This window comes from Rhizobium sp. P1_E1 (genome assembly GCF_056406015.1).
Genome location: NZ_JBFUAY010000028.1, coordinates 1 through 53799, shown reverse-complemented (window position 1 = coordinate 53799; position 53799 = coordinate 1). Strand labels below are relative to the sequence as shown.

54 protein-coding genes, 1 tRNA gene and 1 other RNA gene are annotated in these 53799 nt (G+C 61.4%); 33 read left to right on the top strand and 23 right to left on the bottom strand.

Features of this window, described 5'->3' with window-relative positions:
• From AC1D1Z_RS13090 to AC1D1Z_RS13075, 4 genes are all read left to right on the top strand, one after another.
• On the top strand, positions 1–2345 hold a 2345-nt coding region (locus tag AC1D1Z_RS13090; protein ID WP_477850760.1), incomplete at its 5' end, for a transglycosylase domain-containing protein.
• Positions 2346–2729: 384 nt separating this feature from the next.
• A complete protein-coding gene (dnaK, locus tag AC1D1Z_RS13085; protein WP_477850759.1) occupies positions 2730–4646 on the top strand; it encodes a molecular chaperone DnaK in 1917 nt (638 codons plus the stop codon).
• 86 nt (positions 4647–4732) lie between these two features.
• Positions 4733–5860 carry a molecular chaperone DnaJ gene (gene dnaJ / locus AC1D1Z_RS13080; protein WP_018244285.1) on the top strand — a complete coding sequence of 376 codons (1128 nt, stop codon included), beginning with the start codon at positions 4733–4735 and terminating at the stop codon, positions 5858–5860.
• 321 nt (positions 5861–6181) lie between these two features.
• Complete coding sequence (locus AC1D1Z_RS13075) at positions 6182–6382, top strand: hypothetical protein (RefSeq protein ID WP_018244284.1); 201 nt, start codon at positions 6182–6184, stop codon at positions 6380–6382.
• Between the two features lie 254 nt (positions 6383–6636).
• Here the strand turns inward: AC1D1Z_RS13075 and AC1D1Z_RS13070 are convergent, their stop codons facing one another.
• Positions 6637–7002 (bottom strand): helix-turn-helix domain-containing protein, encoded by a 366-nt coding sequence (locus AC1D1Z_RS13070; RefSeq protein ID WP_018244283.1) that lies wholly within the window; start codon positions 7000–7002, stop codon positions 6637–6639.
• A gap of 449 nt (positions 7003–7451) precedes the next feature.
• Here AC1D1Z_RS13070 and recF point away from each other — a divergent pair, with 449 nt between their 5' ends.
• From recF to AC1D1Z_RS13055, 3 genes are read left to right on the top strand one after another with little or no spacing between them, the layout of a single operon-like run.
• The gene (gene recF / locus AC1D1Z_RS13065) at positions 7452–8576 is read left to right on the top strand and encodes a DNA replication/repair protein RecF (protein ID WP_018448011.1); all 1125 of its coding nucleotides are present in this window, start codon (positions 7452–7454) and stop codon (positions 8574–8576) included.
• Positions 8573–9397: a molybdopterin-synthase adenylyltransferase MoeB gene (locus AC1D1Z_RS13060; protein WP_047617599.1), complete on the top strand. Its 825-nt coding sequence runs from the start codon at positions 8573–8575 to the stop codon at positions 9395–9397. The genes recF and AC1D1Z_RS13060 overlap by 4 nt, the downstream gene beginning before the upstream one ends.
• A complete protein-coding gene (locus tag AC1D1Z_RS13055; RefSeq protein ID WP_047617604.1) occupies positions 9394–9873 on the top strand; it encodes a GNAT family N-acetyltransferase in 480 nt (159 codons plus the stop codon). Before AC1D1Z_RS13060 ends, AC1D1Z_RS13055 begins: the two co-directional genes overlap by 4 nt.
• Positions 9874–9895: 22 nt before the next feature.
• On the opposite strand, the gene AC1D1Z_RS13050 is transcribed toward AC1D1Z_RS13055, so the two are convergent.
• Positions 9896–10897 (bottom strand): 2-hydroxyacid dehydrogenase, encoded by a 1002-nt coding sequence (locus tag AC1D1Z_RS13050; protein ID WP_018244279.1) that lies wholly within the window; start codon positions 10895–10897, stop codon positions 9896–9898.
• A gap of 185 nt (positions 10898–11082) precedes the next feature.
• Here AC1D1Z_RS13050 and AC1D1Z_RS13045 point away from each other — a divergent pair, with 185 nt between their 5' ends.
• A complete protein-coding gene (locus tag AC1D1Z_RS13045; RefSeq protein ID WP_018244278.1) occupies positions 11083–11622 on the top strand; it encodes an SH3 domain-containing protein in 540 nt (179 codons plus the stop codon).
• Here AC1D1Z_RS13045 and AC1D1Z_RS13040 read toward each other — a convergent pair.
• Complete coding sequence (locus tag AC1D1Z_RS13040; protein ID WP_018244277.1) at positions 11615–12607, bottom strand: adenosine kinase; 993 nt, start codon at positions 12605–12607, stop codon at positions 11615–11617. The two genes, AC1D1Z_RS13045 and AC1D1Z_RS13040, sit on opposite strands and share 8 nt — an antisense overlap.
• Before the next feature lie 520 nt (positions 12608–13127).
• Between AC1D1Z_RS13040 and AC1D1Z_RS13035 the strand changes: the two genes are divergently transcribed.
• Positions 13128–14075 carry an AEC family transporter gene (locus AC1D1Z_RS13035; protein ID WP_003555804.1) on the top strand — a complete coding sequence of 316 codons (948 nt, stop codon included), beginning with the start codon at positions 13128–13130 and terminating at the stop codon, positions 14073–14075.
• Positions 14076–14203: 128 nt separating this feature from the next.
• Here the strand turns inward: AC1D1Z_RS13035 and AC1D1Z_RS13030 are convergent, their stop codons facing one another.
• On the bottom strand, positions 14204–14767 hold the full coding sequence (locus AC1D1Z_RS13030; RefSeq protein ID WP_018244276.1) for a c-type cytochrome: 564 nt from the start codon (positions 14765–14767) through the stop codon (positions 14204–14206).
• Between the two features lie 154 nt (positions 14768–14921).
• Between AC1D1Z_RS13030 and AC1D1Z_RS13025 the strand changes: the two genes are divergently transcribed.
• On the top strand, positions 14922–15677 hold the full coding sequence (locus tag AC1D1Z_RS13025) for a 3-deoxy-manno-octulosonate cytidylyltransferase (protein ID WP_018244275.1): 756 nt from the start codon (positions 14922–14924) through the stop codon (positions 15675–15677).
• A 10-nt stretch (positions 15678–15687) separates the two neighbouring features.
• Positions 15688–16542: a prephenate dehydratase gene (locus AC1D1Z_RS13020; protein WP_018070385.1), complete on the top strand. Its 855-nt coding sequence runs from the start codon at positions 15688–15690 to the stop codon at positions 16540–16542.
• A gap of 24 nt (positions 16543–16566) precedes the next feature.
• On the opposite strand, the gene AC1D1Z_RS13015 is transcribed toward AC1D1Z_RS13020, so the two are convergent.
• The 5 genes from AC1D1Z_RS13015 to AC1D1Z_RS12995 all read right to left on the bottom strand — a co-directional run bounded on the left by AC1D1Z_RS13015 (position 16567) and on the right by AC1D1Z_RS12995 (position 19527).
• The gene (locus AC1D1Z_RS13015; RefSeq protein WP_003555800.1) at positions 16567–16935 is read right to left on the bottom strand and encodes a VOC family protein; all 369 of its coding nucleotides are present in this window, start codon (positions 16933–16935) and stop codon (positions 16567–16569) included.
• Positions 16936–17128: 193 nt separating this feature from the next.
• The gene (locus tag AC1D1Z_RS13010; protein WP_131605390.1) at positions 17129–17389 is read right to left on the bottom strand and encodes a hypothetical protein; all 261 of its coding nucleotides are present in this window, start codon (positions 17387–17389) and stop codon (positions 17129–17131) included.
• Between the two features lie 71 nt (positions 17390–17460).
• Complete coding sequence (locus AC1D1Z_RS13005) at positions 17461–18156, bottom strand: helix-turn-helix transcriptional regulator (protein ID WP_018448015.1); 696 nt, start codon at positions 18154–18156, stop codon at positions 17461–17463.
• A gap of 4 nt (positions 18157–18160) precedes the next feature.
• Positions 18161–19120, bottom strand: coding sequence for an NAD(+) diphosphatase (gene nudC / locus AC1D1Z_RS13000; protein WP_018244271.1), 960 nt, complete (start codon positions 19118–19120; stop codon positions 18161–18163).
• Positions 19117–19527, bottom strand: a complete 411-nt coding sequence (locus AC1D1Z_RS12995) for an HIT domain-containing protein (RefSeq protein ID WP_018448017.1) — start codon at positions 19525–19527, stop codon at positions 19117–19119. Before AC1D1Z_RS12995 ends, nudC begins: the two co-directional genes overlap by 4 nt.
• Positions 19528–19616: 89 nt before the next feature.
• On the opposite strand from AC1D1Z_RS12995, the gene ffs reads away from it, so the two are divergent.
• The 3 genes from ffs to AC1D1Z_RS12980 all read left to right on the top strand — a co-directional run bounded on the left by ffs (position 19617) and on the right by AC1D1Z_RS12980 (position 21982).
• An RNA gene (gene ffs, locus AC1D1Z_RS12990) (signal recognition particle sRNA small type) lies at positions 19617–19713 on the top strand.
• A gap of 45 nt (positions 19714–19758) precedes the next feature.
• Entirely contained in the window at positions 19759–21636 is a 1878-nt protein-coding gene (locus AC1D1Z_RS12985; RefSeq protein WP_131605388.1) for a DNA polymerase III subunit gamma/tau, read from the top strand.
• Positions 21637–21658: 22 nt separating this feature from the next.
• Positions 21659–21982, top strand: coding sequence for a YbaB/EbfC family nucleoid-associated protein (locus tag AC1D1Z_RS12980; protein ID WP_003555794.1), 324 nt, complete (start codon positions 21659–21661; stop codon positions 21980–21982).
• Positions 21983–22007: 25 nt separating this feature from the next.
• On the opposite strand, the gene AC1D1Z_RS12975 is transcribed toward AC1D1Z_RS12980, so the two are convergent.
• Positions 22008–22625: an MOSC domain-containing protein gene (locus AC1D1Z_RS12975; protein ID WP_131605387.1), complete on the bottom strand. Its 618-nt coding sequence runs from the start codon at positions 22623–22625 to the stop codon at positions 22008–22010.
• A gap of 57 nt (positions 22626–22682) precedes the next feature.
• On the opposite strand from AC1D1Z_RS12975, the gene recR reads away from it, so the two are divergent.
• Together recR and AC1D1Z_RS12965 are read left to right on the top strand one after the other, a co-directional pair.
• Positions 22683–23288, top strand: a complete 606-nt coding sequence (gene recR, locus AC1D1Z_RS12970; RefSeq protein WP_003555792.1) for a recombination mediator RecR — start codon at positions 22683–22685, stop codon at positions 23286–23288.
• Positions 23289–23299: 11 nt separating this feature from the next.
• Positions 23300–24547 carry a lytic murein transglycosylase gene (locus tag AC1D1Z_RS12965; protein ID WP_130718944.1) on the top strand — a complete coding sequence of 416 codons (1248 nt, stop codon included), beginning with the start codon at positions 23300–23302 and terminating at the stop codon, positions 24545–24547.
• A 6-nt stretch (positions 24548–24553) separates the two neighbouring features.
• On the opposite strand, the gene AC1D1Z_RS12960 is transcribed toward AC1D1Z_RS12965, so the two are convergent.
• Complete coding sequence (locus AC1D1Z_RS12960; RefSeq protein ID WP_131605506.1) at positions 24554–25009, bottom strand: GNAT family N-acetyltransferase; 456 nt, start codon at positions 25007–25009, stop codon at positions 24554–24556.
• Positions 25010–25032: 23 nt separating this feature from the next.
• On the bottom strand, positions 25033–26712 hold the full coding sequence (locus AC1D1Z_RS12955) for an MFS transporter (protein WP_182563565.1): 1680 nt from the start codon (positions 26710–26712) through the stop codon (positions 25033–25035).
• 198 nt (positions 26713–26910) lie between these two features.
• Between AC1D1Z_RS12955 and rimP the strand changes: the two genes are divergently transcribed.
• The 10 genes from rimP (at position 26911) to AC1D1Z_RS12905 (ending at position 39281) form a co-directional block, all read left to right on the top strand.
• On the top strand, positions 26911–27516 hold the full coding sequence (rimP, locus tag AC1D1Z_RS12950) for a ribosome maturation factor RimP (RefSeq protein WP_018244264.1): 606 nt from the start codon (positions 26911–26913) through the stop codon (positions 27514–27516).
• Positions 27517–27576: 60 nt separating this feature from the next.
• Complete coding sequence (gene nusA / locus AC1D1Z_RS12945; RefSeq protein ID WP_131605385.1) at positions 27577–29178, top strand: transcription termination factor NusA; 1602 nt, start codon at positions 27577–27579, stop codon at positions 29176–29178.
• A complete protein-coding gene (locus AC1D1Z_RS12940; protein ID WP_017989926.1) occupies positions 29175–29867 on the top strand; it encodes an RNA-binding protein in 693 nt (230 codons plus the stop codon). The genes nusA and AC1D1Z_RS12940 overlap by 4 nt, the downstream gene beginning before the upstream one ends.
• A 101-nt stretch (positions 29868–29968) precedes the next feature.
• A complete protein-coding gene (gene infB, locus AC1D1Z_RS12935) occupies positions 29969–32722 on the top strand; it encodes a translation initiation factor IF-2 (protein ID WP_018244261.1) in 2754 nt (917 codons plus the stop codon).
• 148 nt (positions 32723–32870) lie between these two features.
• On the top strand, positions 32871–33275 hold the full coding sequence (gene rbfA, locus AC1D1Z_RS12930; protein ID WP_017966457.1) for a 30S ribosome-binding factor RbfA: 405 nt from the start codon (positions 32871–32873) through the stop codon (positions 33273–33275).
• 13 nt (positions 33276–33288) lie between these two features.
• A complete protein-coding gene (gene truB, locus AC1D1Z_RS12925) occupies positions 33289–34221 on the top strand; it encodes a tRNA pseudouridine(55) synthase TruB (protein WP_477850747.1) in 933 nt (310 codons plus the stop codon).
• Between the two features lie 103 nt (positions 34222–34324).
• Positions 34325–35176, top strand: a complete 852-nt coding sequence (locus tag AC1D1Z_RS12920) for an alpha/beta fold hydrolase (protein ID WP_047617622.1) — start codon at positions 34325–34327, stop codon at positions 35174–35176.
• Between the two features lie 151 nt (positions 35177–35327).
• Positions 35328–35597, top strand: coding sequence for a 30S ribosomal protein S15 (gene rpsO / locus AC1D1Z_RS12915; protein ID WP_003544317.1), 270 nt, complete (start codon positions 35328–35330; stop codon positions 35595–35597).
• Between the two features lie 348 nt (positions 35598–35945).
• On the top strand, positions 35946–38084 hold the full coding sequence (pnp, locus tag AC1D1Z_RS12910) for a polyribonucleotide nucleotidyltransferase (RefSeq protein WP_112906702.1): 2139 nt from the start codon (positions 35946–35948) through the stop codon (positions 38082–38084).
• A 180-nt stretch (positions 38085–38264) separates the two neighbouring features.
• Complete coding sequence (locus tag AC1D1Z_RS12905; RefSeq protein WP_130769274.1) at positions 38265–39281, top strand: class I SAM-dependent methyltransferase; 1017 nt, start codon at positions 38265–38267, stop codon at positions 39279–39281.
• Positions 39282–39374: 93 nt separating this feature from the next.
• On the opposite strand, the gene fabI is transcribed toward AC1D1Z_RS12905, so the two are convergent.
• Genes fabI through fabA form a run of 3 tightly spaced genes read right to left on the bottom strand, consistent with a single transcriptional unit; the run spans position 39375 to position 41979 of the window.
• Positions 39375–40181 carry an enoyl-ACP reductase FabI gene (gene fabI, locus AC1D1Z_RS12900; RefSeq protein ID WP_131605384.1) on the bottom strand — a complete coding sequence of 269 codons (807 nt, stop codon included), beginning with the start codon at positions 40179–40181 and terminating at the stop codon, positions 39375–39377.
• A gap of 4 nt (positions 40182–40185) precedes the next feature.
• Positions 40186–41418 (bottom strand): beta-ketoacyl-ACP synthase I, encoded by a 1233-nt coding sequence (gene fabB / locus AC1D1Z_RS12895; RefSeq protein WP_028731865.1) that lies wholly within the window; start codon positions 41416–41418, stop codon positions 40186–40188.
• Between the two features lie 45 nt (positions 41419–41463).
• On the bottom strand, positions 41464–41979 hold the full coding sequence (gene fabA / locus AC1D1Z_RS12890) for a 3-hydroxyacyl-[acyl-carrier-protein] dehydratase FabA (protein WP_018244253.1): 516 nt from the start codon (positions 41977–41979) through the stop codon (positions 41464–41466).
• 300 nt (positions 41980–42279) lie between these two features.
• Here fabA and irrA point away from each other — a divergent pair, with 300 nt between their 5' ends.
• Entirely contained in the window at positions 42280–42699 is a 420-nt protein-coding gene (irrA, locus tag AC1D1Z_RS12885) for an iron response transcriptional regulator IrrA (protein WP_003555773.1), read from the top strand.
• 106 nt (positions 42700–42805) lie between these two features.
• On the opposite strand, the gene AC1D1Z_RS12880 is transcribed toward irrA, so the two are convergent.
• The gene (locus AC1D1Z_RS12880; RefSeq protein ID WP_477850741.1) at positions 42806–43441 is read right to left on the bottom strand and encodes a trimeric intracellular cation channel family protein; all 636 of its coding nucleotides are present in this window, start codon (positions 43439–43441) and stop codon (positions 42806–42808) included.
• On the opposite strand from AC1D1Z_RS12880, the gene AC1D1Z_RS12875 reads away from it, so the two are divergent.
• Both AC1D1Z_RS12875 and AC1D1Z_RS12870 read left to right on the top strand, forming a co-directional pair.
• Entirely contained in the window at positions 43440–43595 is a 156-nt protein-coding gene (locus AC1D1Z_RS12875; RefSeq protein ID WP_018244250.1) for a hypothetical protein, read from the top strand. The genes AC1D1Z_RS12880 and AC1D1Z_RS12875 overlap by 2 nt on opposite strands.
• A 196-nt stretch (positions 43596–43791) precedes the next feature.
• Complete coding sequence (locus AC1D1Z_RS12870; RefSeq protein WP_131605383.1) at positions 43792–44265, top strand: hypothetical protein; 474 nt, start codon at positions 43792–43794, stop codon at positions 44263–44265.
• A gap of 97 nt (positions 44266–44362) precedes the next feature.
• On the opposite strand, the gene AC1D1Z_RS12865 is transcribed toward AC1D1Z_RS12870, so the two are convergent.
• Both AC1D1Z_RS12865 and AC1D1Z_RS12860 read right to left on the bottom strand, forming a co-directional pair.
• A complete protein-coding gene (locus AC1D1Z_RS12865; protein ID WP_131605382.1) occupies positions 44363–45151 on the bottom strand; it encodes a YdcF family protein in 789 nt (262 codons plus the stop codon).
• A 68-nt stretch (positions 45152–45219) separates the two neighbouring features.
• Positions 45220–45942: a YoaK family protein gene (locus AC1D1Z_RS12860; RefSeq protein WP_131605381.1), complete on the bottom strand. Its 723-nt coding sequence runs from the start codon at positions 45940–45942 to the stop codon at positions 45220–45222.
• Between the two features lie 238 nt (positions 45943–46180).
• On the opposite strand from AC1D1Z_RS12860, the gene AC1D1Z_RS12855 reads away from it, so the two are divergent.
• Entirely contained in the window at positions 46181–46417 is a 237-nt protein-coding gene (locus AC1D1Z_RS12855; RefSeq protein ID WP_112905643.1) for a DUF2798 domain-containing protein, read from the top strand.
• Positions 46418–46472: 55 nt separating this feature from the next.
• Here AC1D1Z_RS12855 and AC1D1Z_RS12850 read toward each other — a convergent pair whose 3' ends face one another.
• The 3 genes from AC1D1Z_RS12850 to AC1D1Z_RS12840 all read right to left on the bottom strand — a co-directional run bounded on the left by AC1D1Z_RS12850 (position 46473) and on the right by AC1D1Z_RS12840 (position 47443).
• Positions 46473–46712 (bottom strand): GIY-YIG nuclease family protein, encoded by a 240-nt coding sequence (locus tag AC1D1Z_RS12850; RefSeq protein ID WP_028731870.1) that lies wholly within the window; start codon positions 46710–46712, stop codon positions 46473–46475.
• Between the two features lie 120 nt (positions 46713–46832).
• Positions 46833–46908: transfer RNA gene (locus AC1D1Z_RS12845), tRNA-Ala, on the bottom strand.
• 151 nt (positions 46909–47059) lie between these two features.
• Entirely contained in the window at positions 47060–47443 is a 384-nt protein-coding gene (locus AC1D1Z_RS12840; protein WP_003544290.1) for a TIGR02300 family protein, read from the bottom strand.
• A gap of 275 nt (positions 47444–47718) precedes the next feature.
• On the opposite strand from AC1D1Z_RS12840, the gene aroA reads away from it, so the two are divergent.
• The 3 genes from aroA to rpsA all read left to right on the top strand — a co-directional run bounded on the left by aroA (position 47719) and on the right by rpsA (position 51675).
• Positions 47719–49077, top strand: coding sequence for a 3-phosphoshikimate 1-carboxyvinyltransferase (gene aroA / locus AC1D1Z_RS12835; RefSeq protein WP_131605380.1), 1359 nt, complete (start codon positions 47719–47721; stop codon positions 49075–49077).
• 72 nt (positions 49078–49149) lie between these two features.
• Entirely contained in the window at positions 49150–49797 is a 648-nt protein-coding gene (gene cmk, locus AC1D1Z_RS12830) for a (d)CMP kinase (protein ID WP_047617636.1), read from the top strand.
• Positions 49798–49971: 174 nt separating this feature from the next.
• Positions 49972–51675 carry a 30S ribosomal protein S1 gene (gene rpsA / locus AC1D1Z_RS12825; protein ID WP_003544285.1) on the top strand — a complete coding sequence of 568 codons (1704 nt, stop codon included), beginning with the start codon at positions 49972–49974 and terminating at the stop codon, positions 51673–51675.
• A gap of 76 nt (positions 51676–51751) precedes the next feature.
• On the opposite strand, the gene AC1D1Z_RS12820 is transcribed toward rpsA, so the two are convergent.
• Both AC1D1Z_RS12820 and AC1D1Z_RS12815 read right to left on the bottom strand, forming a co-directional pair.
• The gene (locus AC1D1Z_RS12820; protein ID WP_131605379.1) at positions 51752–53287 is read right to left on the bottom strand and encodes a hypothetical protein; all 1536 of its coding nucleotides are present in this window, start codon (positions 53285–53287) and stop codon (positions 51752–51754) included.
• A 230-nt stretch (positions 53288–53517) separates the two neighbouring features.
• The coding region (locus tag AC1D1Z_RS12815; RefSeq protein WP_477850735.1) for a 3'-5' exonuclease family protein at positions 53518–53799 on the bottom strand (282 nt) is incomplete at its 5' end.

Below are 53799 nucleotides of genomic sequence, written 5' to 3'. Positions count from 1 at the left end.
GAGGCAGATCAGGCGACAGAATAGAACCGTCCTTCAGCGGCCGCCCGGCACGCGACGATGACGAATTCTCGCTCGATGCCGACGATCGCATTGCCGGAGGCCGATCCCAGCGCCGCGGCGGCTCGAAACCCCCGCCGCAACGTGCCGCCCCCCGGCGGCGGCGCGAGCCGCGGGAGCGTGAAGGCGGCGGGTTTTTCGGATTCCTGCGCCGCGTGATCTACTGGTGCGTCGTGCTTTTCATCTGGGCGGGCATCGGCGTTGCCGGGCTTGTGGTCTACTATGGCTCGCGCATGCCGAGCGCCAGCACATGGGCGATCCCGGAACGGCCGCCGAATGTGAAGATTACCGCCGTCGACGGCAGCGTCATCGCCAATCGCGGCGCGACCGGCGGCGAGGCGCTGTCGCTCGAAAACATGTCGCCCTATATTCCGGAAGCCGTCATCGCCATCGAGGATCGGCGTTTCTATTCRCATTTCGGCGTCGATCCGCTCGGCCTCGGCCGGGCGATCGTGACCAACTTCACGGCCGGCCACATGGTGCAGGGTGGCTCGACGCTGACGCAGCAGCTTGCCAAGAACCTCTTCCTCTCCCCGGACAGGACGCTGGAACGTAAGGTGCAGGAGGTGCTGCTCGCGCTGTGGCTGGAGCAGAAATACACCAAGGACCAGATCCTTGCGATGTATCTCAACCGGGTGTTCTTCGGATCGAACGCCTATGGCGTCGAGGCGGCATCACGCCGCTACTTCAACAAATCGGCGCGTGACGTGAACCTCGGCGAGGCCGCGGTGCTGGCCGGCCTGCTCAAGGCGCCGTCGCGGCTTTCGCCGGCCCGCGATGCCGACGCGGCGAATGCCCGCGCCCAACTCGTGCTCGCAGCAATGCGCGAACAGGGTTTCATCACCGATTCCGAGGTCAAGACGGCGATGTCACAGACCCCGGCTTCGGCCAAGAGCTACTGGTCGGGTGCCGGGCACTATGTCGCCGACATGGTGATGGACGAGCTGCCGGGTCTGATCGGCGACGTCAAGGAAGACGTCATCGTCGATACGACGATCGACAAGTCGCTGGAAAAGAAGGCCGAGCAATCGCTGGTCGACGTGCTCGACAAGGAGGGCGGGAAGCTCGACGCCTCGCAGGCGGCCCTCGTCTCGATCGACGGCACCGGCGCGATCCGGGCGCTCGTCGGCGGCAGGGACTATGCGACGAGCCAGTTCAACCGCGCCGTCAAGGCCAAACGCCAGCCGGGTTCCTCGTTCAAGCCCTTCGTCTATGCCGCAGCACTCGAGAAGGGGCTGACGCCCTATTCGGTGTTCAACGACGCGCCGATCCGGATTGGTGACTGGACGCCCGAAAATTACGAGAAGAAATACAATGGCGAAGTGACGCTGGCGACCGCGCTGGCCAAGTCGCTGAACACGGTGGCCGCCCAGCTGGTGATGTATGACGGGCCGGATCAGGTGATCAAGCTTGCCCATCGGCTCGGCATCGAAAGCGAGCTGCAGCCGAACGCCTCGATCGCGCTCGGTACGTCCGAGGTGTCGCTGATGGAACTTACCGCCTCCTATGCCGCCTTCATGAACGGCGGCTACAAGGCGACGCCGCACGTCATTCGCCGGGTGACGACTGCCGAAGGGAAGGTTCTCTACGAAAATACCTATGACAGCCCACCGCGCGTGCTCTCCGAGCAGATCGTCGCCGAGATGGATGCAATGATGATGGGCGTCATCGACAACGGCACCGGCAAGAGCGCGAAGATCCCAGGCTGGCAGGCGGCGGGAAAGACCGGCACAACGCAGAATTCGCGCGACGCGCTCTTCGTCGGCTTCACCAGCAACCTCACCACGGGGGTCTGGTTCGGCAATGACGACGGCAAGCCGATGAAGAAGGTGACAGGCGGCGGCTTGCCCGCCAAGGCCTGGAAGGAATTCATGATCGCCGCCCACAAGGGTCTTTCGCCGGCACCGCTCTTCGGCAACGGCCAGTTGATCGCCGATCCGAACAATGGTCAGCCGATGGCGCAGGCAGCCCCTGGTGATGGACAAGCGGGCGATGGGCAGTTGGGCAGCGGGCAACCGATGACGGCCGAGGCGCCGCCGTCGACGATCGGCGGTATCATTTCCGGCGTCTTCGGCGGCGACGACAATGCAAACCGCTATCCGCAAGCGCCTGTCCGGCAGCAGGCGGCAAGCTCCGGCAATGGCCCGGTTCCGCCCGCAGACATTGCCGAAGGCGGCGGCTCGAACTATGAGGGCGTGGTGCCACCCGGGGATGTCGGAGGCGCGCAGACAACCTCTTCTGTCCAGCCGCGGCGCACGACGCTGCTCGATCTGATCATGGGCCAGTGAGATCTTTGCTGCACGTCCAACACAAGCCCGATGCTCTAAAGCGCATCGCGATCTTTCAGAATCGCTCCTCGCGCTTTAGGTCTTCGTTTTACGCATGTCGTCGTCGCAAGACCGCTTCACAGTTTTGCGCGACATGCTCTAAAAATTGGCCGCTTTCCGGACATGGGGCGACCTCTTTCCCGGCTACTGTAAAAATTGAACGCAACACATTCGTTTTGCTGGATTCCGGGGCATTTCTCGCCTTGCAGTCCAGAAAACCGCTCCTTATATACGCCGCATCACCGCAATCACGATTGCGTAATCGCAAGTAGACCCATCCCGTAAGGGGCTGTCAGGGAAATGCCTTCTCGGGGTTCCGACAGCTTGCTTCAAGGAGAGAATGACATGGCAAAAGTAATTGGTATCGACCTTGGAACGACGAATTCCTGCGTCGCAGTCATGGACGGCAAGGACGCGAAGGTTATCGAAAATGCGGAAGGTGCACGCACGACCCCTTCCATGGTGGCATTTTCCGATGATGGCGAACGCCTCGTCGGCCAGCCGGCCAAGCGCCAGGCAGTCACCAACCCGACGAACACGCTCTTTGCGGTCAAGCGCCTGATCGGCCGCCGCTACGAAGATCCGACCGTCGAGAAGGACAAGCACCTCGTTCCCTTCACCATCGTCAAGGGCGACAATGGCGACGCCTGGGTCGAAGCCAATGGCAAGGGCTATTCGCCCGCACAGATTTCCGCGATGATCCTTCAGAAGATGAAGGAAACCGCCGAATCCTATCTCGGCGAAAAGGTCGAGAAGGCCGTTATCACCGTTCCCGCCTATTTCAACGACGCGCAGCGCCAGGCAACCAAGGATGCCGGCCGCATCGCTGGTCTTGAAGTTCTGCGCATCATCAACGAGCCGACCGCTGCTGCCCTCGCCTACGGCCTCGACAAGAAAGAAGGCAAGACAATTGCCGTCTACGACCTTGGCGGCGGCACCTTCGATATTTCGATCCTCGAGATCGGCGACGGCGTCTTCGAAGTGAAGTCCACCAACGGCGATACTTTCCTCGGCGGTGAAGACTTCGACATGCGTCTCGTCGAATATCTCGTTGCCGAGTTCAAGAGGGACAACGGCATCGACCTGAAGAACGACAAGCTTGCCCTGCAGCGCCTCAAGGAAGCTGCGGAAAAGGCAAAGATCGAGCTTTCGTCCTCGCAGCAGACCGAAATCAACCTGCCGTTCATCACGGCCGACGCCTCCGGCCCGAAGCATCTGACGCTGAAGCTGACCCGCGCCAAGCTCGAGAGCCTGGTCGACGATCTCGTCCAGCGCACGATCGCGCCGTGCAAGGCAGCGCTCAAGGATGCCGGTGTCACCGCTGCCGAAATCGACGAAGTGGTTCTCGTCGGTGGCATGAGCCGCATGCCGAAGGTACAGGAAGTCGTCAAGCAGCTGTTCGGCAAGGAGCCGCATAAGGGCGTCAACCCGGATGAAGTGGTGGCGCTTGGTGCTGCCATCCAGGCCGGCGTTCTGCAGGGCGACGTCAAGGATGTCCTGCTCCTCGACGTGACGCCGCTGTCGSTCGGCATCGAGACCCTCGGTGGTGTCTTCACCCGCCTGATCGAACGCAACACGACGATCCCGACGAAGAAGAGCCAGACCTTCTCGACCGCCGAAGACAACCAGCAGGCCGTGACCATCCGCGTTTCGCAGGGCGAGCGTGAAATGGCTGCCGACAACAAGCTGCTCGGCCAGTTCGACCTCGTTGGTCTGCCACCGTCGCCGCGCGGCATGCCGCAGATCGAAGTCACCTTCGACATCGACGCCAACGGCATCGTGCAGGTTTCGGCCAAGGACAAGGGCACCGGCAAGGAGCAGCAGATCCGCATCCAGGCTTCCGGCGGTCTTTCCGACGCCGACATCGAGAAGATGGTGAAGGATGCCGAAGCCCATGCCACCGAAGACAAGAAGCGCCGCGAGGCCGTCGAAGCCCGGAACCAGGCTGAAAGCCTGATCCATTCCTCGGAAAAGTCGCTGAAGGATTACGGTGACAAGGTTTCCGAGGCCGACCGCACCGCGATCTCGGATGCGATCGCTGCGCTGAAGACGGCGTCGGAAGCGTCGGAGCCCGATGCCGACGACATCAAGGCCAAGACCCAGACGCTGATGGAAGTGTCGATGAAGCTCGGCCAGGCGATCTATGAAGCACAGCAGGCTGAAAGCGGCGCTGCTGGCGATGCCTCCGCGGAAGGCGGCGACAATGTCGTCGATGCCGACTACGAGGAAATCAAGGACGACGACCGCAAGAAGTCCGCGTAATCCGCGACGGCGTGGTTATGCTTCAACACCTGATCCGGCTGCTCACCATGGCAGCCGGAAAATCCATTTCCGGGGTTTAATCCTTAATGGCAAAAGCGGACTTTTACGAAACTCTGGGTGTAGCCAAGTCGGCGGACGAGAAAGAGCTGAAAAGCGCCTTCCGCAAACTGGCGATGAAATTTCATCCGGACAAAAACCCGGATGACAAGGACGCCGAACGGAAGTTCAAGGAAATCAACGAAGCCTACGAGATGCTCAAGGACCCGCAGAAGCGGGCGGCCTATGATCGCTATGGCCATGCGGCTTTCGAGCATGGCGGCATGGGCGGCGGTGGCGGCGGATTTGCCGGCGGCGGTTTCTCCGACATCTTCGAGGATATCTTCGGCGAAATGATGGGTGGTGGGCGTGCTCGCCAGCGCTCGTCGGGCGGCCGCGAGCGTGGTGCCGATCTTCGCTACAACATGGAAATAACGCTGGAAGAATCTTTCTCCGGCAAGACGGCGCAGATCCGCGTTCCCACCTCGATCACCTGCGACGTCTGTACGGGTTCGGGCGCCAAGCCCGGCACGCAGCCAAAGAACTGCGGCACCTGCCAGGGAACGGGGCGCGTGCGCGCGGCACAGGGCTTCTTCTCGATCGAGCGGACCTGCCCGACCTGCCATGGCCGCGGCCAGATCATTCCCGATCCCTGCCCGAAGTGCCACGGCCAGGGCCGGGTGACGGAAGAGCGTTCGCTCTCGGTCAACATCCCTGCCGGCATCGAGGACGGCACGCGCATCCGGCTGCAGGGCGAAGGCGAAGCCGGCGCCCGCGGCGGACCAGCGGGCGATCTCTACATCTTCCTGTCGGTCAAACCGCATGAATTCTACCAGCGCGACGGAGCCGATCTCTATTGCGCGGTTCCGATCTCGATGACGACGGCCGCGCTCGGCGGAACCTTCGACGTAGCGACGCTTGACGGCACCAAGTCGCGCGTAACCGTGCCTGAGGGCACGCAGGTCGGCAAACAGTTCCGCCTCAAGGGCAAGGGCATGCCGGTGCTGCGTTCGGTGCAGACGGGCGACCTCTACATCCAGATCCAGATCGAGACGCCGCAAAAGCTCACCAAGCGGCAACGCGAACTGCTTCAGGAATTCGAGCAGCTTTCTTCCAAGGAGAACAATCCGGAATCGACGGGCTTCTTTGCCCGCATGAAGGAATTCTTCGAAGGCTGAGCCGCAATCGACACGCCTATTTTGAAAGCCGGGGACGGAAACGTCTCCGGTTTTTTTGTTCCAGGAATCCCGACTTGCGACATTCGCCGCCCGCGCCGGCCAATCTGTCCCGGATCGATACGGCGGCGGACGGGAAGACGACTTGCGTTAACGCAGCCAGATGATGCCGCTTGCAAGTTTTCCAAATGAATTCAGTCTCTGCGGTCAGCGCATAACTCCGAAGATCGGAATCTCCTTTTGGGGTTATGCACCAAATCAAAGCGATAGAGCGTCCTTAGCGCGGCGCTCTAGCGGGGGACAACCAAACCAAGGGTATCGACCATGGCGCCAGCCTTTTCCTCTCAGTCCGAAGACGTCGACGTTCTCGCCGGCGCCATCTACACCTGGTGCGCCGAGCGCAACATCAAGCTTCGCAGCCAGCAGGGCCTTTCAATCGCCAACATCGCGATCGACCTCTATCATGCCGGCCACCAGACGCAGGACGATCTGCTGATGGCGCTGCACGAATGCGAGATTCACTGAAGCGCGCGGCATCGAACCTGAACCGGGCGACCTGCTTCCCGGTCTTCGCCTTGAGGCACGCCGTCCTTCCAAAACCGCTGTACACCCGCATCGGTACGAGATCATCCAGGCCTTGAACAGGTCGTGCTTTCGGTGGGAATCCATTGCCCGCTGCATAGCTTATCGGAACCGATGCAGGGATAAAATCATGCAGCAATTCAAAGTGCTAGAGCGTCCTTGCGGCTCTCGAAAAGATGCCCGGCGCTGTCGTGGAATCAAGCGGCGGTTTCGGCCACTTCGCCAGTCATGAGGGTGACGATGGTCTTGACCGCTTCCTTGCCTGCCGGTGAGTTCAGCTTGTCGTAGCTCAGCGCAAGCGCATAGGCGTCGGGGCTGAGTTCGACACGGCTGCCGAATGGTGACATGCCGGCGCCCTCGAAAAGAGCAGAGATCTCAACGTCGAGAAAAACCGCGATCTGATGCAGCTTGCTGGCGGAAACGCGGTTCGTTCCCTTTTCGTATTTCTGGATCTGCTGGAAAGTCAGTCCGAGTGCTTCGCCAAGCTCAAGTTGGGAAACACGGCGAAGGGCGCGAAACTGTCTGACGTTGCGACCGACGATAATATCAACCGGATCTGGCACTTCATCACTCTCTTATACATAAACGTTCCGTTTACCATATCGTCTGCACCAGATAACTCAACCCTGCAGTTGCAAAATTCAACCGACTTTTTTTGGGCTTTACGTTACGTCAATAGCCTTAAAGGATGGCAGCAAACCCTGAATATCCGGAGCTGGGAGGCATTGACAATAACTGTCGACAGTATCGGCTTGGCGATGTCAGACCATCTCCGGTGGTTGTATTTTTAGCAGAATTTCGAAAGTGTCATGGCTGCCGTTACACCGGGAAGATGTCGGACACCAGGACTTCGGTCACGGGATCTCTGGAATATATGTCCTGGGTGGCGCCAGCCGCCGCGTCCCTGACTTGCGGCAGCACCGACGGTACGATCCCACGGCCAAAAAGCTGCCAGCCTTGCCATCAGCGCCGCTTCGGCTTAGCTGTCACGCTTTACGATTCCGGACATTCGATGCCGCACAAGGTTTCTCTTTCCCGTCTGAAGCTGACAGACTTCCGCAACTATGCGGCGGCGGCCCTTACCCTTGACGGTCGGCATGCCGTACTGACGGGAGATAACGGCGCCGGCAAGACCAATCTCATGGAGGCCGTCTCCCTGCTTTCGCCTGGCCGCGGCCTGCGCCGCGCGGCTTATGGCGATATCACCCGCGTCGGCGCCGCCGGTGGCTTTTCGATCTTCGCCGCGCTCGACGGCATGGAGGGTGACGTCGAGATCGGCACCGGCATCGAAACGAGCGAGGAGACCATCGCCCGCAGGCTGCGCATCAATGGCACGACGGCAAAGACTGCGGACGAACTGACCGACCATCTGCGCCTTCTCTGGCTGACACCGGCGATGGACGGGCTCTTTACCGGCGCCTCTTCCGACCGACGCCGCTTTCTCGACCGGCTGGTGCTGTCACTCGATCCCGCTCATGGCCGCCGCGCCAGCGATTTCGAGCGCGCCATGCGCAGCCGCAACAAATTGCTGGACGAAGGCCGCTTCGATCCGTCCTGGCTTGCCGGCATCGAGGAGCAGATGGCAAGCCTCGGTATCGCCATGGCGCTCGCCCGGCAGGAGATGCTCGGCCTCCTGACCCGGCTGATCGAGGAAACACGGGAGAGCTCGCCCTTCCCTTCGGCATCGCTGCAGCTCTCGGGCTTCATGGACGGTCAGTTCTCGCGCCCCTCGGTCGACCTCGAAGATGACTACGCGGCGATGCTGGCAGAGAGCCGCTACCGCGATGCCGGCGCTGGACGCACGCTCGAGGGGCCGCACCGGGCCGACCTCATCGTGCATCACCGCGAAAAGGCGATGGAGGCGGAGCGTTGCTCCACCGGCGAGCAGAAAGCGCTGCTTGTCGGCCTGGTGCTTGCGCATGCGCGGCTCGTCGGCAATCTCACCGGCCATGCGCCGATCCTGCTGCTCGACGAGATCGCAGCGCATCTCGACGAGAACAGACGCGCCGCGCTGTTTGACCTTATCGACGGGCTCGGCGGTCAGGCCTTCATGACCGGAACGGATCGCGCGATGTTTTCAGCACTCGGCGACAGGGCGCAGTTTTTCACGGTTTCCGACGGAAGAGTGTTCGAATGACGGAGGCGGCTTTTCCCGGCGTCGGGCGTCATGATAACATCGGCGCCATGGAACCGCTCAGCCCGGAAGAAATAGCGCGGTATCACCGCCACATCCTGCTCCCCGAGATCGGCGGCGCCGGCCAGCAGAAACTGAAAGCCGCCCGCGTTCTGGTGATCGGCGCCGGCGGCCTCGGTGCACCGGTCCTGCAATATCTGGCCGCAGCCGGCGTCGGCACGCTCGGTATCGTCGACGACGACCGGGTGTCGCTGTCGAACCTGCAGCGCCAGGTGATCCATGATTCCGGCACGATCGGCGAGCTGAAGACGGAGAGCGCCGCCTTCGCCATCGCCAGGCTCAATCCGCATGTCCGACTGATCCGCTTCGAGGAACGCTTTTCCCCGGAGGCCGCCCGCCGTCAGCTCTCCGGCTTCGATCTGCTGATCGATGGCTCCGACAATTTCGACACGCGTTATGCCGCCGCCGATGCGGCGGAAGAAGCGCGCATCCCGCTCGTCAGCGGCGCCGTCGGGCGTTTCGATGGTTCGCTGACGGTTCTCAAGCCCTATGAGACGGCTGAGGACGGAACGTCCAACCCTAGATATCGCGACCTGTTTCCGGAAGCGCCGCCGGCGGGTCTGATTCCCTCTTGCGCCGAGGCCGGCATCATCGGCGCGCTCACAGGCGTCATCGGCACGATGATGGCGATGGAGGCGATCAAGCTCGTCACCGGCACCGGCGAACCGCTGGTCGGACGGTTGCTGCTCTACGACGCGCTCTCGGCCCGCTTCGACACTGTTCGCTACAAACGACGCCGTACAACACAAAGACCAGCCGGATGACGATTATTCGTCTTGATCATAGCTTCACGCGCTGGGACGAACTGCTGACGCTCGTCCTTTCCGCCTTCGCCTCGATGAACGGCAGGATCGACCCGCCATCTTCGGCGCTCAAGCTGACGACGGAGTCACTGGCCGAAAAGGCCAGGGCCGAGATCGGCCATGTCGCCATCGACGGCGAAAAGCTGATCGGCTGCCTCTTCCTGCGGCCGGAGGCCGATTGTCTCTATGTCGGCAAGCTCGCCGTCCTGCCTGAGATGCAGGGCAAGGGCCTCGGCAAGCGGCTGCTGGCGATTGCCGAGGAAACGGCTGCGGCGCTCGGTCTTCCCGCTTTGAGGCTGGAAACGCGGATCGAACTCACCGACAATCACGCCGTCTTTGCCGCCTGTGGATTTTCCAGAACCGCCGAAAAGGCGCATCCCGGCTTTGCCAGGACGACATTCGTCGAGATGCGCAAGGTCCTTGCGCCTCCAATCTAAGTCGCCTGATTTACAGCGTTCTTCAACGACCCGGCAGCACGCGGTTCGGCGGCCTGTGACCGTCGATGAAGGTGCGGATGTTGATGATGACCTTGTCGCCCATGTCGATGCGGCCTTCGATCGTCGCCGAGCTCATATGCGGCAGCAGCACGACCTTGCCCTCATTGGCGAGCTTGACCAACTTCGGATTGACGGCAGGCTCGTTCTCGAAGACGTCGAGGCCGGCGCCGGCGATCCGGCCCTCCCTCAGGCATTTGATCAGCGCAGCTTCGTCGACCACGTCGCCGCGCGCGGTGTTGACGAGATAGGCCGTCGGCTGCAGCAGCGCCAGACGGCGGGCCGAGATCAGGTGGAAGGTCGCCGGCGTCGACGGACAATTGATCGAAACGATGTCGACGCGGGCGAGCATCTGGTCGAGGCTTTCCCAATAGGTCGCCTCCAGTTCGTCCTCAACGGCCGGATTGACGCGCTTGCGGTTGTGATAGTGGATCGACAGGCCGAAAGCCTTGGCGCGGCGGGCCACCGCCGTGCCGATGCGGCCCATGCCGACGATGCCGATTCGCTTGCCGTGAATGCGCCGGCCGAGCATCCAGGTGGGGGACCAGCCTGCCCATTCACCCGGCTTGTCGGTCAGCACGCGCGCACCTTCGCCGAGCCTTCTCGGAACTGCGAGAATCAGCGCCATGGTCATATCGGCGGTGTCTTCGGTCAGGACGTTCGGCGTGTTGGTGACGGTGATGCCCTTGCGCGCCGCCGCCTCGACGTCGATGTGATCGGTGCCATTGGAGAAGCTTGCAATCAGCTTCATCTGCGGTCCCGCCTGCTCGATCAACGCCGCGTCGATGCGATCGGTGACGGTCGGCACCAGCACGTCGGCGGTCTTGACCGCGGCGATAAGCTCGGGAACGGAACGCGGCGCGTCGTCGATGTTCAGCTCGGCGTCGAAGAGTTCTCGCATGCGGGTTTCGACGGCATCCGGCAGCTTGCGGGTGATGTAGACCTTCGGTTTTTTCTTCGCTGTCATGGCTGCCTGTGGTGCCTTGTTCAGAGGTCTTTAACCAAGAGGGGTGATAATTTTCCCATTCCGGGCATTTTCTACCAGACCCGCACGCGAAGACAAACAAAACTCGCGGTGCAGCCGGGGAATGTCAAAGCCCGGACCGCGAGCAGGCCGGGCCTGCCCGCGAATTCGAGCAAACGGAAACTTCCATGAGCAGCAAAGTCCTGAAGTCCTGCCTCGCCCTTGCCATCGCACTGGCCGCATCCATGGGAAGTGTCGAATTCGCCCATGCGCAGGCGGCCAAGGGGCCAAGCGGACTGCCGTTGCCGCGCTTCGTCACGCTGAAATCCAAGCGCGTCAACCTGCGCATCGGTCCGGGAACGGATTACGCCGTTTCGTGGATGTACCTGAAATCCGGCCTGCCGGTGGAGATCATCCAGGAATACGACAACTGGCGCCGCATCCGTGATGCTGACGGCACCGAAGGCTGGGTCAACCAGTCACTGTTGTCCGGCCAGCGCGCGGCGATTGCCGCCCCGTGGATGAAGACCAAGGGCAAAGGCGTCTATGTCAATCTGCGCCGCGAGGCGCAGCCCTCTGCCTCGATCGTTGCCAAGCTAGAACCCGGCGTGATGATCACCATTGGCGAATGCAACGGCGACTGGTGCCGCGCCGAAACCGACGGCGCCTCGGGCTGGGTGGCGCAGTCGGAGATCTGGGGCGCCTATCCTGGTGAAGCCTTCAAATAAGCCCTGCCCGTTTGGCTGCCTCGGAAAGCGAGGTCATCGGGCGCGGGCCGATCTGCTGGATGACGATGCCGGCAGCCAGGCAACCGAGCTTGCCGCAATCTTCCAAAGAACGTCCCTGGGTGTAGCCATAGAGGAAGCCAGAGGCGAACAAATCGCCGGCACCCGTCGTATCCACAACTTCCTTGATCCGGATCGCATCGACGTAAAAACGCTCACGGCCCTTCAGGATGACGGCACCATTCTCGCTCATCGTCACAGCGGCGATTTTGCAATCGGCGGCGATCCTGTTCAGCGCCTCCTCGAAATCGTCGGTCTCGTAGAGCGACAGCGCTTCCTGGCGATTGGCGAAGACGATATCGACCTTGCCGGAGCGCATCAGATCGAGGAATTCGCCGCGATAGCGGTCGACGCAGAAACTGTCGGACAGCGTCATCGACACTTCGCGGCCGTTTTCATGGGCGATGCGGGCACAATCGAGGATCGCTTCCTTGGCGCGCGGCGGATCCCAGAGATAACCTTCGAAATAGGTGACCTTGGCGTTGGCCACGACGTCGGTCTCGACGTCTTCCGGGCCGAGCTCGACGCAAGCGCCCAGATAGGTGTTCATCGAGCGCTCGCCATCCTCGGTGACGAAGATCATCGAACGTGCCGTCGGCGGGAAGGTGCCCTTGGGCCGGGTCTGGTAGTGGACGCCCTGGGCGCGGATGTCGTGCGCGAAGATATCACCGAGCTGATCTTCGGCGACATTGCCGAAATAGGCAGCTTTGCCGCCGAGGTTAGCCACGCCGGCCGCCGTGTTGCCGGCGCTGCCGCCGGAGGCTTCGAGCGCCGGTCCCATGCGCGAGTACAAGAGTTCAGCGCGTTCGGCATCGATGAGGTTCATCGCCGCCTTGGTGATCTGGTTGTCAATGAGGAACTGGTCGTCGCAACGGGCAATGATATCCACGATTGCGTTGCCGACTGTCAGAACATCGAATCTTGTCATGAAATGGGGGGTCCCGGATTTTGTGATAGCCGGGGTTTGGTCTTAGCGAAATTTCCGCGGTTTGGAAGGATAAATGGTGGATGGCGCATCTATTTCTTCGCAAAAGTGCCGCCTATTCGTCATGTCCCTGTCATCTTCCAAATCTAGAAATACTCGCAAGAAGACCGGCATGAGCAGCTTTCAGTTGCAGCCGGGCGCACGAGGGATGATCCCTTCGATCTTACCGGCGCGACGCTGACCACGGATGAACTGGCAGCTTCGTGATCCGGGTTTCCGGCAAGACCGGAGCGGAAAAGCGGGCTATGCCCGCTTTTTTTTGTTTTGCCGATGCGCCTGATTGGACGGCGATTGCCTTTTCAATCCAAGCGGTTTGCTGCTACTGCATAATTCCTTAAATCGGAATCGATTTAAGGAAAAAATTATGCAGCAATTCAAAGTGCTACAGCGTCCTTTGCGCGGCTCGAAAAGACGCGCGGCGCTGTAGACGTCGAATACTCCCCCGCGCAGAGCAGCCTCCCCCATGTCAGCCATCATTCTCGACGTCCTTCCCATCTTCATCCTGATTCTCATCGGCTGGGTGATCGTCCGCAGCGGATTGATGGCGTCGAATGTCGGCGAAGCGCTCAGCGAATTCGTCTTTAAGATCGCCGTGCCGCTTCTGCTCTTCCGCACCATCGCCGAGGCGGATTTTCATGGCGCCTCGCCCTTCCGACTCTGGATCGTCTATTTTTCCGGCGTTGCCATAACCTGGACGGCCGGCCATATCGCGGCCACACGCCTCTTCGGCCGCGACGAACGGATCGGCGTGCTGGCCGGCGTTTCCTCGGCCTTCGCCAACAATATTTTCATCGGCCTGCCGCTGGTCGAGCGAACCGTCGGCGACGAAGGGCTGGTGGCGCTGTCGATCCTGCTTGCCGTGCATCTGCCGGTGATGATGGTCGCCGGCACGGTCCTGATGGAGCATGCCGAGCGCAAGATCGCCGGCAAAAGCGATCGCAGCATGGTGCTCGTGCTTCGCCAGATCGCGGTCAATCTCGTGCGCAACCCGCTGGTGATCGGGCTTGCGGCCGGCATGGCAATGCACCTTTCCGGTCTCACCATGCCGACGACGGTGGCAACGGTCGTCGGGCAGATCGCCGGCATTGCCGGTCCGGCGGCGCTGATATCGCTTGGCATGGCGCTGGAGAGATACGGCGTCTCCGGCAATCTCGGCATCGCCAGCGTCACCTCGACCTTGAAGCTGCTGTTGCTGCCCGGCTGCGTGTGGGCGGCGAGCCATCTCCTCGGTCTCAGTCCCGAATGGACGGCAGCGATCGTGCTGACTTCCTCCGTCCCGACAGGCGTCAACGCCTGGCTGATTGCCAATCGCTTCGGCGTCGGTCACAGCCTCGCCGCCTCGACAATCACGGTGACGACGGCGCTCGGCGCCATCACGGTCTCGCTCTGGGCCTATTTCCTCGGCGCCTAAAGCGCGTCGAAATGTCGTTAGCGCAAAACCGCTGCGCAGTTTTGCGCGACATGCTTTAAGCGGCTCTCTGCACAACGAAAAGCCCGGCTTGCGGGCCGGGCTTCGATGTCATGCGATTGTCTTCCGCGTCACTGCGTCGCGGCGTTCGGATCCGGCAGCGGCACCGGCGAATCGGCGAGCGTGTGCAGGTAAAGAATGACGTTGGCGCGGTCCTGATCCTTCGCCAGACCGGCGAAGCCCATGGCGGTGCCCGGAACGTCCTTTTTCGGCGCCAGCAGGAACTTGTTGAGAAATTCGAAAGTCCACTTCTCGCTGCTGCCCTTGGAGAAATCCTTCATGGCAGCGGAATAGGCGAAGCCTTCATGCGAGGCGATCGGGCGATCTACGACACCAAAGAGGTTGGGACCGACCTTGTTCGGTCCCCCTTTGGTGCCGTCATGACAGGCCTGACACTTCTTGAAGACCGTTTCACCGGCCTTGGCATCTGCAGAAGCGAGCAATTGCGCGATCGGAACAGCAACGGCAGGCGCAGCCTCACCACCAGCGGCGGGCGCCTCTTCGGCAACGATCGCGAAACCTTCCTTTTCCGGTGCTTCGGAATGGAAGATCCCTTCGGACGCGATGGAGACCGACATCAGAACGAAAATCGTTCCGAGCAGCGCCCCCACGGCCGTATTGACGTATGAATTCATCTGCAATGCTCCCCTTGCAGCCGGCAGACCATAAACCGGACCATCTTGAAATCGCGCGGAACCTATGTCTTTTGGTTGATCGTTGCAACTGTCTAAATGGTCTTGTGCGTGAGACTTTTTGACACTTTTCAGCCCGGAATAGAAGGCCCGAACAATGAGTGATTCAAATTTAGACGGCGTGCTCGTATTGATCCCGGCGCGCATGGCCTCCACCCGGCTTCCGGGCAAGCCGCTCGCCGATATTTGCGGCCTGCCGATGATCGTCCAGGTGGCGCTACGCGCCAGGGAGGCAGCCATCGGCCGCGTTGTCGTCGCCGTCGACGATGATCGAGTGTTCGATGCCGTCGCCGCCGCCGGCTTCGAAGTCGTCATGACCCGCGTAGACCACCAATCGGGTTCTGATCGAATCTTTGAGGCGCTGAAGAAAGTCGATCCGGACGGAAAGGCGAAAATCATCGTCAACGTCCAGGGCGATCTGCCGACGATCGATCCCGAAACGGTGCGCGCGGCTTTGCGCCCTCTCGAGAACGAGGCGGTCGATATCGGAACGCTGACAACCGAAATCGACAATGAGGAGGACAAGTCCGCGCCGCACATCGTCAAGATCGTCGGCTCGCCGATTTCCGACGCCCGGCTGCACGCGCTCTACTTCACGCGGGCAACGGCCCCTTACGGCCAAGGGCCGCTCTACCACCATATCGGCCTTTATGCTTATCGGCGGGCAGCGCTCGAACGGTTCGTCTCGCTCGGTCCTTCGACGCTCGAAAAGCGCGAATCGCTGGAGCAGTTGCGGGCGCTGGAAGCCGGCATGCGCATCGACGCCGAGATCGTTGACACGGTTCCGCTCGGTGTCGATACTCCGGCCGACCTCGAAAAAGCGCGGCGCATCCTCTCCGCAAAGTCGAACTGACGGAACCATCATGAACATCAAGACCAACAGGATCGCCTTCCAGGGCGAATTCGGCGCCAATTCCGATATGGCCAGCCGCGACATGTTTCCGACCATGGAGCCGCTGCCCTGTCAGACCTTCGAGGATGCGTTCACGGCGGTCGACAACGGCGACGCCGATATCGCGATGATCCCGATCGAGAACACGATTGCCGGGCGCGTCGCCGATATCCACCATCTGCTGCCGGAGTCGCGGCTGCACATTATCGGCGAATATTTCATGCCGATCCGCTTCCAGCTGATGGTGCTGCCCGGTGTCACCAAGGACGAGATCCGCACGGTGCACAGCCATATCCACGCGCTCGGCCAGTGCCGGAAGATCGTTCGCGCCAACGGCTGGAAACCGGTGATCGCCGGCGATACGGCAGGGGCGGCAAAACTCGTCAAGGAAACCGGCGACCGCTCGATGGCCGCCTTGGCACCACGCCTTGCCGCCGATCTCTACGGGCTCGAGATCATTGCCGAAAATGTCGAGGATACCGAAAACAATGTGACCCGTTTCGTCGTCCTGTCCCGCGACGAGGAATGGGCGCAGCGGAATTCGGCGGAAGAGAAGGTCGTCACCACCTTCGTCTTCAACGTCCGCAACATTCCGGCCGCGCTCTACAAGGCGCTCGGCGGTTTTGCCACCAACAACATCAACATGACGAAGCTCGAAAGCTACCAGCTCGGCGGAAAATTCGTGGCGACGCAGTTTTATGCCGATATCGAAGGCCATCCGAACGATCCGAACGTGCGCCGGGCGTTGGAGGAACTGCGGTTCTTTTCCGAGAAAGTCCGCATCCTCGGCGTCTACAAGGGGCATGCGATGCGAGGCCTGCTGTAAGGCAAGCCCCACAAGTCGCCTGAATTATTTATCCGGCTCACAGACACGCAGCCGATGCCCATCCGGATCGAGCACGACGAAGGTCGGACCAAAATCCAGTTCGGTCAGTTCCTGGGCGATCGGCAGGCCGCGCTGGCGCCAGTCCTCATAATGTCTGGCGACAGCATTTTCTCCCTCGACCATGAAGGCCACTTCGCCTCGATTGCCGATGGCGGAGGGCTGCGGTTCGACCTTGCTGCGCCGCCAGAGACCGAGCGTGAAGCCACCCTCAAGCGGAAAAGCGACGAAATTCGGCGCCTCCACGGCCGGTTCGCGATTGAGCAGGTTCCGGTAGAAACTGGCGCTTTCACCGGGGTCCTTGACGTAAAGAATGATGAGATTGGGGCTGGTCATTTCGGTTCTCCCGTTATTTAAGAATGGCGCCGCGAGAGATCTCGTCTGCTGACAGATTATGGCAGCAGACTACCGAGGGCGTTGCGATCGCAACGCCCCGTTCTCGCCGGGCAGAATGTTGATAAGGATGGGCGGCTAAAGCGGTCGCGCATGTCGTTGTCGCAAACCGCTGCACACTTTTGCGCGATATGCTTTAGAGCGGAATACGGTCCTCACAGCGCGGGTCGCGTCCGTCGATGAAGCCGAGGTCGCGCTTGAAGTAATCCGGTGTCGCTTCAAGGTCGAGGCCGGTGCGGTCTCCTCTGCGAAATCGGAAAATGTTCATGACCAGGTCCAGCAGGCCGGACGGCGCTGACTGGCGAACATCGGCAAAAGTCTCGGCCGAAATGACATCGGCAAAGGACTCGGCCGCAAAACGGTCGTTGGTGAAATGAATGGCTGGAGGCGTTACCATGATCAGTACTCCTTCCTGGTGGATTGGCACTGATGATAACTCCATCTGCTGACAGTTTATGGCAGCAGCGTTCAGTTCTCCATCGGCACGTCCTGTGTCTCGCGCCATTCCTTGAGGAGCACCGTGCGGCGGCGCGGATAACGCCCCTCATGCAACGCCATATCGATGATGCGGTCAGTGCGGAAATGGCGAAAATCCTGGCGTAGCTCGCACCAGGCCATGAGGACGCGCACATGCTCGAAATAGCCGAGCGCGAAGGGCCAGACGCGGCGACGCGAAATACGGCCCTGCTCGTCGCCATAATGCAGTTCGAGGATACGCTCCAGGCGGATCGCCCTGCGGATGGCCGAGACATCGGCCTTGTCCTCGTCCCTGCGTTTAGGGCCGACGAAAAGTGCTGCCGAATCGATCATCTCGCGCATATCGGCCGGCAGCACGGCGGCAATCTTGGCCAGCGCGTCGGCGCCGGCGCCGGCAAGGCGCGGCTCGGCGGCGCGGGCCACCCAGCGCGAGCCAAGCACCAATGCCTCCAGCTCTTCTTCGGAAAACATCATCGGCGGCAGCATGAAGCCGGGCTTCAGCACATAACCGATGCCGGCTTCGCCTTCGATCATCGCGCCCTGGGCCTGCAGGCTGGCAATATCGCGATAGAGCGTGCGCAGGCTGACACCGGTCTCCTCAGCGAGCACCGAGCCGGTCACCGGCCGCCGGTAACGCCGGAGCGTCTGGAGCAGCGTCAGCAGCCGTTCCGAGCGGGCGACCGGCATGGCGCTACCGCTTCCACTCCACCCAGTCACGCATCAGGCGGTGGGCGATCGCCCCTTTCGGCGGCGAGGCCTTGCCTGTCGCGCTCGGGCGTTCCAGCATCTCGATCGTTTCCTCGCGGGTAAACCAGCGACAATCCTCCAGTTCCGTCTCATCGCGGCTGATTTCGGTGGATTTCGCCTCGGCGTAACAACCGATCATCAGCGAATGCGGCATCGGCCAGGGCTGCGAGGCGTGGTAGCGGATGCGGCCGGTGCGGATGCCCGATTCCTCCAGCGTTTCGCGACGCACGGCGTTCTCGATGGTCTCGCCGGGTTCGAGGAAGCCGGCAAGACAAGAATACATGCCGGGCGCGAAATGCGGGCTGCGGCCGAGCAGGCAGAGGTCGCGCTGCTCATCGACCGTCAGCATGATGACCACGGGGTCGGTTCGGGGGAAGATCATGTGCTCGCAGGCGGCGCAGACGCGCTTGTAGCCGCCGATGTGGATCTCCATCGCCGAGCCGCAGCGGCCGCAGAAGCGATTGTCGCCGTTCCAGCGGATGAGGCTTGCGGCCTGGGCGAATTCGCCGAGCAACACTTCGTCGATCAGCATTTCGCGAAACAGCGTGCGGCCGTCGGCAGGCTTGTACTGGCTGGTGAGGTCGTCGACATCGATGCCGACGGGAACCGCAAGGCGCGGCTCGCCGGTCTTGCGGTAGCCGAGAAGCACCGTTTCATCCCAATCCGGCTGCAATCCCTGCAGCTCATAGCGGGCAAAGAGCGGGTCGAGCACCTGGCCGTCATGCTTCAGCACCAGCTTATCCCCCGCGAAGGCGAAGATATGGGTGCCTTCCTTTGCCAGCGCCTTTTCGACGGATTGTTCATCGCGATGTTCGGAATCGCGATTGAGGTCGTTGGCGGCAAAGGCCGTGAGATTGCTGGGTTCCGGATGCGGCACATCCGAATCGAAAAGCGAATGACTCATGATGAAAGGGCTTCCCGCAGCTTCGCTATAAATTCGTCTCTCTTTCCGTCCTCGTAGGGCTCCGCGCGCCCGAAGCCCCAGACGGGACCCGGCCAGTTCGCATCGCCTTCGAAGCGGGCAATGATATGAACATGAAGCTGGCGGACGATATTGCCAAGAGCCCCGACATTGATTTTTGTCGCGCCGGTGATCTCCTTCAGCGCCTTGGCGACCAGCTCCGTCTCGAAGGCAAGCAGCACCTGGTCGAGCGGCGTCAGCTCGAAGATTTCGGTGATACCAGCCCGGCGCGGCACGAGAATGAGCCAGGGCCAGCGGGCATCCCTCGACAATCGCAGATCGCAGAGACCGGTGACCATGATGCTGACGCTGTCATTTTCCAGCCGAGGGTCGAGCACGAAACCTTTCAAAGGGCATTCTCCTCATGTTTTCCAACGACTAGCAGTTTTTTTGCATGTTGGCTTGCTTTTGATGACGATATTGCCGATATGTGCATCCGGGAGGTTGGTGGTGGACGAGCCACTCGCCAACCGGGTCAGGTCCGGAAGGAAGCAGCCCTAACGAGCCCGGCACGGGTCATCGTGCCAGCCTCCCACCTTCTCTCCACGAAGTGCCCGACGATCCGGGCGACAAGCAGGGCGATGAGCGACACCGAGCGACAATCAAAAGATGCCGCCTCGACGGGCACCGGATACCGGGTGCTGGCTCGCAAATACCGCCCCAAGGATTTCACGGACTTGATGGTCGGCCAGGAGCCGATGGTCCGCACCCTCACCAACGCCTTCGAAACCGGCCGCATCGCGCAAGCCTACATGCTGACGGGTGTGCGCGGTGTGGGCAAAACGACGACGGCGCGCATCCTGGCGCGGGCGCTGAACTACAAGACCTCGGAAATCGACAAGCCGACGATCGACCTTCGCACGCCGGGCGAGCACTGCCAGGCGATCATGGAAGGCCGGCATGTCGACGTGATCGAGATGGATGCCGCCTCCCATACCGGTATCGACGATATCCGCGAGATCATCGAGCAGGTGCGGTACCGACCGGTTTCGGCGCGCTACAAGGTCTATATCATCGACGAAGTGCATATGCTGTCGACGCAGGCCTTCAACGGCCTGTTGAAGACGCTGGAAGAGCCGCCGGAGCATGTGAAATTCATCTTCGCCACTACCGAAATCCGCAAGGTTCCGATCACCGTGCTGTCGCGCTGCCAGCGCTTCGACCTGCGCCGTATCAGCGCCTCAGATCTCGTCGGGCTGTTCACGACGATCGCCGCCAAGGAGGGCATCGAGGCGGAAGCCGATGCGCTGGCGATGATCGCGCGTGCTGCCGAAGGTTCGGCGCGCGACGGCCTGTCGCTGCTCGACCAGGCGATCGCCCATGGCGCAGGCGTCGTGCAGGCCGAAGCCGTGCGCGGCATGCTCGGCCTTGCCGATCGCGCCCGGATCGTCGATCTCTTCCAGCATATCGTCAAAGGCGATGTGGCCGCCGCGCTCGGCGAGTTCCAGAACCAATACGAAGCCGGCGCCAATCCGGTGGTGGTGCTGACCGATCTTGCCGATTTCACCCATCTGGTGACGCGGCTGAAATATGTGCCGGATGCGGCAAACGATCCTTCGCTCAGCGAGGTCGAGCGCACCAAGGCGGCGGAATTCGCCAAGGGCGTTGCGGTGACGACGCTGTCGCGCATCTGGCAGATGCTGCTCAAGGGCATTCCGGAAACGGAAGGCTCGTCGCGGACGGCAGGGGCCGCCGAGATGGTGTTGATCCGGCTTGCACATGCCGCGCATCTGCCGGCGCCCGAGGATGCGGCGCGGCGGCTTGCCGAATTTTCCGGCGACAATGCCGGCCCGCGGCCCGCGGCTCCGCCGTCCGGCAATGGCGGCGGCAACGGGACACGGGTTTCCTATCAGAATAGTGTCGCGGCGCGCGCCGCGGAAACCGCACCGAGCCCGCCACAGCCTTCGGCGCCGGTGGCGATGCTGCGTGCCGTGCCGAGCAGCCAGCCCGAGACCATGTCTGTCGGGCGGATCGAGCCAAAACCGGCGGAAGCCCTAAAGCCGCTCGTCCCGGTCAATACGGTCAATGATATCGTCAACCTCGCCACCGAGAAACGCGATCCGAAGCTGAAGGCGATGGTGCGCACCTTCCTGCGCCCCGTGCGGATCGAAGCCGGCCGGCTCGACGTCAGCCTGGCTCCCGGTGCGCCGACGACGCTGCTCAACGAGCTTGCCGTCAAGCTGAAGGAATGGACCGGCATCCACTGGATCGTCAGCCTCAGCCGCGACGAGGGCCAGCCGACGCTTGTCGAAGCGGAGGCCAGGACCCGGGAACAGCATGTGATCGACGCGCGCCAGGACCCTGACGTGGCGGCAATCCTTGCGCATTTTCCGGGTGCCAAGATCATCGACGTGCGCGTCCGGGCGCCCGAACCGGAGGAGGAAGGCGAGGCGACGCCGCCGGCCGCCGCCGAATCCGAGGAAGGTGACATCCTGCCCGGCGACGACATAGAATTCTAAAGTTTCAACAAGGAGCGAGACGATGCGCGACATCATGGGCATGATGGGCAAAGTCAAGGAAATGCAGGCCAAGATGGAGCAGATGCAGGCGGAGATCGCCGAGCTCACGGCCGAAGGCAAGGCGGGCGGCGGGCTCGTCGCCGTCGTCATATCGGGCAAGGGTGAGCTGAAGAGCCTGAAGATCGATCCGTCGCTGTTCAAAGAAGACGATGTTGAGATCCTCGAGGACCTGATCGTCGCCGCTCACAAGGACGCCAAGGACAAGGCCGAGGCGCTGGCCGCCGAGAAGACCAAGGCCCTGACGGCCGGTCTGCCGATCCCGCCCGGCTTCAAGCTGCCGTTTTGATCTATACGCCACGTATGCCCGGTGGTCAGCGGCCGGCTTCCAACAACGCTCGAAGCTTGTAGTGGATCGGTGAGGCGAGATATCGCGCCCGGTCCGCCTCAGAAAGCCTCCGGCCGAAAGTTTTCATCAGCTCCGGCATCGTCACCTTCTCCCCCGTAAAGAGTCGATGGTCGACTGGCATTCCGGCCTCGGCCACACCGCCTTTGATGACGCGGCAATAGATGCCGGGACGGGCGGCGGCGGCGTAGCGCGCGACGAATCTCGGATCGGCCATCCTGGCGGCGAAGGTGGCGCAGGGAATGCGGCATGACGTGACTTCGAGGACGAAATCGCCGGCGACGAATCGGTCGCCGACTGCGACGTCGCGATTGTCGAGATGCGATATCACCATGTTCTCGCCGAAAGTGCCCGGCTCATAAGGCCTGCCGAGCTCCCTGCTCCACCAGTCGAGTGTCAGCGATCCCTCGACATACACAGCCTGGTCGACGCCGCCATGGTGTTTGCGGTTGCAGATCGCATCGCCGACAAGACCTTCGGCGTCGATCACCACGGCGCCATTGACGGCATGTTTGAAGATGCCGGTCTTGTAGCTCTTGCCGGGCAGTCTTTCGGGATTGCCGGTGCACAAGGCCAGGATTTTCATGAGACGGGCAATCCTTCCGCGATTCCGTTTCCGTTCCATATCAGCTAAGAACGGCGCATGGCAAAACGAGTCACCGGCCCCGAAATCGAAAAACTCATCCAGCTTCTGGCGAAGGTGCCGGGCCTCGGGCCGCGCTCGGCGCGCCGGGCGGCACTGCATCTGATCAAGAAGAAGGACCAGCTGCTCGGCCCGCTGTCGAATGCGATGGGCGAGGCCTATGACAAGGTGAAGATCTGCTCGCGCTGCGGCAATGTCGATACGGTCGATCCCTGCATTGTCTGCACCGACACGCAACGCGATCAATCCGTCATCATTGTCGTCGAGGACGTATCGGATCTCTGGGCGCTGGAGCGGGCAGGCGCGATGAACGCCGCCTATCATGTGCTCGGCGGCACGCTGTCACCGCTCGACGGGGTCGGTCCTGACGATCTCAATATTCGCGGCCTGATCGACCGGGTCGGCGAAGGCGGCATCCGGGAACTGATCATCGCGGTCAACGCCACGGTCGAGGGACAGACGACGGCGCATTACATCACCGATCAGTTGCAGGGGCTCGACGTGAAGATCACACGGCTGGCGCATGGCGTGCCGGTCGGCGGCGAACTCGACTATCTCGACGAGGGCACGCTTGCGGCGGCACTTCGGGCGCGGACGGTGATATGAGAGGATTGTCTATGCCGAAGAGCACGGGGATATTCGCACTCGCGTTGGCGGCAGCTCTCTTGCCCCTCTCCTGTTACGCGGCCTCTTCGAAAGCCGATGTCGAGGCGCAGTTCGAGAAATGGGTGCAGAGCGACCTCTGGCCGGAGGCGAAGGCCAACGGCATTTCGGAGAAGGTCTTTCAAGCCGCTTTCTCTGGCATCACGCTGAACTGGAGCCTGCCCGATCTCGCTCCGCCGGGCTTCCCACCGCCGAAGGAACAGAAGCAGACGCAGGCCGAGTTTTCCTCGCCCGCTCCCTATTTCAACGAAGACCAACTGAAGAAGCTTGCCGCAACGGGACGCGGCTTTGCCGCCCAATATGGCTCGACGCTGAAGCGGATCGAAAAGACCTATGGCGTGCCGGGCTCGATCGTGCTGGCTATCTGGGGCCGGGAGACGGGCTTCGGTGCGGCGAAGATCCCGAATTCGGCGATCGAGGTGCTGGCGACCAAGGCCTTCATGTCGACGCGCAAGGAGATGTTCCGCACCGAGCTGGTGGCCGCACTCCATATTCTCGACGGCGGCGACGTCACACCTGCCAATTTCAAGGGTTCGTGGGCGGGCGCACTCGGCCAGCCGCAATTCATGCCGACCAGCTATCTGAAATATGCGGTGGATTTCGATGGCGACGGTCACCGCAATATCTGGACCTCGGTGCCGGATACGCTCGCCTCGATCGCCAATTACCTGGTCAAAAAAGGCTGGCAGCGCGGCCGCGACTGGGGCTTCGAGGTGTCGATACCGGAGGCGGTCTCCTGCGCACAGGAGGGACCCGATCTGGCAAAGCCGCTGTCGCACTGGGCCTCGCTCGGCATCGACCGCATCTCCGGCAAGGGGTTTCCCTCCGGCGAGATGAAGGCTGAGGGCATGATGCTGGTACCGGCCGGCCGCGACGGACCGGAATTCATCGTCACCCCGAATTTCTACATCATCAAGGAATATAATAATTCCGATCTCTACGCGCTCTATATCGGCAATCTGGCCGACCGCATCGCCTATAATGGCGGCGCCTTCCAGGGCAGATGGGGCGATGTCGGCAAGATGCTGCGCTCCGACGTCGCCGCCATGCAGAAGGCGCTGGAACGGCAGGGCTACGATGTCGGCGGTTCCGACGGCCTGCCGGGCTACAAGACGCGGCGCTCGATCGGCCAGTGGCAGGCAAAGAACGGCATGAAGCCGACATGTTTTCCGGAGGCCACGATGAAGGGCAAGCTGAAGTAACCGGCTTTAGATATTGCGTTTCAAACCTTCATGGCTGGCGACGAAACCGAGCTTCTCGTAGAAGCGGATCGCATCCCCCCGCGTCTTGTCCGATGTCAGCTGCACGAGGCCACAGCCACGCTCTGCGCATTGGGCGATCGCCCATTCGATGAAGTGCGAGCCGAGGCCTGAACCGCGAAGATCGCTTGCGACACGCACGCTTTCGATCTGGCCGCGCCACATGCCCGTCCTCGAAAGACTGGGAACAAAACTCAGCTGCAGGCAGCCGACGACCCGATCGGCCGCATCGGTTGCGACGGCCAGAAGCTGATTGGCGTCCGCCTCGATCGCCGCGAAGGCCGAGAGATAACGCGCGTCGACGGGATCCGAAACGATCTCCCTGGTGCCGCCGAGATCGTCATCGGCCAGAAGCCGGACGATGGCAGCAAGATCGGACGGGCGGGCGAGCCTGAATTTGTACATGCTTGATCTATGCATAGCTGGTCTCAATGATGCAGATCGATCGGCGCCTTGTGGAAGACGTCGTCACCCGGTGGAATGGCCTGGCGTTCGATCATCCGGTGGACATGCAGCGGACCTTCGCCGCGGTGAAGCGCACGAAGCCTGTCGGTGTTTTCGGCATCGGCCTGCGTGCGCCGCTGGTTGTGTCTTATATATTCGACCCAGGTTGGCGTGTGGTAGGTTTCCGTCCAAAGGCTGGGGTTTTCGAGATCACGCATCAGCGCCCAGTTGCGGGCGCCGTCGCGGATGCGGATACGGCGGCGCTCGCCCATCAATTCCATGAACTCGGCAAGGTCCTCATCGGCAATCTCGTAATCGACCTGGATGACGATCGGCCCGCTGCGTGGCGTGATATCGAGACTGAGAGCCGGCTCGGTGAAGCGGTTCAGCGGGTCGAGATTGAGCGAGGCGAAGGCCGGCATCGAAAAACGCAGGCCGATGGCGATGCCGAGCAGCATGACGACGGATGACATCAGCAGCGCATCGGCGACGCCATAGCGATCGGCGGCGACGCCCCACAGCCAGCTGCCGCCGGCAATGCCACCGAAGGTGACGGTCTGATAAAGCGACAACGCACGGCCGACCACCCAGCGCGGCGTCGAAAGCTGAACGATGGTGTTGAAGAGCGAAAGTGCGGAGACCCAGCAGGCGCCGGAGACGAGCAGCCCGGCAGAGGTGAGGACGGCACTCGGGCTGAAGGCTGCGATGACAGCACTCAGCGCAAAGCCGGCAAAGGAGAGGCGGATGATTATCTCGCTGGAAAGCACCTCGCGAAGCCTGGCATTCAGCACCGCGCCGCCGATCGCGCCGATGCCGAAGGCGCCGAGCATGAAACCATAGGTCAGCGGCCCGCCGGCAACGAGATCGAGGGCGACGACCGGCAGCAGCGCCAGGATCGAGCTGGCGCCGATGCCGAAGAGCAGTCCTCTGACGAGGACCTTTTCGAGATTGGGCGACATCGAGACATAACGCAGGCCGGCGAAGATGGCGCTGCCGAGTGCCTCCCGCGGCAGGGTCGAGACGGGCGCGGCTGGCCGCCAGCGCAGCAGGGCATAGATCAAGGCGAGGTAACTCAGCGTGTTCACCGCGAAGGCCGCGGCCGCACCGGCAGCCGCCACGATGACGCCGCCGATTGCCGGGCCGACGCTGCGGGTGATGTTGAAACCCATGCTGTTCAGCGTGACCGCGGCCGGCAGATCGGCGCGCGGCACCATGTCGCCGACCGAGGCCTGCCAGGAGGGATTGTTGAGCGCGGTGCCGCAGCCGATCAGGAAGGTGAAGAAGAGCAGCAGCCAGGGCGTGATCCAGCCGAGAAGGGCTGAGGCCGTCAGCAGCGCCGAGACGGTGAGCATCATGCACTGCGCCGTCAGCATGACCCGGCGGCGGTCATAATTGTCGGCCAGAGCGCCCGATATCAGCGAAAACAGCATGATCGGCAGCGCCGTCGAGGTCTGCACCAGTGCGACCATGTCCTCCGAGGCGGTGATCGTCGTCATCATCCAGGCGGCGCCGACCGCCTGGATCAGGCCGCCGAAATTCGAAGAAAGGCTCGCAAACCAGATGGTGCGGTAGGTATCGTGGCGCAAAGGCGCCAATGTCGACGAAGTGTAGGCCACGATTTCTCCCGCTTTTGTTATTGCGCGCCAACGGCAATATATGCGCAAGACCGGCGCTGGCCATAGGCCTGTTCACGTCGCCGGAAGCGAATTGGCCGAATCGGTCGCAGACCTTGCAATTTCGGAAAAACCCGACTATATGCCTCTCAAATTCTTGATCGCTTGATGAAGAGTGGGCCGCAAGGACCCGCTCTTTTTTATTACCGCGATCGCTTAAACAGCATGAAATTGCGAGGAGCGCACCGCTTGTCGGACATGACAAACGCAGACAACGAACTTGAGCCGCGGCTGATTACCGAAACAGGGCTCGACCAGCGTCTTGCCGATATCATCGAACCCGTTCTCGTCGGCATCGGCTTTAGGCTTATCCGCGTCCGAATGCTGAACCAGAACGGCGCGACGATGCAGGTTATGGCCGAACGCAACGACGGCACGATGTCGGTTCAGGATTGCGAAGAAGTCTCGATGGCGATTTCTCCCGTCCTCGATGTGGAAGATCCGATCGATAAAGAGTATCATCTGGAAGTGTCTTCGCCCGGCATCGACCGTCCGATGGTGCGGAAATCCGATTTCGTCCGCTGGCAGGGCCACCTTGTAAAATGCGAGACGTCGATCTTGATCGACAATCGCAAGCGCTTCCGCGGCAAGATCGTCGAAGCAGGCGCAGATGGTTTCACGCTCGAGCGTGACCAGGTTGCCTATGGGGAAGAGCAGAAGGTCACCATTCCCTTCACGGCGCTTAGCGATGCGAAGCTCATTCTGACCGACGACCTGATCCGCGATGCGTTGCGCGCCGACAAGCTGGCGAAAGCCCAGGCCGCCAACCAGAACGAAGCAGAAGACGAAGAATAACCGATCAACAGACCGCTCTAGGGACGGGAACCCGGCGAGTAAAGACGGAGAAACAAGACAATGGCAGTCAGTGCGAACCGGCTCGAACTTCTGCAGATCGCAGATGCAGTGGCGCGCGAAAAAGTCATCGACCGCGAGATCGTGCTGGCCGCAATGGCCGATGCCATCCAGAAGGCGGCACGCTCCCGTTACGGCACCGAGTCCAACATCCGGGCCGACATCAATCCGAAGACCGGCGAAATCCGTCTGCAGCGCCTGCTTGAAGTCGTCGAGAAGGCCGAGGATTATTCGACGCAGATCCCGCTGGAGCTTGCCCGCGACCGCAACCCAGACGCCGCACTCGGCGACTTCATCGCCGATCCGCTGCCGCCGATGGATTTCGGCCGTATCGCCGCACAGTCCGCCAAGCAGGTGATCGTGCAGAAGGTGCGTGAAGCCGAGCGTGACCGCCAGTTCGACGAATTCAAGGATCGCGTCGGCGAAATCGTCAACGGTACCGTCAAGCGCGTTGAATACGGCAACGTCATCGTCGATCTCGGCCGTGGCGAAGGCATCATCCGCCGTGACGAAATGATCCCGCGCGAAAACGTCCGCTATGGCGACCGCGTCCGTGCCTACGTCTATGATGTCCGTCGCGAGCAGCGCGGTCCGCAGATCTTCCTGTCGCGCACGCATCCGCAGTTCATGGTGAAACTCTTCACCATGGAAGTGCCGGAGATTTACGACGGCATCATCCAGGTGAAGTCGGTCGCCCGCGATCCGGGTTCGCGCGCCAAGATTGCGGTGATCTCGAACGACAGCTCGATCGATCCGGTTGGCGCCTGCGTCGGTATGCGCGGCTCGCGCGTTCAGGCCGTCGTCGGCGAGCTCCAGGGCGAGAAGATCGACATCATTCCGTGGTCGCAGGACCCGGCGACTTTCGTCGTCAACGCCCTGCAGCCGGCCGAAGTCGCCAAGGTCGTTCTCGATGAGGATGCAGAGCGTATCGAAGTCGTCGTTCCCGACGAGCAGCTGTCGCTTGCGATCGGCCGTCGCGGCCAGAACGTCCGCCTCGCCTCGCAGCTGACCGGCTGGGATATCGACATCATGACGGAGGCCGAGGAATCGGAACGCCGCCAGAAGGAATTCAACGAGCGCACCAACCTGTTCATGGATTCGCTCGATGTCGACGAGATGGTCGGCCAGGTTCTGGCTTCGGAAGGTTTTGCCGCGGTTGAAGAACTGGCTTATGTCGATCTCGACGAAATCTCTTCGATCGACGGTTTCGACGAGGAAACGGCGCAGGAAATCCAGCAGCGCGCCCGCGAATTCCTCGAGCGTCTCGAAGCCGAGATGGACGAGAAGCGCAAGGCGCTCGGTGTTCAGGACGAACTGCGTGAAATCAACGGCATGACCGCCCAGATGATGGTGGCGCTCGGCGAAGACGCCATCAAGACGATCGAGGACTTTGCCGGATGTGCTGCCGACGATCTCGTCGGCTGGACGGAGCGCAAGAACGGCGAAACGAAGAAGTTCGAGGGCCTGTTCTCGAAGTTCGACGTGTCGCGCGTCGAAGCAGAACAGATGATCGTCCAGGCCCGCCTTTCGGCCGGCTGGATCACGCAAGAGGACCTGGATAAGGGGACCGAAGAAGAGGTCACCGAAGCCGAACAAGAAGCATGATGACCGCGCATGAACCGGACGCTCCTCTCGAGGACGACGATCTTGCAGGTTATGACGTGAACGGACGCATGTGCATCGTGACGCGCGAGAGCGGATCGCCGGAAGAGCTGATCCGCTTCGTCGCCGCTCCCGATGGAACAGTTGTCGCCGACCTGAAGCGCGAGCTTCCGGGACGTGGATGCTGGGTGAAGATCGACCGGTCGCTGGTCGACAGGGCAGTGGCGAAGAAGCTCTTCGCCCGTGCCCTGAAGACGGATGTAAAGGCGGCGGACGATCTCGGCGCGAGTGTCGATCGGCTGCTCGCGGCGCAACTGATGCAGATGATGAACATGGCGCGGAAAGCCGGCCAGTTCGTCAGTGGATCCTCGAAAGTGGATGCCGCGGTTAGAAGCGGAGCAGCCCTTGCGGTGTTCCACGCGACTGGGGCAGCGGACGACGGCGTCCGGAAAATCGACCAGGCCCGCAAGGCCTGGCACCTCGGAATGGAGACCGAGGAGGAGATACCTTCCTTCCGTCTCTTCTCGGAGAGCGAAATGGAAGGCCTGATGGGCCAGAATGCTTTTATCCATGCCGCAGTGCTTGCAGGGCAGGCGGGTGAAGGTGTAGTGAAGCGCGCAAAGATGCTCGAACAGTACCGTATTGGCGGTCAGTCCCGGGCAGCGGGCGGCGCTGGCCGGCAAAAACAATGAGGCGGTCACCGGCATCGGCCGGTCCCATACTCATTGATCGACAGTATTGAACGACAGGGTCTGATCTAGTCATCGCTCCCTGTCCGAAGGAACGGGAACGAATGACCGATAGTAACGACGACAAGACAATCAGCGTAGCGGGCAAAAAGACACTCACCCTGAAACCATCGGGGATGAGCCAGGGCACCGTTCGCCAGGATATGGGTCGAGGTCGCACCAAGGCGGTCGTCGTCGAGACCCGTAAGCGGCGCCCGATGCGCCCGGAAGATGAAAAGCCGATCACGCCCGTCGCTCCGGCGGCCCCCGTCCGCGCAGCCGAACCGGCGCCCGCACCCGTGCAGGCGCGTCCGCAGCAGCCGACGCCGGCTCCGCGGGTTCAGCAGGGCAACAACAACCAGACGAACCAGCGTCCGCCGCAGCAGTCTCACCAGCCGCCGCGCCAGAACGATCGTCCGCGCCCGGTGGTGCTGAACCATCTGTCGCCGGAAGAGATGGACGCCCGCCGCCGCGCGCTTGCCGACTCCCAGGCGCGTGACGCCCAGGATGCGATCCGCCGCGCCGAGGAAGAAAAGCGCCGTGCCGCAGAAGAGGTGATCCGCAAGGCCGCCGAAGCGGAAGAAGCTGCCCGCAGGGCCGCTGAAGAGGCTATCCGGCAGGCTGAGGCACCCGCTGTCGCAGAACCCGCAGTCGCAGAACCGGCTCCGACCGAAGCACGCTCCGACGCGCCACGGCCGCCGCAGCCCGCATCGTCGGCACCGGCTGCACGCCGGTCCGATGCGGCTGGAGCACCTGCTGCCCGTCCGGCACCCGGCGCTGCCGTCCCCGGCGCCGTTCGCGGCCGCCGCGAGGAAAAGGAAGACGACGATCGTGGCGCAGCGCGCGGCGGTCCGGTCCGTGGCCGCGTCGTTCGCCCGGAACCCGCAAAGCCGGTCACGACTCGTCCGAAGACGGATGAAGAGCGCCGTCGCGGCAAGTTGACGATCACCACTGCCAACGTGGACGGCGAGGACAATGCCCGCGGTCGTTCGCTTTCGGCGATGCGTCGCCGGCAGGAGAAGTTCCGCCGTGGTCAGATGCAGGAAACCCGCGAGAAGATCTCCCGCGAGGTGGTTCTGCCCGAGACCATCACCATTCAGGAACTGTCGCAGCGCATGTCCGAACGCGCCGTCGACGTCATCAAGTACCTGATGAAGGAAGGCCAGATGATGAAGCCGGGCGACGTCATTGACGCCGACCTTGCCGAACTCATCGCCGGCGAATTCGGCCATACGGTCAGGCGCGTGTCGGAATCCGACGTCGAACTCGGCATCTTCAACGTGTCCGACGAGGATGGCGAACTGGTTTCGCGCCCGCCGGTCGTTACCATCATGGGCCATGTCGACCACGGCAAGACCTCGCTGCTCGACGCCATCCGCCATGCCAACGTGGTCTCCGGCGAAGCCGGTGGCATCACGCAGCATATCGGCGCCTATCAGGTGGAGCAGAACGGTCAGAAGATCACCTTCATCGATACGCCCGGCCACGCTGCCTTCACGGCAATGCGTGCCCGCGGTGCGCAGGCGACCGACATCGCGATCCTGGTCGTCGCAGCCGACGACAGCGTGATGCCGCAGACGATCGAATCGATCAACCACGCCAAGGCGGCCGGTGTTCCGATCATCGTTGCGATCAACAAGGTCGACAAGCACGAGGCTGATCCGCAGAAGGTCCGTAACCAGCTGCTGCAGCACGAAGTCTTCGTGGAATCCATGGGTGGTGAAGTGCTTGACGTCGAGGTTTCGGCCAAGACCGGCAAGAACCTCGACAAGCTGCTCGAGGCGATCCTGCTGCAGGCGGAAATTCTCGATCTCAAGGCCAATGCGAACCGGACCGCGGAAGGAACGGTTATCGAAGCCCAGCTCGATCGTGGCCGTGGTTCGGTCGCGACCGTGCTCGTCCAGAAGGGCACGCTGCGTCCGGGCCAGATCATCGTCGCCGGCGACGTCTGGGGCCGCGTGCGCGCTCTCGTCACCGACAAGGGCGACCATGTGAAGGAAGCCGGTCCGGCAACGCCGGTCGAGGTTCTCGGTCTGTCCGGTACGCCGCAGGCGGGTGACAAGTTCGCCGTCGTCGAAAGCGAAAGCCGCGCCCGCGAAATCTCGGAATATCGTCAGCGTCTGGCCCGCGACAAGGCGGCTGCCCGCCAGTCGGGACAGCGCGGTTCGCTGGAACAGATGATGATGCAGCGCCAAAGCGTCGGCATCAAGGAGTTCCCGCTGGTCATCAAGGGCGACGTGCAGGGCTCGATCGAAGCGATTGCCGGCGCGCTGGAGAAGCTCGGCACCGACGAGGTCCGCGCCCGCATCGTCCATTCGGGTGCCGGCGGCATCACCGAGTCGGATATCTCGCTCGCCGAAGCCTCGAACGCGGCCATCATCGGCTTCAACGTTCGTGCGAATACGCAGGCACGCCAGTTCGCCGAACGCGAAGGCATCGAAATCCGCTACTACAACATCATCTACGACCTCGTGGATGACGTGAAGGCGGCGATGTCGGGCCTCTTGTCTCCGGAACGGCGCGAAACCTTCATCGGCAACGCCGAGATCCTCGAGGTGTTCAACATCACGAAGGTCGGCAAGGTCGCAGGCTGCCGTGTCGTCGAAGGCAAGGTCGAACGTGGTGCGGGCGTCCGCCTCATCCGCAACGACGTTGTCGTTCACGAAGGCAAGCTCAAGACGCTCAAGCGCTTCAAGGACGAAGTGTCCGAAGTGCCGATGGGTCAGGAATGCGGCATGGCCTTCGAAAACTACGAAGACATGCGCGCCGGCGACGTCATCGAGTGCTTCCGCGTCGAGCATATCACGCGCACGCTCTAAACTGCTGCGCCTGAGCTTTCCGAAAGCCATCCGCCACCGGCGGATGGCTTTCGGGCATCTGCCGCCTTGACCTTTTCGACCAAAAGAGTCATGGACGCTCTCCTTTGACGGGTTCGATTCCCAGCCGCATCGGCAAATAGAGATAACAATGACCAGAGCAACTTCTTCCGCGCCTTCGCAGCGCATGCTGCGCGTTGGCGAACAGGTTCGCGCCGCTATCACCCAGGTGCTGCAGCGCGGCGAAGTGCGTGATGACGTCATCGAAGCGACCGTGATCTCGATCTCGGAAGTGCGCATGTCGCCGGACCTCAAGATCGCTACCGCCTATGTGACGCCGCTCGGCGTTTCAGACCACAGCATCGTCATCGAGGCGTTGAACCGTAATGCAAGGTTCATCCGCGGCCGGCTCGGGCAGCAGCTCCGGCAGATGAAATACATGCCGGAGGTGCGCTTCCGCGACGATACCAGCTTCGACAACTACAAGAAGATCGACGAGCTGCTGCGTTCGCCCGAGGTGAGCCGCGACCTCGACGGCGACAATGACGAACAATAAACAGAAGAGACGCATGTCCAAACCACGCAAACCCAAGGGCCGGCCGATTTCCGGCTGGCTGATCCTCGACAAGCCGGTGGATTTCGGCTCGACGGAAGCCGTTTCCAAGATCAAATGGCTCTACAAGGCGCAGAAGGCCGGTCATGCCGGCACGCTCGATCCGCTCGCCTCCGGCATGCTGCCGATCGCGCTCGGCGATGCGACGAAGACCGTTCCCTACGTGATGGATGGCCGCAAGATCTATGAATTCACGGTGAGCTGGGGCGAGGAGCGCGCGACCGACGATCTCGAGGGCGAAGTGACTGAGAGTTCGGACAAACGCCCGAGCGAACAGCAGATCCGCGATATCCTGCCTCGATATATCGGCACCATCAGCCAGGTGCCGCCGCAGTTTTCCGCTATCAAGATATCGGGTGAACGCGCCTATGATCTGGCGCGCGAAGGCGAAACCGTCGAAATCCCCTCACGTGAGGTCGATATCTTCCGGCTGACCTTGCTTGCCTGCCCGGACGCCAATAGCGCACATTTCGAAGTGGAATGCGGCAAGGGCACCTATGTCAGGGCGCTGGCGCGCGATTTCGGCCGCGAACTCGGCTGCTACGGCCATGTGTCCGGGCTGCGGCGCACCTTCGTCGCGCCCTTCGCGGAAGAGGCCATGGTGCCGCTCGCAGATCTCGTGGCACTGGAGGCGATCGAGGATATGGACGAGCGGCTGGCGGCCCTCGACGCGCTGCTCATCGACACCTGCGAAGCGCTATCGGCCCTGCCCCATCTCGTCATCAACGACGACCAGGCGCACCGGCTGAAGATGGGCAACCCGATCCTGGTGCGTGGCCGCGATGCGCCGGTTGCCGAAAGCGAAGCCTATGYGACCGCCCRCGGCAGGCTGATCGCGATCGGCGAGATCGGCCAGGGCGAGTTTCGCCCGAAGCGTGTTTTCGCCTGAACCCACAACGATAGCGATTGTCAGCCGGTAACGATGCGATATCTTCCCTGTCGGGCCGCCATAGCGGCCCGAGGGGCCATGGTGGTCCGACAGGAGAAAGAATATGCGCGTAACTGCTATCGGAATACTGACGTTCTTTTCGATGTTCCTGACCGTGGCCAACGCTCGATCCGCCGAGCGCTGGGCCGAGCTCCCAGCCTTTCCTTCGATGCCGGCGGCAAAGACGAGCGGCATGGCCGAAGTGAACGACATCAAGATGTATTACGCCGAATACGGCGAAGGCGACCCCATCCTGTTCATCCACGGCGGACTTGGAAATGCCGAGGTCTGGGGTCATCAGGTCGCCGATTTTGCCAAGGACCACTTGGTCATCGTTGCCGACAGCCGCGGCCATGGACGCTCGACGCGCAGCCAGCAGCCCTTCGGTTACGACCTGATGACATCGGATTATGTGGCACTTCTCGACTATCTGAAGATCGACAAGGTGACGCTTGTCGGATGGTCGGACGGTGGCATCATCGGCATCGACATGGCGATGAAACATCCGGAGAAGCTGACGCGGGTCATTGCCCAGGCAGCCAATGTCACGACAGACGGCGTCAAGCCAGACGTGTTGAACGACAAGGTCTTCAACGACTACATCAACGTCGCCGGCGAATATTACAGGAAGCTGTCGCCGACGCCGAACGAATACGACGCCTTCGTCAAGCAGATCTCCGAAATGTGGGCAACCCAGCCGGCCTGGACGGCCGCCGATCTTGGCAAGATCTCGGTGCCGGTCACACTTGCCATTGGCGATCATGATGAAGCCGTAAAGCTCGACCATACGGAAATGATGGCAAAACAGATTCCGGGCGCTAAACTCGTCATCCTGAAAGATGTGAGCCATTTCGCCATGCTGCAGGATCCTTCAGCCTATGACGGGATGATCCGGGGCGCCATGGCGGGCCGTTGAAGCCGCCAAGGACGACCCCTCTTTCCATCGATCCATATTTGGTTTATAGGCAGCGCCAGCATCGGGTACGCCCGTTTGCATTCACGGCCAAAGCTGGACGACATCCCGGCTTTTGGCGACTCTATCTCCTCCTCTTAGAAAGGATCACCCGATGTCGATCACTGCTGAGCGCAAGTCTGCGCTGATCAAGGAATATGCGACCGTTGAAGGCGATACCGGTTCTCCGGAAGTCCAGGTCGCGATCCTGACCGAGCGCATCAATAACCTGACCGAACACTTCAAGGACCACAAGAAGGATAACCATTCCCGCCGTGGCCTGCTGACGATGGTTTCGAGCCGCCGCTCGCTTCTTGATTATCTCAAGAAGAAGGATGAAGGCCGCTATTCCAAGCTGATCACCAGCCTGGGTATCCGCCGCTAAGATTATCCGGCGGGCGCTTTCCCAAGCGTCCGCCGGATGTGTTTCGGGACACGGCTCCCGATGAAATGTTCCAGCCGCGCCCTATTTTACGCGATGGAAAGACCGGCAGACCCGGATGGGCCGGATCTGCCAAACCAACCGTTGACCTGTCATGGGGCAGGATTGCCGGATGCTTTCGGCCAAGGCTTATCAATGAGCTTTGGCCCGGTTTCTCAAGAACTCCTGAGGAAGCCGAGGATGAAAAGCCTCCCGTTGTCTTGCCCGTGATACGTCACATTGATTGCGGTCGACTGTGCGCTGCGCCTTGATATCGGCGATGGCGCGTGCTCCCGCATTGAAGGACAAGAGATGTTTGATACACACACAGTGGAAATCGAGTGGGCCGGCCGCCCGCTGAAGCTCGAAACCGGCAAGATCGCCCGTCAGGCCGACGGCGCGGTTCTCGCCACCTACGGCGAAACCGTCGTTCTCGCCACCGTCGTCTCGGCCAAGTCGCCGAAGCCAGGCCAGGATTTCTTTCCGCTCACCGTCAACTACCAGGAAAAGACCTACGCGGCCGGCAAGATCCCCGGCGGCTATTTCAAGCGCGAAGGCCGCCCGAGCGAGAACGAGACCCTCGTTTCCCGGCTGATCGACCGCCCGATCCGCCCGCTTTTCCCGGAAGGCTACAAGAACGACACGCAGGTCGTCGTCACCGTCATCCAGCACGACCTTGAAAACAATCCCGACGTGCTGTCGATGGTTGCCACCTCGGCAGCGCTGACGCTGTCCGGCGTGCCCTTCATGGGCCCGGTCGGCGGTGCGCGCGTCGGCTACATCAACGGTGAATACGTTCTCAACCCGCATCTCGACGAGATGGACGAATCGAGCCTCGACCTCGTCGTCGCCGGCACCTACGACGCCGTGCTGATGGTGGAATCCGAAGCCAAGGAACTGAACGAAGACGTCATGCTCGGTGCCGTCATGTTCGGCCACAAGGGCTTCCAGCCGGTTCTCGACGCGATCATCAAGCTCGCCGAAGTTGCCGCCAAGGAGCCGCGCGACTTCCAGCCGGAAGACTACTCCGCTCTCGAAAACGAGATGCTCGGCCTTGCCGAAGGTGAACTTCGCGAAGCCTACAAGATCACCCAGAAGGCCGACCGCTACGCCGCCGTCGACGCCGTCAAGGCGAAGGTGAAGGCACACTTCCTCCCCGAGGAAGGCGAAGCCAGGTACACGGCCGAAGAAGTCGGCGCGATCTTCAAGCACCTGCAGGCAAAGATCGTCCGCTGGAACATTCTCGACACCAAGAGCCGCATCGACGGCCGCGACCTCGAAACCGTTCGTCCGATCGTTTCGGAAGTCGGTCTTCTGCCGCGTACGCACGGTTCGGCGCTGTTCACCCGCGGTGAAACGCAGGCGATCGTCGTTGCCACCCTCGGCACCGGCGAAGATGAGCAGTATGTCGACAGCCTGACCGGCATGTACAAGGAGCGCTTCCTGCTCCATTACAACTTCCCTCCCTACTCGGTTGGCGAGACCGGCCGCATGGGCTCCCCGGGTCGCCGCGAAATCGGCCACGGCAAACTCGCATGGCGCGCGATCCGTCCGATGCTGCCGACCGTCGAGCAGTTCCCCTACACGCTGCGCGTCGTCTCCGAGATCACCGAGTCGAATGGCTCGTCCTCGATGGCGACTGTCTGCGGTACCTCGCTCGCTCTGATGGACGCCGGCGTTCCGCTGGCAAAGCCGGTGGCCGGTATCGCCATGGGTCTGATCCTGGAAGGCGATCGCTTCGCTGTCCTCTCCGACATTCTCGGTGACGAAGACCACCTCGGCGACATGGACTTCAAGGTCGCCGGTACCGCCGACGGCATCACCTCGCTGCAGATGGACATCAAGATCGCCGGTATCACCGAAGAGATCATGAAGGTCGCCCTTGGTCAGGCCCAAGGCGGTCGTGCCCACATCCTCGGCGAAATGTCCAAGGCCATTACCGAAAGCCGCGGCCAGCTCGGTGAATTCGCTCCGCGCATCGAAGTCATGAACATCCCGGTCGACAAGATCCGCGAAGTCATCGGCTCCGGCGGCAAGGTCATTCGCGAAATCGTCGAAAAGACCGGCGCGAAGATCAACATCGAGGACGACGGCACCGTCAAGATCGCTTCGTCCTCCGGCAAGGAGATCGAAGCGGCCCGCAAGTGGATCCACTCGATCGTCGCCGAGCCTGAGATTGGCCAGGTCTACGAAGGCACGGTCGTCAAGACCGCCGACTTCGGCGCCTTCGTCAACTTCTTCGGCGCCCGCGACGGTCTCGTCCACATCTCGCAGCTCGCTTCCGAGCGTGTTGCCAAGACGCAGGACGTCGTCAAGGAAGGCGACAAGGTCTGGGTCAAGCTGCTCGGCTTCGACGAACGCGGCAAGGTTCGCCTGTCGATGAAGGTCGTCGACCAGGCCACCGGCCAGGAAATCCCGAACGAGAAGAAGAAGGAAGAAGCGGCCGAATAAGCCGCCTTCCAAATTTAATATCGGGCGCGGGAATGCTTCCGCGCCMTTTTTTGTATCCTAAAGCGTGGCGCGATCTTTCAGATTAGCTTGCCACACTTTAGGTCCTTGGTTTTGCGCATGTCGTGATCGCAAAACCGCTGAACACTTTTGCGCGACATGCTTTAAGACGAGACGAGGCCCATGAGCAGCGAGACGCTGAAGACTCTGTTCCATCCCTTTGCCAGCGGCACAGTCGAGGCGCCCGGCGAGGGCGAGCGCGTGCTCTTCCTCGGCGCCGAGGCAGGCTTTGCGCTGCCGGAAGGCTTTGCCGCCTCGCTCAGCGCCGTCCAGGGCTTCCGGCCACTCTATCGGCAGCTGCTGGCGCAGCGCATCGAAGCGAAGCCAGAGATCGACGGCGAGGACTACGATGCGGCTCTGGTGCTCTGCACCAAGCACAAGGGTGAGAACGAGGCCAATCTTGCTGCCGCTATTGCCCGCACACGGGTCGGCGGCCTGATCGTCGTTGCCGGCGCGAAGGAAGACGGCATCCAGCCGCTGCGCAAGCGGATGGATGGTTTCAATCTCGCAGTCGACCATATGCCGAAATATCACGGCGTCGCCTTCTGGTTCGGCCGGCCGGCGGATGCCGATGAGATTATCTCCAAGCTGGCAAAGGCGCCGGTGCGTGTCGACGGCCGTTTCAATGCAACCGCCGGCATGTTCTCGCATGACCGCATCGATGCCGGATCGGAACTACTGGCCTCGCGCCTACCGCAGGACTTCACCGGCGACGTTGCGGATTTTGGCGCCGGATGGGGCTATCTCTCCGTCGAGCTGGCCCAGAAGTCGCGTGGACTGACGCGCCTCGACCTCTACGAGGCCGATCACGCGGCTCTGGAGGCTGCCAGGGATAATCTGGCGGAGAACTGCCCGAACGCGCCTGCGCGCTTCTACTGGCACGATCTGGCGGGTGAGCCGGTCAAGGACAAATACGATCTCGTCATCATGAACCCACCCTTCCATGAGGGGCACGCAGCCGAGCCGGCACTCGGCCAGGCAATGATCAAGACTGCCGCATCCGCCCTTCGCGGCGGCGGCCGCCTGATGCTCGTCGCCAATCGCGGCCTGCCTTACGAACCGGTTCTGGCGGCGAATTTCAGGGAAAGCGGGGAAACCTGCCGCAACGCCCGCTTCAAGGTGCTGTGGGCGAAGAAATAGGGCTCAAGCAGCCTCGATCCGATCATTCTTATCGATAGAAAAAGGCCGTGCGCATCATCTGCGCACGGCCTTTGAGTTTCGATCGAATAATGTTTATTCGACGTCCGCTTTGCGCAGCGTTTCCAGCGTCGGCATGGAGGTGACGTTGAAGCCGGCGTCGACGAAGTGGATTTCGCCGGTGACGCCGGAGGAAAGGTCGGAGAGCAGGTAGAGAGCCGAGTTGCCGACCTGATCGATGGTCACGGTCTTGCGCAGCGGTGCATTGCGCTGGTTCCAGGAGAGGATCGCGCGCGCATCCGAGATGCCGGCGCCGGCAAGCGTACGGATCGGGCCGGCGGAAATGGCATTGACGCGGATGCCGCGCGGGCCGTAGTCGGCGGCGAGATAGCGCACCGAAGCCTCAAGCGCTGCCTTGGCAACCCCCATGACGTTGTAATTCGGGATGACGCGCGTCGAGCCATTGTAGGTCAGCGTCAGCATCGCACCACCCTCTTCCATCAACGGCGCGCAGCGCTTGGCGATCTCGGTGAAGGAGAAACAGGAAATGACCATTGTGCGGCTGAAATTTTCACGCGTCGTATCGGCGTAGAGACCCTTGAGCTCATTCTTGTCGGAAAAGCCGATGGCATGGACGATGAAATCGAGTTTGCCCCAGCGCTCCTTGATCGCGTCGACCACGGCATCGACCGAGTCGGTGTCCTCGACGTCGCAGGGCAGCACGAAATCCGAGCTGACCTCGGCAGCAAGCGGCTTGACGCGCTTGCCGAGCGCATCGCCCTGATAGGTGAAGGCGAGTTCCGCACCCTGTGCGGCGAGAGCTTTTGAAATCCCCCAGGCGATCGAGTGGTTGTTGGCGACGCCCATGATGAGTCCGCGCTTACCCTGCATAATTCCCGTCATATTATTATCCGTTATAGCGCTGGAAGACGAGCGTGGCGTTGGTGCCGCCGAAGCCGAAGGAATTGGAGAGGGCAATGTCGATCTTGGCGTCGTCGATGCGCTTGCGCACGATCGGGACACCTTCGAATTCGGGATCAAGCTCGGTGATATGAGCGCTTTCGCCGATGAAGCCTTGCTGCATCATCAGCAGGGAATAGATCGATTCCTGCACGCCGGCAGCGCCAAGCGAATGGCCGGTCAGCGACTTGGTCGACTGGACATGCGGAATCTTCGAGCCGAATACCTCGCGGATGGCGCCGATTTCCTTGCTGTCGCCGACCGGCGTCGACGTGCCGTGGGTGTTGATGTAGTCGACGTCACCTTTGACGGTGGCGAGCGCCTGGCGCATGCAGCGGATAGCGCCCTCGCCCGAGGGGGCAACCATGTCGTAGCCGTCCGAGGTCGCGCCGTAGCCGACGATTTCGGCATAGATCTTTGCACCGCGGGCCTTGGCACGCTCCAGTTCCTCGAGCACCAGCACGCCGGCGCCGCCGGCGATGACGAAACCGTCGCGGTTGACGTCATAAGCGCGCGAAGCGCTGTCCGGCGTGTCGTTATATTTGGAGGACATGGCGCCCATGGCGTCGAAGAGATTGGACATCGTCCAGTCGAGGTCCTCGTGGCCGCCAGCGAACATCACGTCCTGCTTGCCCCACTGGATCATCTCGGCGGCGTTGCCGATGCAATGCGCCGACGTCGAGCAGGCCGACGAGATCGAATAATTGACGCCGTGGATCTTGAACCAGGTGGCGAGTGTGGCCGATGCGGTCGAGGACATCGCCTTCGGCACGGCGAAGGGGCCGATACGCTTCGGGCTGTTGTTCTTCACGGTGATCTCGGCAGCCTCGATGAGGGTGCGGGTGGACGGGCCGCCGGAGCCCATGATGATACCAGTGCGCTCGTTGTTGCCGATGTCCTTGTCCTCGAGACCGGAATCGGCAATCGCCTGCTTCATGGCGACATGGTTCCAGGCACCGCCCTGCGACAGGAAGCGCATGGCGCGGCGGTCGACCAGTTCGGCAAGTTCCGCCGAACCGAGCTTCGGACTGCCCCAAACCTGGCACTTGAATCCATGTTCGGCGAAATCGCTCGAAAAGGARATACCCGACTTTGCCTGCCGCAAGGATTCGGTGACTTCGGCCGCGTCGTTTCCGATCGAGGACACGACACCCAGACCTGTGACAACTACCCGTCTCATCTGATCAAACCTTTGTTGTTTTCGTCAGCCGCTCGAAATGCGGTTTCAGGCCGTCTTTTCTTTCGATAGACCGACGCGAAGGTCGGCCGCCTGATATATGGTCTCGCCGTCCGCCTTCAGCCAGCCGTCGGCGGTGCCGAGGACCAGACGACCGCGCATGACACGCTTGAAGTCGATTCCATATTCGATCAGCTTCGTCTGTGGCCGGACCATGCCCTTGAATTTCACTTCGCCTGTTGAAAGCGCCATGCCACGGCCTGCCTCGCCGAGCCAACCCAGAAAGAAACCGGTCAACTGCCACATGCCGTCGAGACCGAGGCAGCCTGGCATGATCGGATTGCCTTCGAAATGGCAGGGAAAATACCAGTCGTCCGGGCGAACGTCATATTCGGCCCTGAGGTAGCCCTTATCGAAGGTGCCGCCCGTTTCGGAAATATCCGTGATGCGGTGAACCATCAGCATAGGCGGCAGGGGCAGCTGCGCATTGCCGGGGCCGAACAGCTCGCCATGTGCGCAAGCGATGAGTTCTTCATACGAGAAGCTGGACTGTCTGGTCGTCATAAAGTTTCTTTTCCCCCCGCATCAAGCCGATGGATGTGAACGTGTAGTCCAAGTTCTTCAGAAAATGAAGCACAAGCAAGGCAGCTTCATTCATCTCCCCGGACCAGGCTTGCGCCATTATTTGGTGGTCGCATACAGGAAGGCTAGGGCCGGGACCAGACCTATTTGCGTGAAAAGCCCGTTTTTGCCGCGTTTATCAGGCTCCTGTCCCCATTGAACTATTGAAAGGCTCCGATGCAAAAGTTATACCCCTTAAAGAAACATGATTGCTTTATGCCAGAATAACCGGAGTTGGTTTTGATGACGGGTGCACTCCCGATCGCAATAGAGGTAAGGCTGCGCGGTGCGGGCCTGCGCCCCACCCGCCAGCGTGTCGCGCTCGGCGACCTCCTGTTTGCCAAGGGCGACCGGCATTTGACCGTCGAGGAACTGCATGAGGAGGCGGTTGCCGCCGGCGTGCCAGTGTCGTTGGCAACCGTCTACAACACGCTGCACCAGTTCACGGAAGCCGGTCTCATCCGGGTTCTCGCCGTCGAGAGCGCCAAGACCTATTTCGACACCAATGTTTCCGACCATCACCATTTCTTCGTCGAAGGCGAAAACGAGGTGCTCGACATTCCCGTCAGCAACCTGACGATCGCCAATCTGCCTGAACCGCCTGAAGGCATGGAGATCGCCCATGTCGACGTGGTGATCCGCCTGCGCGCGAAGCAGGGCTGACGACGCCTCTAGAGCCGCGCCGGATCGGCCTCATGCGACGCCCTTTAGATCTTTTTTTTATGCATGTCGGTGTCCCAGCGGACTTTTGGGCGACATGCATTAGGCTTCACATGACATCGTCCGGATGCCGGCCAGGCTTGTGCCTGTAGGTCGGGAAGGTCCAGCCGAACCACAGGGCTCCACCGCGCACCGCAAAGGCCGCCACGACGCCGCAGGCAGACGCCAGATAGAGCTGCATTCCGAGCGCATTGGCGAGCGTGAAGACGCCGGCGCCGATGAGGGCTGCGGTCACGTAGATTTCCGGCCTCAACAACACCGAAGGCTCGTTTGCCATCAGATCGCGCAGGATGCCGCCAAACGTCGCCGTCAGCGTGCCGGTGACGATCGCGATGGTCGGCGAGCCGGTGGCGGCGAGGCCCTTGGCGGCGCCGATCACGCAATAGGCGGCAAGGCCGATCRCATCTAGCCAGATCAGCAGGCGATAGCGCGATTCCAGCAGGTGGGCGGTGAAGAAAACGATGACGCCCATGACGCAGCAGACGAGGATATAGGCCGGGTTCAGAACCCAGAAGACCGGCACGCGGCCGAGCACGATATCGCGCACCGTGCCGCCGCCCGTTCCCGTCACCATGGCGAAAAACAGAAAACCGATCAGGTCCAACTGCTTGCGCGAGGCGGCGAGCGCGCCCGTCGCGGCAAACAGCGCAATGCCGGCATAATCGAGATAGACGAGCAAGGACATGCGAACCTCGGAACCGGCAGAAGTTTCAGAGCATGATGCTGAAAAGTGTCAGCGGTTTTCGGACGACATCATGCTCTACCTGTTCTCGGGAAAGAACCACGGCGGCAAGGGCGGCGCAAGGCGGCGGCGTCATAAAGCGAAGGTCTTTATTTGATGCATGTCGTTGTCCCAAAACCGCTGCACACTTCTAGACGACATGCATTAGAACAGGATGATTTTAGGCCGGGTCGACCAAAAATCCGAATCCTGTTCTAAATTATATAGTTAGAGCATGATGTCGTCCGAAAACCGCTCACACTTTTCGGCATCATGCTCTAGGCTACAGAGCCTTTACCCAAAAGAGGAAAGCCGTGAAAACGCTGGTGCTCGCCGTTCTGAATATCGTCCTGCTGCTTGTCATGCCGGCTGTCGCCTTCGGCCAGCAATCGCTGATTTCCGATCCTGAGATCTACGAGAAGAAGCACTTCCAGGAGCAGTGCAAGACGGCCGAATTTGCCGAAGGCTTCATCATCCGGCAGGACATCAACAATGACGGCCTGATCGACGCCGTGGTCAACGAGGGCCAGCTGACCTGCGACGGGCAGAAGGGGCCGCAATGCAATGACGACGGCTGCACCTATAATTTCTACCTGCAGGTTGCCGAGGGCGGTTATTTCATGATCGCGACGGCGCAGATCTATGGCTACGATTTCGTCCAGCGCTTCGGCAACATGGTGCTGGCGATGAAGATGCATCCGCGTTTCTGCGACCGCACCGAAGGTGATCCCTGCATCGTAACGGCCCGCGTCCGCGGCACGAAATTCGTCACCATCTCGAAGAAATAGCTCAGCGCATGACCCGAAATCGGAATCGATTTTCGAGTCATTCGCAAATTCAAAGTGATAGAGCGTCCTTGGCGTGTCCTGCTGGACGCGCGGCGCTCTATTGCGGATAAAGTTCCGACGTGCGACCGGCGAGATAATATCCCACCAGGCCGTACCATTCGCGGATCGCCGTCGCCAGGTTCTGCGCGTTGAGGTTCGGCTGGGTGAAATCGAGCCCGAGCCTCACCTGGCCATCGGTGCGATAATCGGTCGGCCAGGGCACGATATCGATGCCGAGCTTGCGGAAGATGCCGACGGACCGCGGTATGTGGAAACCCGAGGTGATCAGCAGGCAATTGGAAAGCCCCTGGCTTGCCAGGAATTCCTTGGTGTTAACGGCGTTTTCAAAGGTCGTGCGCGATTGCCTCTCTTCGATCAGGCGATCCCTGCCAACGCCGAAGAGCGGGAAGAAGCGCTCGGATGCCGCCGCATCGCCTTCGTAGATGCCCGAAATGGAGCCGTCGCCGCCCGATACCAGAATGCGCGACTGCGGAAATTTCTGCGCAAGCCGCAAGGCTTCGATGAAGCGGTCGGCCCCGCCGTTGAATTCTATGCCGTGGCGCGCCGTGTTCACCTCATTTTCGAAGGCGCCGCCGAGCACGATCATGCATTGCAGGCTACCCGGATCGGCGGCGGGCTTTGCGAAGCGCTGCTCGAGACCCTGCATCAGAAGGTTGCCGGCCGTGGTGTAGAGCGTGACGAAGAGGATGAGGGCCGCACCCGTTGCGCCGAGGATACTTAAGGTGCGCCAACGCAGAAGACCGACAAGCACGGCAAAGAAGACGAGGAAGAATGCCAGCGACAGCGGCTGAGCGAAAATCCAGACAAGCTTCGAAATCAGGAACAAGACCCACTCCTTGGGGATTGGCGGCGGTCCTGTCTATCCGATTCGACGGTAACAGGAATGCGACGGTTCTATTTCACGCGCGCAGCGGCCGATCGATGTGGCGCGATCTTCTGGTTGAAGCGTCGCTGAAGCGGCCGCGGGATGAGCATGGCAGCAAGTGCAAGCACCATGGCGAAGAGGGAGACCAGCCACAGTGCATGCGCGCCCGTCAGCCGCGTCAGGACGGCGCCGACGATCGCGCCAAGCACCATGCCCCCCCAGGGCACAATCTGGATCGTCCATTCGATATGGCGGTCGCCGATGATCCAGCGGCCGATGCCGCGGCCGAAGCGCGACAGGGCGCCGGTCACATAGGTTAGGCCGATCGGCAGGCCTTCGATGTGTTCGACGGCAGCGTTCACCATGCCCATGGAAAAAACGATCACGTAGAACCGAGCGAACAGCATGTTCTGCACCGTCATCATCGAGGCGAGCGCCAGGACTAGACCGACGCAGCCGAGCACCACGAAGATGCGGCGCTCGGAGACATGAGCGATGACGACCCCAGCCGCGTTGCCGAGCACGAAAACGACGATGGCGGAGATCAGGACCGCCGCGTGATAAAGATTGCCCTCACTCAAGGCCAGTGCCGCCCGCGTCGTGTTGCCTGTCATGAAGGAGACGAAATCGCCGGTCAGCAGAAGACCGGTCGCATCGGTCATGCCAGCCAGAAACGAGATCGAGCCGACGAGGGCGAGCCCGGTCAGGGTTCGTCGGGTCCGGATGATGCGACGGCGTCTTGATCTGGTCATTGGCTGAGGGTCCTGGAGCCGAATCGCTGAGATTCCAGCAACGAACATACATCCTCTCATTGAGGAATTGGCAAAGGCGATCGGAAGCGGATGGGGGCGGACTTGAATGGCAACACATTTTCGGCCATAGAAACGGCGTTGCTTCAGATCGAAGCTCCGTAAGCGTTTACGTCAATCAACGCGCAACCCGCCGATCGGCGCTGCGCAATTGTCTGATCGGCACCTTACGGAGATCAAAATGCCCAAAGGCAAACTCCCCAAACGTTACAATACGGTGGTCATGCCGCTCATCCTCTCGCTGTTGATGACATCAGTCGTCTCGGCGATCAGCATCGTGAGAGCACAAGGCCTGACAGCGCCTGCACTTGCCATGTGGCCCTCCGCATGGGCGCTCTCCTGGGCGATCGCCTTTCCCGTCCTGCTATTGGTGCTGCCGGTGGTCAAGCGGGTGACGGCTGTTATCGTCGAGATGTGAGCGCAAGGCGCCGGCGGGCTGCGCAGGCGGCCTGCCGGAGTTGCGGTCGGGGCAGTTAGAGTCTTTTCTTTGCGAATGCCCTGCCCGACGCCGACTTCAGATATTTCTCGAAAGCAAAGGCCTGCGCTTCATCGGAAAAAGCGACATAGGTCTTGAGAGACCAAGGGACGTATTTCGAGGTATGAGAGACCTCCCCGGCGTTGTGCTTCGCCAGGCGCGACTTCAGGTCACTCGTCACGCCAACGTAATAACGATCCGGAAATTCGACACTCTGGAGAATGTAGACATACTTCATGGAAGGATCATAGCCCGCCTATGTTGCTTCGCAACTTCGGCGCGGCAGCCTCCGCGTCCTTCTCGCCCTCGTCCGGTCAAGCCTTTCGGCTTGCCGAGCCGAAGCTCGAAGAGCGTAGGCTGGTGGAGCTAAGCGGGATCGAACCGCTGACCTCTTGCATGCCATGCAAGCGCTCTCCCAGCTGAGCTATAGCCCCATCAAGGTGGTCCGGCTCGAGGCCGGTCCTGGGATACTCCTCAAGGCGTGCCCTGCGGAGTGGCGGCTTATTACTTCCGGTTTTCAGAGATAGCAAGCCTAAAAAAATGCGGCCCGGAGAATTTTTTCCTCGCCGGGCCGAAATGCAGTCGTCAGACTTCGTCGTCGTCGCCGGTCACGCCGATGATGTCGCTCATGTCGTCATCGTCGTCGTCTTCGTCCGGTGTGAGGAAGGTATCGTCGTCGTCGTCGCCTTCGATTTCAACATCGTCATCGCCGATATCGGGAATGTCGTCGCCGCCGGCGGCTTCATCGGCATCTTCCAGCGAAACCAGTTCGACTTCGGTGTTTTCAGTATCGACTTCCGCGACCTCGTCTTCTTCGGCAACTTCGGCGATCGCCGAGGTTTCTTCGAAGAAGGACAGAGGATAGGACTTGCCGGTATAAGGAGAAACGATCGGATCCCGGTTCAGATCATAAAACTTCTTGCCGGTTTCCGGATCGGTACGCTTGGTTCCAAGTTCCGCTTTCGCCACTATAAGCCTCGTGTGAATGACCGAATAAGAGATTCGGCAAATGCCGATCAAGCCGGCGTTCCATCGGAATTTATAAGCCGGTCCCCTTAATCGCTGTGGCTTCCCATGTCAAAGCCAAACTTTGCGATCGGAGCCCGGGGTTTTTGGCAAGCCGACGGATGACCGCCCGGCGCGTTTGTGTTAACGAGCCGCAACAGCTGCAGAAGCGGACGGGAATTGCGACCGGCCAAGCCTGTCTTGTGGCAAAAATAGACTGCATTTGCAAAGGATTACGCATGTTGCACGGCTCTGCGCCCAGGCCCGCCACCGCCCGCAAATCCGCCGGTCTTACGGGCAGCGTGCGTATTCCGGGCGACAAGTCGATCTCGCATCGTTCCTTTATGTTCGGCGGGCTTGCTTCCGGCGAAACCCGGATCACCGGCCTGCTCGAAGGCGAGGACGTAATCAATACCGGCCGCGCAATGCAGGCAATGGGCGCCAGAATCCGCAAGGTGGGCGAACAATGGGTGATCGAGGGCACCGGCAACGGTGCGCTGCTTGCACCTGACGCGCCGCTCGACTTCGGCAATGCCGGCACCGGCGTGCGGCTGACCATGGGCCTCGTCGGCACCTACGACTTTCGCTCCACCTTCATCGGCGACGCCTCGCTTTCGAAACGGCCGATGGGCCGCGTGCTCAATCCGCTGCGCGAAATGGGCGTGCAGGTCAGCGCCTCCGAGGGCGACAGGCTGCCGGTGACGCTCAGAGGCCCGGGAACGCCGAGCCCGATCCGCTATCGGGTGCCGATGGCATCCGCCCAGGTGAAATCGGCCATGCTGCTTGCCGGCCTCAATACGCCGGGTGTCACCACGGTCATCGAGCCGGTGATGACGCGCGACCATACCGAAAAGATGCTGCAGGGTTTCGGCGCCGCCCTTTCCGTCGAGACGGACGAGGACGGCGTCCGCACGATCCGGCTCGAAGGCCGGGGCAAGCTGGCGGGCCAGGTGATCGACATTCCCGGTGATCCTTCTTCCACCGCCTTCCCGCTGGTTGCAGCGCTGCTTGTCCCCGGCTCCGACATCACCATCGTCAACGTGCTGATGAACCCGACCCGTACCGGGCTGATCCTGACGCTGCAGGAGATGGGGGCTGATATCGAGGTGCTGAATGCGCGTCTAGCCGGCGGCGAGGACGTGGCGGATCTGCGCGTGCGCCATTCCGAGCTCAAGGGCGTGACCGTTCCCGAAGATCGCGCGCCGTCGATGATCGACGAATATCCTATTCTCGCCGTCGCCGCCTGTTTCGCTGAGGGCGTCACCGTCATGAAGGGGCTTGAGGAATTGCGCGTCAAGGAGTCCGACCGTCTTTCCGCTGTGGCCGACGGACTGAAACTCAATGGGGTGGATTGCGACGAAGGCGAGGATTTTCTCATCGTGCGCGGCCGGCCTGACGGCAAGGGCCTCGGCAACGCTGCCGATGGCAGGGTCAGCACACATCTCGACCATCGCATCGCCATGAGCTTCCTTGTCATGGGGCTTGCCTCGGAGCATCCTGTCACGATCGACGACGCGGCGATGATCGCGACCAGCTTTCCCGAATTCATGCAGCTGATGACCGGCCTTGGAGCAAAGATCGAGGAGGTGCTGGAATGATGTACCCGCCGCGGCAATTCCGCGAAGACAAACTCATTCGTTGTTTCGGCGCGGTGCCGCAGGATTGATTTGATGACAAACAAGACCTTCATTATCGCCATCGATGGCCCGGCGGCAGCCGGCAAGGGCACGCTCTCACGCCGCATCGCCGACCAATATGGCTTCCATCATCTGGATACCGGCCTGACCTATCGCGCCACGGCCAAGGCGCTGCTCGATGCCGGCCTGCCGCTCGACGACGAGGCGGTGGCGGAAAAGATCGCAAGAGAGGTTGAACTCGCTGGATTGGATCGCGATATACTTTCCAAACATGAGATCGGCGAAGCCGCCTCGAAGATTGCCGTCATGCCGGCGGTGCGCCGGGCTCTGGTCGAGGCGCAACGGCGGTTTTCGGCGAAAGCGCCGGGAACCGTGCTCGACGGGCGCGATATCGGCACCGTCGTCTGCCCGGATGCGCCGGTGAAACTCTATGTAACGGCGTCGCCGGAAGTTCGCGCAAGGCGCCGTTATGACGAGATCCTCGGCAAGGGCGCTGCGGCAGATTTCGATGCGATCTTCGAGGACGTCAAGCGGCGCGACGAGCGCGACATGGGACGGGCCGACAGCCCTTTGAAACCAGCGGTCGATGCGCACTTGCTTGATACGTCGGAAATGAGTATAGAGGCCGCGTTTCAAGCTGCTCAATCGATCATCGATGCGGTCTTGAGCCGAAATGCCTAAATTCAAGCGATTTTGCGTGCTCTGAGCATGGATCGCTTCTAATATAGCAAGCCTGAAATTCCGTCCAAGCGCCGGATTGCCTTCGTGAGAGGGCGGACTGGGTTCAGGCCCGTTCAACGCAAACCAACCGGCGCATACGTGTCCGCTTCCGTTTCAGGACACGCAGGAGATTTTATGTCAGTAGCTACCCCCTCCCGCGAGGATTTCGCGGCTCTTCTCGAAGAGTCCTTTGCCAAGAACGACCTGGCCGAAGGCTATGTCACCAAGGGCATCGTCACGGGCATCGAGAAGGACGTCGCCGTTGTCGACGTCGGCCTGAAGGTTGAAGGCCGCATCGCGCTCAAGGAATTCGGCGCGCGCGCCAAGGACGGCCTGTTGAAGGTCGGCGACGAAGTCGAAGTTTATGTCGAGCGCATCGAAAACGCGCTTGGCGAAGCCGTTCTGTCGCGCGAGAAGGCTCGCCGCGAAGAAAGCTGGGTCAAGCTCGAAGCCAAGTTCGAAGCTGGCGAGCGCGTCGAAGGCGTGATCTTCAACCAGGTCAAGGGCGGCTTCACGGTCGACCTCGACGGTGCGATCGCCTTCCTGCCGCGTTCTCAGGTCGATATTCGCCCGATCCGCGACGTGACCCCGCTGATGCACAATCCGCAGCCCTTCGAAATCCTCAAGATGGACAAGCGCCGCGGCAACATCGTGGTTTCGCGCCGTACGGTTCTGGAAGAATCCCGTGCCGAGCAGCGTTCTGAAATCGTCCAGAACCTCGAAGAAGGCCAGGTTGTTGACGGCGTCGTCAAGAACATCACCGATTACGGTGCGTTCGTTGACCTCGGCGGCATCGACGGCCTGCTGCACGTCACCGACATGGCATGGCGCCGTGTGAACCATCCGTCGGAAATCCTGAACATCGGCCAGCAGGTCAAGGTTCAGATCATCCGCATCAACCAGGAAACCCACCGTATCTCGCTCGGCATGAAGCAGCTCGAGAGCGATCCGTGGGATGGCATCCAGGCCAAGTATCCGGAAGGCAAGAAGATTTCCGGTACCGTTACGAATATCACCGACTACGGTGCATTCGTCGAGCTGGAGCCGGGCATCGAAGGCCTGATCCACATCTCGGAAATGTCCTGGACCAAGAAGAACGTTCACCCCGGCAAGATCCTGTCCACGAGCCAGGAAGTCGAAGTCGTCGTTCTCGAAGTCGACCCGTCCAAGCGCCGTATTTCGCTCGGCCTCAAGCAGACGCTGGAAAATCCGTGGGCAGCATTCGCCCGCAGCCATCCGGCCGGCACTGAAGTCGAAGGCGAAGTCAAGAACAAGACCGAATTCGGCCTGTTCATCGGCCTCGACGGCGATGTCGACGGCATGGTGCACCTCTCCGACCTCGACTGGAACCGTCCGGGCGAACAGGTCATCGAGGAGTTCAACAAGGGTGACGTCGTCAAGGCCGTCGTTCTCGACGTCGATGTCGAGAAGGAACGCATCTCGCTCGGCATCAAGCAGCTCGGCAAGGATGCAGTCGGCGACGCCGCTGCTTCTGGCGACCTGCGCAAGAATGCAGTCGTTTCCTGCGAAGTCATCGCAGTCAACGACGGCGGTGTCGAAGTGAAGCTCGTCAACCACGAAGACATCACTTCCTTCATCCGTCGCGCCGACCTCGCCCGCGACCGCGACGAACAGCGCCCTGAGCGCTTCTCGGTCGGCCAGGTCTTCGACGCCCGCGTCACCAACTTCTCCAAGAAGGACCGCAAGATCATGCTGTCCATCAAGGCTCTGGAGATTGCGGAAGAGAAGGAAGCCGTTGCCCAGTTCGGTTCGTCCGACAGCGGCGCTTCGCTCGGCGACATCCTGGGCGCAGCCCTGAAGAACCGCGGCGGCGAATAAGCCTCGCATCCGCCTTTGAATTGAAGAACCCGCCGGAGCGATCCGGCGGGTTCTTCATTTTCAGGCAATCAAAGTGTTATTCCCAGCCGACCATGCGCTGATAGAGCGCATAGACCGGGTCGTCGGCCGGGCGGCCGGGCTGATAGGCCGACGGTTCGGTATCAATCATCCTCGGCGTCCTCCGCTCGGGTGCCGCGTCGGTCGTTTCGGCATCGGGCTCGGCATCCTCGCCACCGGACTGTGCCTGCTGCTGATCCTCGGACGCGTCGTCGCGGTGGTGCTGATGCTGGTGGTGCGTTTCGCCCGCCTTCTCGTTCGATTGCGTATCCTTGGCGAATTGGTAGGGCAGCTGGCTATAGGCAAGGCCCTCCGGCATCTTTGCCGCCAACGGCACATAGGAAGCCTCGGCCGACTCGGGTATCGGCATCATCTGCGGTTGCGCGGAGATTTCTTTCGGCTGACGGGCTGCCGCCGCCGCGGCCTCAATATCCATCTGCGGTGGGCGAAGTGCTGTCGATTGGCGGGGATCGGGTGCTGTGAATTCGGCCGGCTGCCTCAAGGTCTCGGTCGCATCGCTGATGACGGCGTCGTCGAGGATCGCATCAATCTCCACTGCCGCCTCGACGGCAACATCCTCCAGCACGGTTTCGACGTCTTGCTCGCGGATGATCGTGGCGATCAGCTCGGAGACTTCTTCGGTCATGGAGGCAACGATTCCTGCCCAGTTCCTGGGAATGACAGGATCGACCTTTTCCGACATCGCGTGGGGCTGGATGGCAGGCGGCTCCGGCGTTTCGTTGGCCGCTGCGGCTTCCGTCGACAAGGCTTGCCGGGTTTCGATCTCCTGCGACGCAGATATTTCCGGGGCGACCTCCGTTGCCGTCGCCGGGGTGGGCTGAGCCCGGTTTTCAGCATGCGGCGTTTCCGGATCGGCAGCTTCCACGGCTTCGGCGATAAGCGCGTCCTCGGTGGTCGTCAGAGCTGCGGCCTCGATCARCGAATCGGCCGGCGCGGGCACCTTGTCTACCGGCTGGCGCATGGCGGCAGGCAGGCTGTCCTCATGCAGCCGGATCTCGGGGCGAGCTTCGGCGCGCATCGGCGAAGCGTCATTCTGGCCATAGGAGCGGACGACGGCGCGGGCGGCGAGGTCGCGATCCTTGTAGCGGACGATTTCCAGATAGGCGACGATGCGGGCGGCTTCAGGGCCTGTCGGGTTCTTCAGGGCCTCGGCGATTGTCCGGAGCGGCACGCTATGCCCCTGCTCGGTGAGCTGGCGCTCAACCTCGTCGATCCTAGCGGTTGGCAGCTGCCGGATGGCATCGGCCAGCCGAGAGGCGAAGGCAAGATTGCTCTCGTCCTCACCACGATCCAGCGAGATCGAGCGGCCTGCCGCATCGATGACATCGAAAAGGGCTTCGACCATGCGCTCGCGCGCCGCAAGGAGCAGAATATTGAGTTTGCCGGCAATGGCGGAATTGAGGTCTGCGGCTTCGACGGCGTTGACAGGCGGGGGGGCAATCACGGAGTGGCCGAGACCGCTGGCGACGATCGCCGCTGTCTGACCCTGGGACGAAAAGCTTGCATTGGACGCTGCACGAACGGGAGTCAACATGGCATGCTCCTTTCGTAAAGTGACGATGAAAGCAGGCTCTAGAAAAGGACCGCGCTCATCCGGCCCCCTTGCATCCCAGCAGATCCTCCTGTCCGCATGACGCAGTTTCGGCGTCATCGAATGCATAAAAATTAACAGGAATGTTAATAAACAGGCGTTAATGAATCGCTAACGGCCGCGGACAAGTCTGCCGCACGGTTATTAGCAAACGCAGAATGAAAGCAATTCGCTCAGCTGTGGGCGAAGATATCGGCCTCTTCCCAGCCGAGCAGGTCGAGCTTGGCGCGGGTCGGCAGGAATTCGAAGCAGGCCGTCGCATGATCGTAGCGGCCGTCGCGGATCAGGCGTTCCGTCAGCTTATCTCGCAACGCATGCAGATAAAGCACGTCGGACGCGGCATATTCGAGCTGGGCCGGAGACAGCGTCTCGGCCGCCCAATCGGAAGATTGCTGCGCCTTGGAGACATCGACGTCGAGCATCTCCTTGAGATTATCCTTGAGGCCGTGACTATC

Coding starts and splice junctions, on each gene's coding strand:
- AC1D1Z_RS13005 (WP_018448015.1), bottom strand. CDS start 18,156: ATGCCGGTCGCCCGCTCGGAACGGCTGCTGACGCTGCTCCAGACGCTC.
- AC1D1Z_RS12965 (WP_130718944.1), top strand. CDS start 23,300: ATGCCGAAGAGCACGGGGATATTCGCACTCGCGTTGGCGGCAGCTCTC.
- AC1D1Z_RS13030 (WP_018244276.1), bottom strand. CDS start 14,767: ATGAATTCATACGTCAATACGGCCGTGGGGGCGCTGCTCGGAACGATT.
- fabA (WP_018244253.1), bottom strand. CDS start 41,979: ATGACGACCAGACAGTCCAGCTTCTCGTATGAAGAACTCATCGCTTGC.
- AC1D1Z_RS13060 (WP_047617599.1), top strand. CDS start 8,573: ATGACGGAGGCGGCTTTTCCCGGCGTCGGGCGTCATGATAACATCGGC.
- recF (WP_018448011.1), top strand. CDS start 7,452: ATGCCGCACAAGGTTTCTCTTTCCCGTCTGAAGCTGACAGACTTCCGC.
- AC1D1Z_RS12855 (WP_112905643.1), top strand. CDS start 46,181: ATGCCCAAAGGCAAACTCCCCAAACGTTACAATACGGTGGTCATGCCG.
- AC1D1Z_RS13045 (WP_018244278.1), top strand. CDS start 11,083: ATGAGCAGCAAAGTCCTGAAGTCCTGCCTCGCCCTTGCCATCGCACTG.
- infB (WP_018244261.1), top strand. CDS start 29,969: ATGACCGATAGTAACGACGACAAGACAATCAGCGTAGCGGGCAAAAAG.
- AC1D1Z_RS12975 (WP_131605387.1), bottom strand. CDS start 22,625: ATGAAAATCCTGGCCTTGTGCACCGGCAATCCCGAAAGACTGCCCGGC.
- rpsA (WP_003544285.1), top strand. CDS start 49,972: ATGTCAGTAGCTACCCCCTCCCGCGAGGATTTCGCGGCTCTTCTCGAA.
- recR (WP_003555792.1), top strand. CDS start 22,683: ATGGCAAAACGAGTCACCGGCCCCGAAATCGAAAAACTCATCCAGCTT.
- AC1D1Z_RS13040 (WP_018244277.1), bottom strand. CDS start 12,607: ATGACAAGATTCGATGTTCTGACAGTCGGCAACGCAATCGTGGATATC.
- fabI (WP_131605384.1), bottom strand. CDS start 40,181: ATGACGGGAATTATGCAGGGTAAGCGCGGACTCATCATGGGCGTCGCC.
- aroA (WP_131605380.1), top strand. CDS start 47,719: ATGTTGCACGGCTCTGCGCCCAGGCCCGCCACCGCCCGCAAATCCGCC.
- AC1D1Z_RS12905 (WP_130769274.1), top strand. CDS start 38,265: ATGAGCAGCGAGACGCTGAAGACTCTGTTCCATCCCTTTGCCAGCGGC.
- AC1D1Z_RS12960 (WP_131605506.1), bottom strand. CDS start 25,009: ATGTACAAATTCAGGCTCGCCCGCCCGTCCGATCTTGCTGCCATCGTC.
- AC1D1Z_RS13035 (WP_003555804.1), top strand. CDS start 13,128: ATGTCAGCCATCATTCTCGACGTCCTTCCCATCTTCATCCTGATTCTC.
- AC1D1Z_RS13015 (WP_003555800.1), bottom strand. CDS start 16,935: ATGACCAGCCCCAATCTCATCATTCTTTACGTCAAGGACCCCGGTGAA.
- dnaJ (WP_018244285.1), top strand. CDS start 4,733: ATGGCAAAAGCGGACTTTTACGAAACTCTGGGTGTAGCCAAGTCGGCG.
- AC1D1Z_RS12985 (WP_131605388.1), top strand. CDS start 19,759: ATGAGCGACACCGAGCGACAATCAAAAGATGCCGCCTCGACGGGCACC.
- AC1D1Z_RS12940 (WP_017989926.1), top strand. CDS start 29,175: ATGATGACCGCGCATGAACCGGACGCTCCTCTCGAGGACGACGATCTT.
- AC1D1Z_RS12875 (WP_018244250.1), top strand. CDS start 43,440: ATGCGAACCTCGGAACCGGCAGAAGTTTCAGAGCATGATGCTGAAAAG.
- nudC (WP_018244271.1), bottom strand. CDS start 19,120: ATGAGTCATTCGCTTTTCGATTCGGATGTGCCGCATCCGGAACCCAGC.
- AC1D1Z_RS13025 (WP_018244275.1), top strand. CDS start 14,922: ATGAGTGATTCAAATTTAGACGGCGTGCTCGTATTGATCCCGGCGCGC.
- AC1D1Z_RS13075 (WP_018244284.1), top strand. CDS start 6,182: ATGGCGCCAGCCTTTTCCTCTCAGTCCGAAGACGTCGACGTTCTCGCC.
- cmk (WP_047617636.1), top strand. CDS start 49,150: ATGACAAACAAGACCTTCATTATCGCCATCGATGGCCCGGCGGCAGCC.
- AC1D1Z_RS12920 (WP_047617622.1), top strand. CDS start 34,325: ATGCGCGTAACTGCTATCGGAATACTGACGTTCTTTTCGATGTTCCTG.
- AC1D1Z_RS13010 (WP_131605390.1), bottom strand. CDS start 17,389: ATGGTAACGCCTCCAGCCATTCATTTCACCAACGACCGTTTTGCGGCC.
- AC1D1Z_RS12850 (WP_028731870.1), bottom strand. CDS start 46,712: ATGAAGTATGTCTACATTCTCCAGAGTGTCGAATTTCCGGATCGTTAT.
- AC1D1Z_RS12980 (WP_003555794.1), top strand. CDS start 21,659: ATGCGCGACATCATGGGCATGATGGGCAAAGTCAAGGAAATGCAGGCC.
- nusA (WP_131605385.1), top strand. CDS start 27,577: ATGGCAGTCAGTGCGAACCGGCTCGAACTTCTGCAGATCGCAGATGCA.
- AC1D1Z_RS12860 (WP_131605381.1), bottom strand. CDS start 45,942: ATGACCAGATCAAGACGCCGTCGCATCATCCGGACCCGACGAACCCTG.
- AC1D1Z_RS13055 (WP_047617604.1), top strand. CDS start 9,394: ATGACGATTATTCGTCTTGATCATAGCTTCACGCGCTGGGACGAACTG.
- AC1D1Z_RS13020 (WP_018070385.1), top strand. CDS start 15,688: ATGAACATCAAGACCAACAGGATCGCCTTCCAGGGCGAATTCGGCGCC.
- pnp (WP_112906702.1), top strand. CDS start 35,946: ATGTTTGATACACACACAGTGGAAATCGAGTGGGCCGGCCGCCCGCTG.
- irrA (WP_003555773.1), top strand. CDS start 42,280: ATGACGGGTGCACTCCCGATCGCAATAGAGGTAAGGCTGCGCGGTGCG.
- AC1D1Z_RS13050 (WP_018244279.1), bottom strand. CDS start 10,897: ATGACAGCGAAGAAAAAACCGAAGGTCTACATCACCCGCAAGCTGCCG.
- rbfA (WP_017966457.1), top strand. CDS start 32,871: ATGACCAGAGCAACTTCTTCCGCGCCTTCGCAGCGCATGCTGCGCGTT.
- rpsO (WP_003544317.1), top strand. CDS start 35,328: ATGTCGATCACTGCTGAGCGCAAGTCTGCGCTGATCAAGGAATATGCG.